Source organism: Duganella sp. Dugasp56 (assembly GCF_047304105.1).
In the GTDB taxonomy this organism is placed as follows: Bacteria; Pseudomonadota; Gammaproteobacteria; order Burkholderiales; family Burkholderiaceae_D; genus Rugamonas; species Rugamonas hordei.
In genome coordinates this window covers 1-57,671 of record NZ_JBGLYQ010000002.1, presented here as the reverse complement: position 1 = coordinate 57,671, position 57,671 = coordinate 1, and the positions used below count along the sequence as shown (strand labels likewise).

Genomic DNA, 57,671 nt, shown 5'->3' with positions numbered 1-57,671 from the left:
TGTCCGTCAACATCGAGGACGTCTACAAGGCGGACGTGTTCAACTTTTCCGGCATGGTCAAGTTCGACCAGCTGCGCAACTACCATTCGCAATCGTTCCTGACGGTGCCGATGAGCGACCACGAAGGCGAGCTGGTCGGCGTGCTGCAGCTGATCAACGCCAAGGACGCCGACACCGGCGAGATCCGCGCCTTCAGCCAGACCGACCAGCGCTTCATCGAGGCGCTGGCGGCGCAGGCCGCCGTCGCGCTGACGCACCAGCGCCTGATCGCCCAGCTGGAAGAGCTGCTCGAATCGCTGGTCAACCTGATCAACATCGGCATCGATGAAAAGTCGCCGTACACGGGCCGCCACTGCCAGTTCGTGCCGGAGCTGACGATGATGCTGGCCGAGGCCGTGCACAACACCGAAACCGGTCCGATGGCCGATTTCCGCATGAACGACGCCGACCGCAAGGAACTGTGGCTGGCCGGCCTGCTGCACGACTGCGGCAAGATCACCACGCCGGTGCACGTGGTCGACAAGGCCACCAAGCTGGAAACCATCTTCGACCGCATCGCCGTGGTCGACACCCGTTTCGAAGTGCTGCTGCGCGACGCCGAGATCGCCGCGCTCAAGCGCAAGCTCGAGGCCGGCGCCGACCAGGCCGCCATCGCCGCCATCGATGCGGAACTGGCCGAACAGCAGGCCGCGCTGCGCGCCGAGCGCGATTTCATCCGCGTCGCCAACGTCGGCGGCGAGGGCATGAAGCCGGAAGACCAGGACCGCGTGCGCGAGATCGGCAAGCGCAGCTGGATCGGCCCGGACGGCGCCGAGCAGGCGTTCTTCAGCGACAACGAGCTGATGAACCTGACCATCAAGTTCGGCACCTTGACCGATTCCGAGCGCAAGGAAATCAACAACCACATTTCGATGACGATCAAGATGCTGGAGGCGCTGCCATGGCCCAAGCATTTGAAGAACGTGCCGGAATACGCCGGCGGCCACCACGAGCGGATGGACGGCAAGGGCTATCCGCGCGGGCTGACCAAGGACCAGATGTCGGTGCAGGCGCGACTGATGGCGATCGCCGACATCTTCGAGGCGCTGACCGCCAAGGACCGGCCCTACAAGAAGGGCAAGATGCTGTCGGAATCGCTGCGCATCCTGGGCAACTTCTCGCTCAACGGCCACATCGACCCGGACCTGTTCGACATCTTCATCCGCAACAAGATCTACATGGAATTCGCCCACAAGAACATGGACGAAAAACAGATCGACGCCATCGACGAATCCAAGATCCCCGGCTACACGCCCTAAACCAGTAAGGAGCGCGTGTGCGCCTGCTTCCCGCCAAGTGGTCCAAAACCTTGCAAAAGTACGGCGCCCGCTGGATCCTGGGCTTGGGCCTGACTGCTGTCGCCGTGTTGCAGGTTTCGGGCGATATCAACATCGATTCCATCGAGCGCATGGACACCTTCTTTTCCGGCCTGCGCATGCGGCTGGTGAAACCGGTGCTCGATCCGAAGATCGTCATTGTCGACATCGACGAGAAAAGCATCGCCGAGGTCGGGCACTTCCCTTGGAACCGCAAGATCGTCGCCCAGCTCGTCACGCAACTGACCGAGCACTATGAAGTCGCGGCTGCGGGCTTCGACATCGTGTTTCCCGAAGCGGACAATACGTCCGGCTATGACGTATTGGAAAATCTGGCTCAACACGACCTGAAGGATGTCAGCGGTTTCCGCACGAAGGTCGAGTCGCTGAAGGAAGCGCTCGATTACGACGGACTGCTGGCGAGCGCGCTGCGAGAACAGCCCGTGGTGCTTGGCTATAACATCGCCGAGGACCAGCGCAAGGGAAAACTGCCCGATCCATTCTTCACCGCGGAGTCGCTGAACGGCCGTACGGTGCCCGCTTTCGGTTCCAAGGGTTATCTGGCCAACCTGGAGCGCTTGCAAAGCGCGGCGGCCACCGGCGGCATCTTCACCGCGCTGCCCGATCCGGACGGTATCTTGCGCCGCTCGGCGCTGCTGATGCGCATCGGCGACGGCTATTACCCGACGCTGTCGCTGGCGACTGCCGCCGTGGCCTTGCATGCACGGGCTATCTCGCCGTCATTCTCGAAGAACGTCTCTGAAATGACGGCCTCGGAACGCGCCAACGGCGGCCTGGATAAGCTGCTGATGTTCGTCGGCCAGGAGAAAACCCCGCTGGTGATACCGGTTGGCGAAAACCTGACTGGCGTGATTGAATTCCGCGGTACCGGCGGTCCCAAGGGCGGCGCCTTTACCTATGTGTCGGCGGCCGACGTGCTGGCTGGGCGCGTGAAGAAGGAAGTACTGGCTGACCGTATTATTCTGGTTGGCACCACCGCGCCGGGCTTGCTGGATTTGCGGCCGACGCCGGTTAACAACGAGTATCCAGGGGTGGAGGTGCATGCCAACCTGATCAAGTCCATCCTCGACGAGCGCTTCAAGCTGCGGCCTGACTTTGCCGACGGCATCGAGGGTGTACAGCTCGGTGTCATCGGCGTTCTGCTGTCGATCGCGCTGGCGGTGATGCCGCCGCTGGCATCGATCCTGTTGGCGGCGGTGGTGGCAGGCGGCGTATTCGGTTTCAACTACTGGGCCTACACCGAAATGGACTGGGTGTTGAAGATGGCAATGACGCTGGTGCTGATCGCCGGCGTGTTCGTGCTCAATGTCGCCTGGGGCTATTTCTTTGAAGTGCGCAAGGGCAGGGCGCTGGTGTCGCGCTTCGGCGAGTATGTGGCGCCTGAACTGGTGGCCGAGATGGCCGACGATCCGGAAAAGTACAATATGGACGGCGAAAGCCGCGAGCTGACCGTGCTGTTCGTCGACGTGCGCGGCTTCACCACCATCTCCGAGGGCCTGACGCCGAAGCAGCTGCGCGAGTACATCAACCTGTATCTGACGGCCATGTCCGAAGACATCCGCGACAGCCACCGCGGCACGCTCGACAAGTACATCGGCGACGCCGTCATGGCGTTCTGGGGCGCGCCGGTGGCCTTTGCCGACCACGCCAGCCGCGCCGTCGCCACCTCGCTGCTGATGCAGGCCAGCGCGCGCCGCCTCAACGACGACTTCATCGCGCGCGGCTGGCCGCCGCTGAAAATTGGCATCGGCCTGAACTCCGGCCTGATGCACGTGGGCGACATGGGCTCGAAAATCCGTCGCGCCTACACCGTCATGGGCGACGCCGTGAATCTCGGCTCGCGGCTCGAGGGCATCACCAAGGTCTATGGCGTGGGCATCACCGTCGGCGAGGCCACCCGCGCAGCCGCGCCGGAATTCGCCTACCGCGAGCTGGACCTGGTGCGCGTCAAGGGCAAGAACGAACCGGTGGCGATCTTCGAGCCGCTGGCGCTCGACAAGGACCTGGACCCGGCCAGCCGCCACGAACTGGAGCGCTGGGCCCTGGCGCTGGCCGCCGTGCGCGCCCAGCAATGGGATCAGGCCATGGAGATCATTGTCGAGTTGCAGGCCATCTCGCCCGACCGCGGCTTGTATGTGCTGTACACCGAGCGCATCGCCTATTACCGGGCTCATCCGCCGGGTGAGGGCTGGGATGGGGTCACGACTTTCGAAACGAAATAGTGTTCGGATGACAACACTGATGCCAGTGTAATAGTGCTATCAAGTCAGTAATTTCGGAAAAAAGTGCCTGAAAACGCTAAAAAAGAGTGGCGGATTGAGCAATTCCGACTACACTTATAGAAATAATAGTTTCCTATTGGCTATACTCTGCACTTCTCTGTAGTCCTGCAATAACAATAACCAACAAACTTGCCTGGCGTGCATGAGCACTCGCGTGGGCAAAATCCCCACCGGATAGAGGATGTCGTTATGAAAGTTGAAACCCTTTCCCAGACCCGCCGCGCCGCCTCCGCGCCGCTGCGCCGCAAATTGATCGCCGTGCTGGTGGCCGCCTGCTACACGACGGCCGAGGCCAGCCCGGTCAGCCCGACCGTGGTGGCGGGGCAGGCCAGCTTCAACCTCCAGGGCAAGACTTACTCGATCACCAACACGCCCAACACCATCATCAACTGGCAGAGCTTCTCGGTGGCGTCGGACGAAATCACCCGCTTCATCCAGCAAAGCGCCGACAGCAAGGTGCTGAACCGGATCACCGGCCAGGACCCGACGCAGATCCTCGGCTCGCTGCAGTCGAACGGCAAGGTATTCCTGATTAATCCGAATGGCGTGATGTTCGGCGCCGGCTCGCGCGTCGACGTCAACGGCCTGGTGGCGTCCAGCCTGGCGATCTCGAATGCCGACTTCCTGGCCGGCAGGAACAACTTCACCGACGTCGCCAGCGCGGGCAAGGTCAGCAACGCCGGCACCATCACCACGCCGGCCGGCGGCCAGATCTTCCTGGTCGCGCCGGCGGTGGAAAACAGCGGCATCATTTCGTCGGCCAACGGCGACGTGGTGCTGGCGGCCGGCCACAGCGTGCAGCTGTTCGACTCGAAGGATCCGAACGTGCAGGTGGTGGTGTCGTCGCCGTTGGACCAGGCGGTCAACCTGGGCCAGATCGTGGCGCAGGGCGGCCGGGTCGGCGTGTACGGCGCGCTGGTGAGCCAGCGCGGCGCGATCAACGCCAACAGCGCGGTGCGCGGCGAGAACGGCCGGATCGTGTTGAAATCGAGCGGCACCACGATGGTCGAAGCGGGCAGCACGACCACGGCGGTGGGCAGCAACCTGAACACCGGCGGCGATATCCAGCTGCTGGGCGACAAGGTCGGCCTGACCGGCAACGCGGTGGTCGACGCCAGCGGCGCGGCCGGCGGCGGCACGGTGCTGGTCGGCGGCGACTACCAGGGCAAGAACGCGGCGGTGCAGAACGCGCAGCAGACGTTTGTCGGCAAGGATGCGGTCATCAAGGCCGACGCCACCGGGCTCGGCGACGGCGGCAAGGTCATCGTCTGGAGCGATGAGGCGACCCGCGTCTACGGCAGCATTTCCGCGCGCGGCGGCGCCAACGGCGGCAATGGCGGCTTTGTCGAAACATCCGGGCACCGTCTGGACATGCAGGGCGTGGTCGATACCCGAGCGCCGCAGGGCAGCACCGGCAAGCTGTTGCTCGATCCGAGCGACGTCTATATCGCCAATTCCGTCAGTACCGCCACGGCGGCCGGCATGGAGGGCAATAATCAAGTGCCGTCGTCGGGCAGCACCGTGTTCCTCGAAACGGATTATTGGGTCGATTCGCTGCTGACCACCGCCACCCTGCAAAACGCGCTGGCTACCACCGACGTGACGGTAAGTACCATCAACAACATCACCCGCGGCGGCGTCGGCTTCATCAAAGTCCTCAGCCCGGTCAACTGGAGTTCCTCGCACAGCCTGACGCTGGAGGCGACCACCGACATCAATCTGAAGGCGGCCATCGACGCCCCTAACGCGGCGCTGAACCTGCATGCCAACGGCGGCCTGATCACGCAAGTCACCAGCCCGATCGACGGGCTGACGGCCAGCAGCATCAATGCCATCGCGGCCAGCAGCATTTCGCTGGACAACACCGGCAACAGCGTCAGCGGCCAGATTGCGTTGCAGACCACCAGCGGCAACGCCACCGTCACCGCGCAAAGCCTGAGCCTGGGGGCCGTCAATGTGGGCGGCGCGCTGGTCGCCAGCGGCGTCAACAGTCTGACCACTCACAGCGCCATCACCGCCGGCGGCGATATCACGCTGACGGCCGACCAGATGACGCTCGGCGCCGCCGTGAACGGCAGCACTGGTCATACGGTCACGCTGCAACCATACTCCAACAGTACCAATGTGGCGCTAGGCGGCAGCGCGGCCGACGCCACCGGCACGTTGGGCTTGAGCCAGGCTGAATTGCAGAATATTAGCGTCGGCGGCGGTAAGCTGGCGATCGGCGCCTTCGATGGCGCCCATACCGGCAATGTCGCCGTCAGCGGCAACCTCGATCTGACCAGTACGCTTGCCAGCGGCACGCTGCTGCTGGAGGCCCAGAGCGGCTCGATCACGATCGGCCAGCCTCTGTCACTGGCCGGCGGCCTGACTCTGCAAACGACCAACAACATCAGCGTGCCGGCCAGCGTCTCGGTCGGCGGCACCTTCACGCTGGCCGACGGCTCGTGGGCGCAACTCGGCACACTGCCCGCTTTCAGCGCCCACGATTTCAGGATCGGCGGCGGCACCTTCCTGCGCGCGTCCGGCGGCGACGGCGTGCAGACGCCATACCTGCTGGAGGATGTCTACGGCCTGCAGGGCGCAGGCAGCCTGCTGATGCTGGCCTCGTACAAACTCAATACCAATATCGACGCCAGCGGCACCGCCAACTGGAATAGTGGCCAGGGCTTCAAGCCGATCGGCGGTCTCGACTACGCCTACACCGGCACCTTCGACGGCAACAGCCTGGCCATCAATGGTCTCCATATCAACCGCAGCGGCAGCAACAATGTCGGCCTGTTCTCGTATCTCGGCACAGGCACGATCAAGGATTTGTGGCTGAATTCCGGAGTCGTCACCGGCCAGAACAACGTTGGCGGGGTGTATGGCAGCTCCAGCCCCGGCGCCGGCGGAGGTCACGTGCTGAACGTGCATGCAGGCGTCGATGTCACCGGAGTCTTCAACGTCGGCGGTGTGGCGGGCACCAATTACGCCGCCATCAGCGACTCCAGCTCCAGCGGCACCGCCACCGGCATCGCCGGCGCCGATGCTTCCAATATCGGCGGCCTGGTCGGGCGGAATCTGGGCAGCATCGGCTATTCCTCGTCCTCCAGCAACGTCAACTCGACAGGGTTCGGCTATGCGGGGGGACTGGTCGGCAGCAACCAGAGCAGCGGCGATTCCATCGGCACCATCGGTCACGCCTTCGCCACCGGCAGCGTTACGGCCACCGGCGAAATCATTGGCGGCCTGGTCGGCGACAACAATGGCGGCACCGTCAGCGTGGCTTACTCGACCGGCGACGTGAACGGCGGCCGCAATGTCGGCGGCTTCGCCGGCCGCAACACGAATAACGGCAGCATCACCAATGTCTACACTTCCAGCAATGTCAGCGGCAATGCGCTGGATTCCAGTTACTCGCATTCCAATATGGGCGGGCTGCTTGGCGACCTGAACAGCGGCACCGTCAGCAACAGCTTTAGCAACGGCAGCGTCACCGGCACCGCCTTCAGCGGCGCGCATGTCTACGGCATGGTCGGTTCGCATGAGAGCGGCAACCTGGTGCATGGCTACTTCGATGCGACGAAGGCCGGCACCGCCAGCGACATCGCCGGCACCGCGCTGACCACGGCGCAAAGCATGACGGCGGCCAGTTTCGCCGGCTTCGATATCAGCGGCCTGGGCCGCGACCAGAGCAGCAGCGTCTGGCGTATCTATGAGGGCCTGGACACGCCATTGCTGCGCGACTTCTTGACCCAGACCTCCGTGACGGTGAATGGCTCCGGCAGCAAGATTTACGACGGTAATGCGGTGACGCCGAGCACCAGCTCGTCGATGACCGGCATCAATGGCACTCTCAGCTACGGCACCGGCGGCGCACTCAATGCCGGCACCTACAACGCCACCGGCCTGTACTCGCGAACTTACGATATCACCTACGCCGGCGCTGGTTCTCAACTGATCATTTCGCCGCGCGCTATTAACGCGACGGTCAGCGTCAGCAAGGTTTACAACGGCAATGCTTCGTTCGAAGGCACGCCGACAGTGGTATTCGACGACGCCATATCGACCGATCTGGGTGTAGGCAAGCTTGGTGTTGGCCTATCCGCCACGTTCGTCGATAAGAACGTGGGTAGCAACAAGGCGCTCACCGTCAACAGCGTAAATCTGAACGGTACGGCGGCCGGCAACTACACACTGGGCACCGTCACCGGTAGCGGCACCGGTAACATCACTCCTGCCACGCTGACGGTCGGCGGCTTGAGCGCGGCCAGCCGCCAATACGACGCCACGACCGCTGCCGTCGTCACCGGCACCGCACATGTGCTTGGCGTTGACGGCGACAACGTGGCCTTGGCCGGCAGTGGCAGCGCCACCTTCAACAACAAGAACGTCGGCGAGGGCAAGAATGTGCTGCTCAATCTCAGCGGCTATTCGTTGACCGGTACCGACGCCGGCAACTACGTACTGGCTGCCCCGACGTTGACCGCCGATATCACCCGCGCGCCGCTGACGGTCAGCGGCCTGACCGCCAACAACCTGGTCTATAACTTGAACTATGACACCGGCGGCCATGCCTACGGCACGGCGGCCACGCTGTCCGGCGGCACGCTGTCCGGCGTGCTGGGGTCTGATGTCGTCAACATCGCCGGCAGCAGCTCGTCCTTCGCCGACCGCAACGTCGGCATCGCCAAACCGGTGACGGTACGCTCGCTGACGCTGGGCGGCACCGACGGCGGCAATTATCAGGTCACCGTCTTGCCGACCGGGCTGACCGCTAATATCACTCCGGCCCCGCTGACGATCTCCGGCCTGACGGTCGCCTCGCGCCCATACGACGCCACCAGCGTAGCCACGCTCAGCGGCGGTGCGCTCAATGGCGTGCTGAGCGCGGCTTACGGCGAGGGACCGATCGACAGCGTCACGCTGGTGCAGGGCGCGGCCGCGTTCGCCGACAAGAACGTTGGCGTCGACAAGGCGGTCAATCTCAGCGGCGCCTTGAGCCTGTCCGGCGCCAGCGCCGGCAACTACCAGCTGCAACTGCCGACCAATGTCAAAGGCACCATCACGGCGCGTGCGCTGTCGACGTTTAACGCCGCCAGCGGCGGCCTGTGGAGCGATGCCGGCAACTGGGCCGACGGCATCGCGCCGGACGGCGCCAACGTGCTGGCGGCCGCCATCCAGAGCGGTAGCGGCACCATCACCTACGACGCCAGCGCCGGCAACACCACGCTGGCCAACTTCAGCGTCGGGAGCGGCCGCAACCTGGAGTTGACCGGCGGCGCGCTGACTGTCACCGGCACCGGCGGAAAATCCTATGCGAGCGGCGCGACGCTGACGCTGAACGGCGGCAGCCTGGTGCTCAATGGCTCGCTGGACGGGACCTACCTGACGCTGACCAGCGGCACCATCAGCGGCACCAGCAGCGGCGCCAACCTGTACGTCAACAACCTGACGCAGACCGGCGGCAGCATCGACATGAGCGGCTCGCTCAATGTCATCAACGGCAACAGCATCGCCATCGGCAGCGTGCGCGCGCAAAGCGGCATCACGCTGAACGCGGGCGAGGGCGGAACGATCACGCAGACCGGCCCGCTGGTCACCGACAGCCTGCATGCGATGGCCACCAACGGCATCACGCTGACCAACACCGGCAACCATGTCGGCGCCTTCACCGCGACCAACTACAGCGGCGACATCCGGCTCAACAATACCGTCAACAGCGGCGAGCTGGCGCTGGGTCCGTTGAGCACCACCGGCAACATCATTATCGACAACCACGGCGGCATCCACACCGCGGGCACGATCCACGCCATCCACAGCGGCGCCAACACCGGGCTGGTGTCGATCGCCGCGCACAGCCCGATCACGGTCAACGACACCATCGACGGCAGCGACATCGGCCTGTCGGCCAGCACCAGTATCACGCTCGCGCCAGGCACCTCGCTGCAATCGACCAACACCATCGGCCTGACCGCCGGCACCGGCATCGCGATGGACAGCAGCTCGGTGGTGAACTCGGGCAGCTCCATCGCGCTGACGGCCGGTACCGGCATCGTGCTGGGCGGCAGCCTGAGCGTGGCATCGGGCGGCAGCATCAGCGCCACCGCCGCGTCGGGCAGCATCACGGCCAGCAGCGGCACCTCGATCAACAGCAGCGGCGGCACGATCATACTGGCGGCCCCGCAAGGGTCGGTGACCACGCCTAACGTCACCTTCACCGGTGTCCAGCCGACCGTGACCGACGGCGCCGCCGCGGCGGCTGCTGCCGCCCAAGCCGCCGCCGCAGCGGCTGCGGCGCAGGCCGCCGCCGATGCTGCCGCCAAGGCAGCAGCCGATGCGGCCGCCAAGGCGGCAGCCGACGCCGCCGCAGCGGCAGCAGCCCAGGCCGCAGCAGACGCAGCTGCCAAGGCTGCCGCTGACGCAGCCGCGAAGGCTGCCGCCGATGCCGCAGCCAAGGCCGCCGCCGATGCGGCCGCCGCGCAGGCCGCCGCCGACGCCGCCAAGGCCGCTGCCGATGCGGCCGCGAAAGCCGCCGCCGACGCCGCGGCAAAAGCTGCAGCCGACGCCGCGGCAAAAGCTGCAGCCGACGCCGCCGCAAAAGCTGCCGCCGACGCCGCAGCAAAAGCTGCCGCCGATGCGGCCGCCCAGGCCGCCGCCGACGCTGCCGCCAAGGCCGCTTCCGATGCCGCCGCGAAAGCTGCCGCCGACGCCGCAGCGAAAGCCGCAGCCGATGCGGCCGCCGCCGCAGCAGCAGCGGGCAGCGGCACGCCGACGCCGGTGGGGCAGGCGCTGAACTCGACGGTCAACATCATCAACACGGTGACCACGACGGTCCAGGCCAACAAGAACACGCCGGCCACCGTCCCCGCCGCGCCCGACACCACGGTGGCAAGCACCGGTAGCGGTAGTGGCGGCAACAGCAAGCCGGACGAGAAGGTGCCGGACTCCAAGGCAACCGACAAGAAGGATGACACCGGCACCACCGCCGTCGCGAAGAATGAGCCGACCAAGAAAATGTATTGCAACTAGCTGGCGCTGGCTTCGGGCCCGCCACGCCGGCGGGCCTGTTTGTGACCTGAAATGCAACAGTCCCGGCAGCGATGTGAAAATCGAACCTTTCAATTGGGCATTACCTGATATGGCTATGCTAGCATCTGGGGTGAATGTAAATTGCCTCACCTAATGATGATACAAAATCAAAGTTAGCAAAACAGCTAGCAAAATTAAGAGCCGACACATGAGATATAGCTTAACGCGCCTGCTAGCAGGTTCCATCCTCGCCGCCGCCGTCACTTCAGCCTGGGCGGCCGAGCCGGCAGACGACAGCGCCCCCATCCGTTTTGAAATTTCACGCTTCGAAGTCAAGGGCAATACCCTGCTGCCGCAGCAGCAGATCGATGCCTTGCTGGCCCAGTACACCGGCACCGGGCGCGACTTCGGCGACGTGCAGCGGGCGCTGGAGGCGCTGGAAGCGGTCTACCATGCGCGCGGCTACAACATCGTCTCCATCGAACTGCCCGAGCAGGAGCTCAATCGCGGCGTGGTGGTGTTGAAGGTAGTGGAAACCAAAATCGGCCGCGTCAGCGTCAAGAACAACCAGTATTTCGACGAGGCCAATATCCGCCGCAGCCTGCCGGCGCTGCAGGAAGGCCGCACGCCGGATCTGGCGGCGGTGTCGCGCAACCTGAAGCAGGGCAACGAGAATCCGTCCAAGGAAGTCACGATGAAGCTGCAAAGTGGCGAAAAGGACGATGAGGTCGATGCCGTGCTGGACGTCAAGGATCAGTCGCCGTGGAAGGTCATGGCCAACGCCGACAACACCGGCACCGAGCAGACCGGCAAGACCCACCTGGGCTTCATCCTGCAAAACGCCAATCTGTTCGGCCGCGACCACCTGGCGTCGCTGCAGTACACCACTTCGGCCGAGGAGCCTGGCCGGGTCAAGGTGTACGGCGCCGGCTATCATATCCCGCTGTACGCGCTGGGCGATTCGCTGGACTTCTTCGCCAGCTATTCCAACGTCGACTCCGGCACCGTGTCGGCCGGCGCCTTCAACCTGGCCGTCAGCGGCAAGGGCGCCGTGTACGGCGCGCGCTACAACCAGAACCTGGCCAAGCGCGGCGAACTGGAGCAGCACCTGACCTACGGCGTCGATTACAAGGCGTTCAAGAACAACGTTGAATTGCTGGATGTGCAGAGCGGCAGTTCGCAGCTGGGCAATGACGTGACGGTGCATCCGCTCAGCGTCAGCTACCAGGCCAGCCTGCCGATCAAGGCGGGCGAGATCAGCGGGCAGCTTACGCTGGCGCACAACATCTCCGGCGGTTCCAAGGGCGATCAGGCGTCGTTTACGCTGGCCCGCGCCGGCTCCAAGGCCGACTACACCGTGCTGCGCTTCGGCGGCAGCATCACCCGCGCGCTGGCCGGCGACTGGCAATTGCGCGCAATCGCCAACGGCCAGCTGACCAGCGACGCACTGATCCCCGGCGAGCAGTTCGGTGCCGGCGGCGCCACCTCGGTGCGCGGCTTCGCCGAGCGCGAGATTTCCAACGACTCCGGCCTCGGCGTCAACCTCGAAGGCTACACGCCCAACCTGTGCAGCCGCGCCGGCTGGAATTGCCGCCTGCTGGCCTTCTACGATACCGCCTATGCCAAGCGCAATCACGCGCTGGCCAGCGAACTGGAAAGCACCACCATCGCCAGTACCGGCGTCGGTGCGCGCTTCGTGCTGTCCACTTACGCCAACCTGCAGCTCGATTACGGCCATGTGGTCCGTGCCGGCGCCACCACGCGCGCCGACGCCAATCGCTTGCACCTGAGATTGGGGCTGGCTTACTGAGCCTGATGAAGATCATGAAAAAAAATATCCGAAGCGGCCGCGCAGCGCAGGCTTACTCCTCCATCCCTTTGCGCCGCAAAATACTGGCGGTGATGGTCGCCGCGGCGTTCGGCGCCGCGCAAGCCAATCCCGTGTCGCCGACGGTTGTGCACGGCATGGCCACCTTCAACCAGCAGGGCAGCCTGTACTCGATCACCAATACGCCGAATGCCATCATCGACTGGCGCAGCTTCTCGATCAATGCCGGCGAAATCACCCGCTTCATCCAGCAAAGCGCCGACAGCAAGGTGCTGAACCGGATCACCGGCCAGGACCCGACGCAGATCCTCGGCTCGCTGCAGTCGAACGGCAAGGTGTTCCTGATTAATCCGAACGGCGTGATGTTCGGCGCCGGCTCGCGCGTCGACGTCAACGGCCTGGTGGCGTCCAGCCTGGCGATCTCGAACGCCGACTTCCTGTCCGGCAAGAACAACTTCACCGACGTCGCCAACGCGGGCAAGGTCAGCAACGCCGGCACCATCACCACGCCGACCGGCGGCCAGATCTTCCTGGTCGCGCCGGCGGTGGAAAACAGCGGCATCATTTCGTCGGCCAACGGCGACGTGGTGCTGGCGGCCGGCCACAGCGTGCAGCTGTTCGACTCGAAGGATCCGAACGTGCAGGTGGTGGTGTCGTCGCCGTCGGACCAGGCGGTCAACCTGGGCCAGATCGTGGCGCAGGGCGGCCGGGTCGGCGTGTACGGCGCGCTGGTGAGCCAGCGCGGCGCCATCAACGCCAACAGCGCGGTGCGCGGCGAGAATGGCCGGATCGTGTTGAAATCGAGCGGCACCACGATGGTCGAAGCGGGCAGCACGACCACGGCGGTGGGCAGCAACCTGAACACCGGCGGCGACATCCAGCTGCTGGGTGACAAGGTCGGCTTGACCGGCAACGCGGTGGTCGACGCCAGTGGCGCGGCCGGCGGCGGCACGGTGCTGGTCGGCGGCGACTACCAGGGCAAGAACGCGGCCGTGCAGAACGCGCAGCAGACGTTTGTCGGCAAGGATGTCGTCATCAGCGCCGACGCCACGGGCAGCGGCAACGGCGGCAAGCTGGTGGTGTGGAGCCAGGACGCGACGCGCATGTACGGCATGCTGTCGGCACGCGGCGGCGCCCTGGGCGGCGACGGCGGTGCGATCGAAACCTCGGGCCACTACCTCGATGTGGCGGGCGCTCGCGTCAATGCCTCCGCCGCGCGGGGCCGCACCGGCAGCTGGCTGCTCGATCCGTATGATATTGAGATCACCGGGGTTCCCGGCGCCGCGTTGAATACGGTGGCCACCTTCGGTACGCCAACGACCGGCGTGACGACGATCGCCGCCGATGATATTACCATCGCCTCGGCCAACGTCACGCTGCAGGCGCAGCACGATATTACGTTCTCGTCGGCCATCCAGAACCTTAATTCCGGCGTCAGCCTGACGGCGCAGGCCGGCAACGACATCAAGGTCAACAACTCCTTGTGGATGACCGGCGACATTACGCTGAAGGCCAACGACAACAGCGGCGGCTACGCCAGCGGCATGGGCGGCGTTACGATCGCCAACGTCGGCGGTGCGGACGGCGCGGTGCAGACCGGCGGCCACAAGCTGACGCTGAGCGGCAGCTACGTCACCGTCAATGGCGGCATCCAGCTGGGCATCGGCGATTTCGACGCCCGCGCCGAAGCGGCGGATGGCTACATCACCGTGGGCCAATACGGCTCGATTCATACCACGTACAACGGCAGCAATGCGCCGTTGATTTCCTTCACGGCCGACAACATCAATCTCAACAGCGCGGCCGGCACCATCGGCACGACCAACAGCGACGGTTTTGCATCGGTGTCGTTTGCGCCGTACACCGTCAGCCGCGCCATCACCCTCGGCGCCAAGACCGCAGGCACGTTGGGCTTGAGCCAGGCTGATTTCGACACGGTATCGGCCGGCAGCGTGGTCGTCGGCCACAGCGGAGCCGCCAACATCAACAGCGGCGGCGCGTTGAGCTTCAACACGGTGAACAACGTGCTGCTTGAAAGCGGCGCGGACATCAATCTGAATCACGCGCTGAGCCTGGGTACCGGACGCACCGGCGTGCTGCAGGCCAGCGTGGACGGCAGCGGAACGCTGACCCTGGGTTCCGGCGCGGCGCTGAGCACCGACACCGGCGGCGGCTCGGTGCAATTGACCGCGGACAAGATGAGCCTGGGCGGCAGCGTGGCGTCGTCGGTCATCAAGCTCGACACCTACACCAGCGACAAGAACATCAACCTCGGCGTTAGTGCCGCCGACTCGTCCACTGTGCTGGGCCTGACCGATACGGAATTGAAAACGCTGCACGGCGCGCATCTGAGCATCGGCACGGCCAGCGGCTACACCGGCTCGGACGTCGTCACCGGCGCCCTCAACCTGGCGGGCAGCACCACCGGCAGCACCGACCTGACGCTGGGCGGCGGGGCGGTCACGGTGCAAAGCGGCCTGACCGCGCTGAACGGGTTGAACCTGGTCAGCACCGGCGGCACCGTGTCCGGCAGCGGCGCGGTTACCGCCAACGATCTGTATGCGAGCGCGGGGACGGTCACGCTGACCGGCGCCAATGCGGCCAGCCTGATTCATGGCAATAGTTCCATCGGCGACTTCAGCTACACGTCGGCCGGCGCCATGACCCTCGGGAACATCAGCGGCGCCACCGGCATCGTCTTGTCAGCCGGCGGCAACATCACGCAGAACACAGCTTATGACATGCTCAACACTCCTGGGCTCAGCGTCAGCACGTCGGGCGCGGCAACGCTGAACAACGCCAGCAACCAGATCAGCGCGCTGTCCGCCACGAATATCGGCACGCTGAGCGTGACAAGCGTGAATCCGATGACGCTGGGCTGGCGCGGCACCGGCATCAGCCAGTCGTCAGGCAGCGGCTACCTGCAGTTCAACAGCAGTGCGACCTTGGGCAGCGGGATCACGTTGAGCGGCAATGATATTCGCTTCCGCGGTGGCAAGGTCAATTTGGCCGCAGGTACCGTCAATGGCACGGGCACCGCGCCGACGGTGAGTTTCGAATCGGGGCAGGGCGTCAATGTCGGCGCGGGCGCGGATATCATCGACACCAGCGCCATGTCGGTCAGCGACAACACGCTCAAGGCAATTCACAATGCCGATGTCAGCATCGGCAGCATGAGCGGCCAGGTGGTGGTGACCGGCGCTGTGGACCTGAGCACGTCGGCCAGCTACGCCCAAAACGTCGAATTGTGGTCCAAGCGTTCGACCAGTTCGGTGACGGTCAATGCCGCCATCAAAGTGGCGGGCGAGCTGGATCTGAACGGGCCGGCGGTCAGCATCAGCGCCACCGGCACCGCGATGGCCGATGTGGCCTCGATCGGCGCCAACAGCCTGAGTCTGCTGGGCGATGTCACGTCCAACACCGCCAGCATTGCGCCGTTTGACCACAACTACAAGATCCTGGTCGGCGGCACGGGTTGCTCGGCGGGCAGCTTTGCCGGCTGCCTGGAAATCACCAAGCTGTATCACATGGTCACGCCGACGTTGGGCCTCGGCGACAAGGGCGCGACGGATAACGTCGGCGATATCACGGTGCAAAGCCTGGTCGCGGGCGGCACCGGTGTCGATTCGCTCAACGCGCTCACCACGCGCGTAGGCTTGCTCAGCTACGGTGGCGACATCACGCAGACCGGCTCGATCAGCGTGAGCGAGTTGGGCGTGGCTACCAACGGCAATATCAACCTGACCAATGCCGGCAACGCGGTGGATAACATCGCCATGTGGCAGACCGGGGCCGGCAAGACCATTCAATTCACGGATAGCCGCAGCGTGGCGATCAGCCGCTTGACGGGCGGCGACGTCAGCGGCGCTACGCTGTATGACATCAGTGGTGTGCAAAGCGACGGTGACGTGACGCTGACTGTGGCGGGCAATATCAGTACCGCCACGGGGGCGATGCAAGGGGCCATCATCGCCAATACGCTGACCATGGACGCCACCCAAGGTATCGGTACCGAATCCACCGCGCTGAAGACCAATGTGTCGGCGCTGTACGCCACCAACACCGCCGGTGGCCACAGTACCGCCGACATCAATATCGCCAACGCCAACAACACTGCCCATGACGCCAATTACATGACGGTGTACAAGGCGCTGCAGGTCGACAGCGGCGGCGCCAATGACGGCGATGTCCGGATCGAAAACTGGGGCGGCTTGAAGATCGCCGCGGCTCCGTCGCCAGCCCCGTCGCCGGCGCCGGCCTATGGCGTAGTGACGGGCAGCGGCAGCATTACGCTGCAGACGCACAGTCCTCTGGTCATCGATGGCAACGTCAGTACGGCGTCCGGCAATATTTCGCTGGCTGCGGGTACCAGCTATGATCCTAGTAACCAGATCACCATCGGCAGCGGCGCCACCGTGGCGTCGACCAGCGGCACCATCTCGGTGACGGCGGCCAGCTACACGGTCACCGCAGGCGGCAGCGTTGCCGACGTCCATGGCCCGGTAACGCAGGCGACGACTGTCCAGCAGCCGCCGACACCGACTCCTGCGCCGACACCAACTCCGACGCCGACACCGACTCCGACTCCGACACCGACCCCAACGCCGACACCGACGCCAGTGCCGACTCCGGTACCAACGCCAGTGCCGACTCCGGTGCCGACGCCGACGCCAGTGCCGACTCCGGTGCCGACGCCAGTGCCGACGCCGACGCCGACGCCAGTGCCGACGCCGACTCCAGTGCCGACGCCAGTGCCGACGCCAGTGCCGACGCCAACGCCGGCCCCGACGCCAGTACCTACGCCAACTCCAACGCCGCCACCATCGGCCGATATCTGCACGATCGCGCCGAATTCGGCGTTGTGCCAGGTGTTGTCGCCGCCGACGGCCAGCGAGCCGGTGAAGCCGGTGCAGCAAGCGTCGAACGAAGTCATCAAGACGGTGACGACGTCGCCGCCTAAGACCGACCTCGATCAGCTGGCATTCCTGGATAATACGAAGAAAACCACGACCACATCCAGCGGTGGCGCCACCACGGGCGGCACGACCACCTCGACCACGCCTGACGACACCAAGTCCGACAAAACAGCTGACAAGGCTGCGGACAAGACCGACACCAAAGAAGTTGCATCCAATGACAAGAGCGGAACCAAAAATGAACCTGCTAAAAAAATGTACTGTAATTAAAGCGCTGATGCTGCTGGCGCTGTGTGGCGTCGTCAGCGTCAGCTGGGCCGCGCAGGTCGCCGGCACCATCGTGCAACTGAGCGGGCCGCTGCTGGCCAAGAAGGCCGACGGCGTCGTGCGCATCCTGTCGATGCGCTCGGAGGTCGAGAGTGGCGACACGCTGGTGACGGAGAAGAACACCTACGCCATGGTGAAATTCATCGACAACAGCGAAATCACGCTCAAGCCGTCGACCACCTTCAAGGTGGAAAACTTCAGCTACGACGCCGGCAAGCCTGACGGCGACAACGCGTCGTTCAATCTGGTCAAGGGCGGCCTGCGTTCGGTGACCGGCCTGCTGGGCAAGCGCAACAAGGAAAAGTTCGCGATGAAGACGCCGAGCGCCACCATCGGTATTCGCGGCACCACCTTCATCGCCGAGTGGGTCGAGCCGTCGGAGCAGGCTGTCGCCGCGCGCGAAGCCTACCTGATGGCCAGTACCGCCGCGCTGGGCGACGCCTACCCGGTGCAGCCGCTGATGCTGGCACAGGCCAATATCCCGCTGCCGAGGGCGGTGGCCCCGGTCTCCGGGCCCGTCCTGCCGCCTGGCCTGTACGTGCAGGTGATCGATGGGCTGATCAACGTGAGCAACAAGGGCGGCGCCCAGAACTTCGCCGCCGGCCAGTTCGGCTATACTCCGACCCCGATCCAGGCGCCGGTCATCGTGCCGAAGAATCCGGGCCTGCAATTCACGCTGCCGCCGGCATTTAGCGCGCCGCCGCCGGTCTCCGGCTCGAGCTCGGCGCCCAAGTCCAACGCCGTCGATTGCGAAGTACGCTAATCCCGTCGTCGCCATACCAGGAAGGCCAGGTTTGATACCTGGCTTTTTTATTTGCAAAAACGCTTGACCTTCCAATCATGGGATACTTGATGCTGGCAACATACGGATAGCAACGGGCGTCATCATGAATCAGCAAGCGATCAAAATTGAAGGCATGAGCTGTGCCTCCTGCGTCGGCAGGGTGGAGCGGGCGCTGGCGGCGGTGCCGGGCGTGGACACGGCCAGCGTCAACTTGGCGACCGAGATGGCGCGCGTCGAATCGGCGCAGCCGGTGGATCTGGCTGTGCTGGTGCAGGCGATCGACAAGGCCGGCTACCAGGGTATTCCGGTTGTGCCGGACGCCGTGGCCAACGCGCCGGCGTCGGCGCATGCGCGTGGCCTGCCCGGACCGCGCGACGGCTATGCCGTCCTGCTGGCGGCGCTGCTGTCTCTGCCGCTGGTGCTGCCGATGCTGATGGAACTGGCCGGCGTGCACTGGATGCTGGATGGCCGCATCCAATTCCTGCTGGCGACGCCGGTACAGTTCTGGCTTGGCGCGCGTTTCTATCGCGCCGGCTGGCTGGCCGTGCGCGCCCGCAGCGGCAATATGGATTTGCTGGTCGCGCTGGGCACCAGCGCCGCCTATGGCCTGAGCGTCTATCAACTGCTGGCAGGGCGCGGCGCCATGCCGCATCTGTACTTTGAGGCGTCGGCCGTGGTCATCACGCTGGTCTTGCTGGGCAAATGGCTGGAGGCCCGGGCCAAGCGGCAGACCGCATCGGCGATCCGCGCCTTGCAGGTGTTGCGTCCGGAATCGGCCCGGGTGCGGCGCGGCACGCAGGATATCGATGTGCCGATCGCCGCGGTGCGCGTCGGCGACATGGTGGTGGTGCGTCCCGGCGAGCGGGTGGCGGTTGACGGCGTGGTGATGGAGGGCGCCAGCCACGTGGACGAGGCATTGATCACCGGCGAGAGCCTGCCGGTGGCGCGTCACGGCGGCGACCACGTCACCGGCGGCGCCATCAACGGCGAAGGGCTGTTGTTGGTGCGCGTGACGGCGGTCGGCGCAGAGAGCACGCTGGCACGCATCATCCGGCTGGTGGAAGACGCGCAGGCCGCCAAGGCCCCGGTGCAGCATCTGGTGGACCGCGTCAGCGCGGTGTTCGTGCCGGTGGTGCTGGTGCTGGCGGCGTCGACGCTGGCCGGCTGGTGGCTGTTCAGCGGCGACATGGAGCTCGCCATCATCAACGCGGTGGCGGTGCTGGTGATCGCCTGCCCATGCGCGCTGGGACTGGCCACGCCGGCCGCCATCATGGCCGGCACCGGCGTGGCGGCGCGTTACGGCATCCTGATCAAGGATGCGGAGGCGCTGGAGCTGGCGCATCGCATTACCACGGTGGCTTTCGATAAAACCGGCACGCTCACCGAAGGCAAGCCGTCGTTGGCGGCGTTGGAGCCCGTGCCGGGCGTGGCCTCGGCACGCCTGCTGCAACTGGCCGCCGCCATACAGCGCGGCAGCGAGCATGCGCTGGCCCGCGCCGTGGTGGACGCCGCCGCAAAGGACGCCGACTCCATCCCCTTGTCCGCATCCGATGTCGCTGCCTTGCCCGGCCGAGGCATCGCGGCCTCCGTTGACGGCAGGCGCATGGTGCTGGGCAGCACGCGCCTGATGCAGGAGCGGGGCATCGACATGTCCGCGCTGGAGGCACGCGCGGGGGAATTGGAGCGGAGGGGGCATACCATCTCCTGGCTGGCCGACGTGGACGACAAACAGCTGTCAGGCCTGCTCGCCTTTGGCGACCGCGTCAAGCCGCAGGCCCGCGCGGCCGTGCAGGCGCTGCACGCGCTGAACATCCACACCGTCCTGTTCACCGGCGACAACCAGGGCAGCGCCGACGCCGTCGGCAAGGAACTCGGCATCGAGCGCGTGACCGCCAACATGCTGCCGGCGGACAAAGCCGCCGCCATCGCCGCGCTGAAGCACGAGCATGCATGCATCGCCATGGTCGGCGACGGCATCAACGACGCGCCGGCGCTGGCGGCGGCCGATGTCGGCATCGCCATGTCCAGCGGCACCGACGTCGCCATGCACGCCGCCGGCATCACGCTGATGCGCGGCGATCCGGCGCTGGTGGCCGCCGCCATCTCGATCTCGCGCCGCAGCTACAGCAAGATCCGCCAGAACCTGTTCTGGGCCTTCATCTACAACCTGGTGGGCATACCGCTGGCGGCCTTCGGCCTGCTCAACCCGATGGTGGCCGGCGCCGCGATGGCGCTCAGCTCCGTCAGCGTCATCAGCAATGCGCTGCTGCTGCGCCGCTGGACACCGGAACACGCGAAAGGACAACCATGAATATCGGACAAGCGGCAACGGCCACCGGCATCACGGCCAAGATGATCCGCTACTACGAGAGCATCAACCTGATTCCGCCGGGCCGGCGCAGCGATTCCGGCTACCGCATCTACGGCGACAACGACCTGCATGCGCTGCGCTTCGTCAAGCGCGCCCGCACGCTGGGCTTTTCGCTGGAGCAGATCCGTGAGTTGTTGTCGCTGTGGGAGAACAAGGAGCGCGCCAGCGCCGACGTCAAGACCATCGCCATGGGCCACGTGGCGCAGCTCAATCAGCGCATCGCCGAGCTGACCGAAATGCGCGACACGCTGCAAACCCTGGCCAGCTGCTGCCACGGCGACAACCGGCCCGACTGCCCGATCCTCCAATCGCTCGCCGATTAAACCCGGGGTCAGGTCCTCCATTTCTACACGAGCTCTGCCATAGCGGCCGCTATGGCAGAGCTCGTGTAGAAATGGAGGACCTGACCCCGGGTTTCGCGTATCGCGTATAATCGCCACGTTTTGGTGCTCGCGCGTCTGTCCAGGCGCGCAGTTAAACGGGAAACATGAAGCTGGCCACGCCAGCCAACATGTGCTGCCCCCGCAACGGTAAACAAGCGTCGTCACCGACGACAATCCGCCTCTTTGAACCACTGTGCCTCGGCATGGGAAGGTCAGGCGGTTTCGCTTGCCAGCCCGGATACCGGCCAGACAGGTGGAAATGCCCAGGCATTTCTTTTCAATCCGCGCACGGGGAAGTGAGCGGATTGCGTCTGTTTTGATCTACACATATGCATCGATTTTGCGCGCCACGGCTACGCCGGCAGGCGGCCGTGCCTTGCGCACGCGCCGTCCGCGTGCCCGCGCGCCTCCGCGGCCTCCCTCTTTCTCCCTCTTGCTCTTCCTACAGGACCATCCCATGCTTAACCTGCCTGCCGACGCGGCCGTGCACTCTATCGAGACACTGCTGTATTCCATCTCCACTGTCCTTTATCTGCCTGTCCTGCTGGGCATCGCGGCGCTGGTGCTGCACATGCTGGTGTGCTTCGGCACCTTCGGCGCCGAGTGGCTGGAGCGCCGCCGCGGCGTGCGCGTGCTGGTCGCCACCGCGAAACAGGAGATGGCCGCCGTGCTCACCGCGCAGGAAGGCGAGCCGGGACTGGACGCCCGCCTCGAACGCCTGGTGCAGCGCGCCGATGCCAATGGCGTGCGCCGCCTGGACGGCGTGCGCTTCGTGGTCCGCGTCGGTCCGGCGCTGGGCCTGATGGGTACCCTGATTCCGATGGGCATCTCGCTGGCCGGCCTGGCGCAGGGCAACCTGCCGAAGATGGCCGAGTCGATGACCACCGCCTTCACCGCCACCGTGGTCGGCCTGGCCTGCAGCGTCAGCGCCTATGTACTGAGCCTGGTGCGCGAGCACTGGCTGCGCAGCGACCTGACCGAGATCGCCTACGCCGCCGAAGCCCACCTCGCGGCGCAAGACCACAAGCCGCACCTGGTCCGCGCGGGAGTCTGAGATGCGCTATCTGAACCGCCATCGCTACAGCCGCATCGGCGAGCATAACGAGGATCCGCTGGCCGGCGTGGCCAACCTGTTCGACGCCAGCATCGTCTTCATCGTCGCCATGATGCTGGCGCTGTTCTCGGCCTGGAACATGATGGACCTGCTGGATCCGAATTCCGAAGTCACTATCGCCAAGAAAAGCGCCGACGGTCACGTGGAAGTGCTGACCAAGAAGGGCGCCGAGATCAAGGTCAGCAAAGTCAGCGACAAGCCATTGTCCGGCTCCGGCAAACGCCTGGGCACCGCGTATCAACTGCCGGATGGGAAGGTCGTCTATGTACCGGAATAAGCTGTTTGCCAAATTCGGGGCGCTGGCCCTGTTGCTGATCTCCCTGTGCATAGGCGGCTACGTGCATTCCGCGCAGGCGCCGCGCACCTTGGCGCTGATGCTGGGCGACGTCGAGTCGCGGCCCGCCGTGCTGGCGGTACGCGGCCTGCAGTCCGAGTTGAAGGATCTGAACGTCGCCGTGCGCATCATTCCCGCCAACGGCATGACCCCAGCCGATCGCGCGGCCTTGACCGGCGCCGACGTGGTGGTCATCAACGCCAAGGGACGGCAGGCGATGACCGGCCTGAGCGCCGAGCTGCTGGCGCTGCAAAAGGCGCGCCGCCCGGTGTTCGCCGTCGGCGGCGCCATCGACGACAGCCTGCGCGAGCAGGGCGTGCGCGACGACAAGACTATCCAGTCCTACCACAGCGAAGGCGGCGTGGAGAACATGGGCAACCTGCTGCGCTACATCCTGCGCAACCACTTCGGTTCGAAGGTGGCGGTGGCGCCGGTGCGCGCGATGCCGGAAGTGGGCCTGTACGACGTCGCCGCCAATCGCACTTCGGACAGTTATGAGCAGTACTTGCGCGGTTACGCCAACTACAAGACCGGCGCGCCGTGGATCGCCGTGCCGTTCTACCGCGCCAGCCTGGTGGCGGGACAAACGCTGCCGCTGGCCGCCATCGTCGCGCGGCTGGAAGCGAGCGGCTACAACGTGCTGCCGGTGTTCGGCTATCCGTACGACGTGCCGCTGCGCCTCCTGCTGGACGAAAACGGCAAGAGCCGCGTCGACCTGATCGTCGCGCTGGGCATGAAGGTCGGCGGCACCGCCAATACCGGCGCGCTGCTGGACAAGATCGGCGTCCCGGCGATCAACGCCATCACGCTGAGCCAGCAGTCGCTGGCGCAGTGGCGGGAATCGAAAATCGGCCTCGATATCATCGAGCGCACCTGGCAGCTGGCCGGCGCGGAGGTGGCGGGCCTGATCCAGCCGACCGTCGTCGCCAGCCGCGAACGCATCAGCGATGCACAGACCGGCCTGGCCTACGTCGAGGAGACTCCTATCCCCGAGCGCATCGAGCGCCTGAACGAGCGCGTCGCCGCCTGGATGGCCTTGCGCCAGAAGGCCAACGGCGACAAGCACATCGCCATGATCTACTTTAATTATCCGCACGGTTCCGAGACCATCGGCGCGGCCTATCTGAACGTGCTGCCGGAGAGCCTTTGGCAGATCGTCCAGCGACTGAAGCAGGAAGGCTACCAGACCGGCACGGCGCTGCCGTCGTCGCAAGACGAGCTGCAAGGCGAGATCCAGCAGTGGGGCAACTACCCCGGCAAATCCAGAGGCGACTACATGGCTGGCCTGACGCATCTGGCCGAAAGCGGCCAGGCGCTGCTGGTGCCGCTGGCCGATTATCAGCAGTGGTTCGCCACACTGCCGCAAGCGCTGCGCGCATCGATAGAAAAATCCTGGGGCAAACCGGAGAACGCACCGGTCCTGTGGCGCAACGCCAAAGGCGAGCCGTTCTTCGTCTATCCGGCGCGCCGCTTCGGCAATGTGCTGATGGCGCCGCAGCCCGGCCGCGCGTGGGAGCAGAACCTGGAGAAGCTGCACAACGAAGTCAGCATGCCGCCGTCGCATGAATACATCGCGTTCTACCTGTGGCTGCAGAAGGGCTTCCGCGCCAACGCCGTCATGCACATCGGTACCCACGGTACGCAGGAATGGTTGACCGGTAAGGAGGCCGGCCTGTCCGATAGCGATCCGACCGAAGCGCTGATCGGCGCCATGCCCAACATCTATCCGTACGTGATGGATGACGTGGGCGAGGGCATACAGGCCAAGCGCCGCGGCATGGCCACCATCATCGACCACATGACGCCGCCGTTCGACGTGGCCGGGCTGAATCCCGACCTGCGCGAGCTGGGCGCCCTGCTGAACGACTATCGCGTGGCGGAGCAGAAAAGCCCGCTGCTGGCGCGCAGCCATCTGGTGGCGATCAACCGGCTGGCGGCCAAGAGCGGCGTGTTGAAGGACATGAAAAAGACCGAGCTCAAAACCGAAGCCGACATGGAAGGGCTGGAGGAATACCTGGACGACACCGGAAGCAAGCTGACGCCGTTTGGCCTGCACACCTTCGGCGTAGCGCCGAACGCCGGGCAACGCAACGCCACCGCGCGCGCGGTGGTCAGCCTCGATACGACATCGACCGCCGAGCAGAAGACCAAACGGATCGCGCAACTGGAAAACGACATCGAGCGCAGCGCGGCTCTGGAGCTGGAGCGCCTGATGCAGGCGCTGTCCGGCCGCTACATTCCGACCGGCGCCAGCGCCGACCTGATACGCAATCCCGATGCGCTGCCGACCGGCCGCAATTTCTTCGGCCTCGATCCGTCGCGCATCCCGAGCAAGACCACATACGAAGCCGGCTACAAACTGGCGCAGCAGTTGGCCGAGGATTACCGCAAGCGCCATGGCGCCTGGCCGGACAAGTTGAGCATGAACCTGTGGGGCGTCGAAACGTCGCGCCATGAAGGCATCATGGAGGCGCAGGCGATGGCGCTGATGGGCGTACGGCCGACGTGGGACGAACGTGGCCGCGTCACCGGCGTGGAAGCGCTGAGCCGCAAGCAGCTGGGCCGTCCGCGCGTGGACGTCACGCTGATCTCGTCCGGCCTGTTCCGCGACTTGTTCGGCAATCTGCTGACGTTGATGGACCAGGCGGCGCAGCTGGCGCAGCGGCAGGATGATGACGGCGACAATGTGATGCGGGAGCACAGCCTCAAGACGGTCGCCGCATTGCAGGCGCGCGGCATCTCCGCCGAGGAAGCGCAGCGCATGGCCTCGGTACGCATCTTCGGCTTGCCGAGCGGCGCCTACGGTACGCAGATCGAAAAGCTGATACCGCTGACCAACGCCTGGCAGAACGAGAAGGAAGTGGCGGACGTGTTCATCAACCGCATGAGCCATCCGTTCGGCGCCGGCTACTGGGGCGACGACAAGGCCGACCCGGGCCAGCGTCGCGAACTGTTCAAGCAGGCCATCAGCGGCAGCAAGATCGCGCTGCACAGCCGTTCCAGCAACCTGTTCGCGACGCTGGACAACGACGACTTCTTCCAGTACCTGGGTGGCACCGCGATGGCGATCCGCAGCGTCGACGGCAAGACGCCTGAAGTGATGGTCAGCGATCTGTCCAACCCCCGCAAGCCGGGCCACAAGACGCTGGAACAGTACATGGGCCAGGAAATGCAGGCGCGCTACCTGAATCCGCGCTGGGCCGACAGCATGCTGAAGGAAGGTTATTCCGGCGCGCGCTACATCAACCGTGTGGTCGACTATCTGTGGGCCTGGCAGGTCACCGTGCCGGAAGTGGTGGACGGTGGCAAATGGCAGCGCATGTACGACACCTACGTCGAGGACCGCCATGGCCTGAAGGTGCGCGAGCGCTTCGCCGGCAGCGGCAACCTGCGCGCCTTCCAGGCGATCACCGACCGCATGCTGAGCGCGATCGAGCGTGGCTACTGGAAGCCGAGCGACGCCGTGCGCGAAAAGCTCACGCAGCAGAATGCGCAGGCGATCAAGGATGCTGGCGTCTCCTGCAGCGCGGATTCGTGCAGCAAGGCGACGCTGAAGATCGCTCCGCAGTTCAGCGGCCAGTTCGTGCCCAACGTCGGCACCAACGCCGCCATCGCGCGCGGTGCCGCCGCTGCCGGCCGTGCCGGCGGCGCCACGCCGTCCGCGCAGCCGCAAGCCGCGCCGTCGGCGACGCAGCAGCAAACCGACGCCGCCATGCAGGCCGCGCTGGCGGATCTGAAGGAGCTTCAAGCCAAGGCGCAAGAACTGCCTCCGCCAACGGCACAGCCGCAGCACGTCAAATCCAAGCCGGCCGCCCCGGCGCCGCAGGCCAAGCCCGACGCTGCGGACGCCAAGGTCAACGGCTTTGAAATGCAAACGCTGGCCAACCTGACGCCGGTGCAGAAAACCGTCGGCACGCTGGCCCTGCTGGCGCTGGCCGCCGCGCTGATCGGCGTCGGCTATGTCGGTCGTCGAAACAAACTGAGTAAGCTGAAGGAGTATTTATGATCGGTCCACTGATGGTCGCACTGGCGGCGTATGCGGACGAAGATGCCATGACTCCGGCGGGCGTTGTGGAGGCGGTGGAAGTGCGCGGACACTACGACAACGGTGTCGGCACTTCCGGCGCCGCCAGCCAGGGCTCGGTGACGGCGGCGCTGATCGCCAACCGGCCGGCGCTGCGTCCCGGCGAACTGCTGGAGTTCGTGCCGGGCGTGATCGTCACGCAGCACAGCGGCGACGGCAAGGCCAACCAGTACTTCCTGCGCGGCTTCAACCTTGATCACGGCACTGACTTCGCCACCTTCATCGACGGCATGCCGGTCAACATGCGCACCCACGCGCACGGCCAAGGCTACACCGACCTGAATTTCCTGATGCCGGAACTGGTCGACCGCATCAACTACAAAAAGGGGCCGTACTATGCCGACGAAGGCGATTTCGCTTCCGCCGGCGCCGCCCACATGGGGCTGGCGAACAAGCTGAAAGACAGCACCGCCAGCGTGACGGTCGGCGAACACCAGTACTACCGCGCCAACGTCACCGGCTCGGCGCCGCTGGGCGACGGCAACCTGGTGTACGGCGCGGAGCTGGGACACAACAACGGACCCTGGACCAGTCCCGAGGCGTTCCACAAAAGCCTGGGCGTGCTGCGCTACAGCCAGGGCGGCAGCGACAACCAGTTCAGCGTGACCGGCATGTTTTACAAGGGCGGCTGGTACGCCAGCAACCAGATCCCGCTGCGCGCGGTGCAGAGCGGAGCACTCAGTCCATACGGCGCGGTCGATACCAGCGATGGCGGCATCACCTCGCGCTACAGCCTGTCCGCCACGCTGCGCCGGCGCGGCAGCGACACGCTGTTGCAGGCCAATGCCTACGTGGTGCAGTCGAGCCTGGACCTGTACAACGACTTCACCTACTTCCTCGACGATCCCGTCAACGGCGACCAGTCGCGCCAGACCGAGAAGCGCCGCATGGCGGGCTTCGACGTGGCGCAGACCTGGTACACGCGCTGGGCCGGGCTGGAGGTGAACAACAAGGTTGGCCTGCAGGGACGCTACGACTACCTGTCGCCGCTGGCGCTGTACAAGACCGTCAACCGGCAGATCGCCGGCACCGTCACGCTGTCGAAGGTGAAGGAGGCCAATGCATCGGCCTATGTGGAGAACACCGTGCAGTGGCGCGAATGGCTGCGCACCACGGCCGGATTGCGCTACGACCGGTATCGCTTCGATGTCGCCAGCAACATCGCCGAGAACGGCGGCAAGGTCAGCGACGGCATGACGTCGCCGAAGATTTCGGTGGTGCTGGGGCCGTGGGCGAAGACGGAATTCTTCGTCAACTACGGCGAAGGCTTCCACAGCAACGACGCGCGCGGCACCACCGTGCACTTGACGCCGAAGGAGCTGGAGCCTGTCGATCCGGTCACGCCGCTGGTCAAGACGCGCGGCGCGGAGCTGGGCGTGCGCACGGAGTTCATCCCCGGCCTGCAAAGCTCGATGGCCTTGTGGAAGCTGCGTTCTGCGTCCGAGCTGGTGTTCTCCGGCGACGCCGGCGATACGGCAGCCAGCCGCGGCAGCTACCGCTCGGGCATCGAATGGAACAACCACTACATCGCGCGTCCGTGGCTGCTGTTCGACCTGGACCTGGCCTATTCGCGGGCGCACTATACGGAGCATGACGAAGCGGGCGACTACATCCCCGGCGCCATCGGCAAGGTGGCTTCGTTCGGCGCCACCATCACCGATATCGGCCCGTGGTCCGGCGCCTTCCAGATGCGCTACTTCGGACCGCGTCCGTTGATCGAGGATAACAGCCAGCGTTCCGCGACGACGGCGATTGCGTATGCACGAGTGGGATACAGGATAGACCGGCGCTGGGCCGTGTCGCTGGACGCCTTCAACCTGTTCGACCGGAAGGCCAGCGATGTGGACTACTACTATGCGTCGCGGCTGCCGGGCGAACCGGCCGAAGGCGTTGACGACATCCACTACCATCCGGTGGAGCCGCGCACCTTCCGCCTGACGCTGAAGGCTACGTTCTAGCGAACATCCAGATGGTCAGCACGGCGCCGACCAGCACCACGAAGCCGCGCATCATTTTTTCCGGCAGGCGGTGAATCAGCCAGCCGCCGCACAAGCCGCCTGCGATGCCGCCTGCGCACAGCGCAACGGCGGCGGGCCAGCTGATCAGGCGCGAGGTGGCGAAGATCAGCGTGGCCGCCGCGTTCATCGCCATCGCCAGCACGTTCTTGGTGGCGGTGGCTGCGCGCACCTGCTGGCCGGCGATGGTCAGCGCGGCCAGCATCAGGAAGCCGATGCCGCCGCCGAAGTAGCCGCCGTAGATGGCGATGCAGGTCTGCACCAGGATCAGCGTCCAGCGTGGCATGCTGCTGGCCGCGTGCAGCGGCTTCTTGCGGAAGCTGCCCCACGCGAACACCGACGTGGCGAACAGCACCAGCCACGGCACCAGCCGCGCGAAGAACGAGGGCGGGGTATTGAGCAGCAGGATGGCGCCGAAGATGCCGCCGATGCCGCTGATGATCAGCATCTGGCGGAAGGTCAGCGGCCCGACGTCGTCGACCAGCTTGCGGCCGGCATAGGCGGACGTGGTCTGGCTGGGGAACAGCGCGATGGTCGAGGTCATGTTGGCGGCCAGCGGATTGAGGCCGGCCAGCAGCAGGGCGGGGAAGGTGATGAAGGAACCGCCTCCCGCCAGCGCGTTCTGGACGCCTGCGAGGAAACCGGCGGCGGCGACCATCAGGACGATATGCATTTCAAGCGGGGGAACTGGTGACATGACTGGACAGGCGTAAACGGGGTAACCATGGATTATAACCGGGCAGCGCATATCGTTCCGGGCGCTGCCCCGTCGTTGTCGGTGCTACCATCTTGGCATGACGACACCATACCAACTTTATTATTGGGACGGCCTGCAGGGCCGCGGCGAGTTCGTGCGGCTGGCGCTGGAAGAGGCAGCGGTGCCGTATGTCGATGTGGCGCGGCAGAAGAAGGGCATGCCGGCGCTGCTGGCCAGCCTCGATGGCAGCCAGGTCGATCATCCGTCGTTCGCGCCGCCGGTGCTGCGCGCGGGCGAGTTGCTGATCGGGCAGACCGCCACCATCCTGATGTTCCTCGGCACCCGCCATGGCCTGGCGCCGCGCGCGGAAGCGGGACGCTTGTGGGCCAGCCAGCTGCAGCTGACCATCGCCGACATCGTCGCCGAGGTGCACGACACGCATCATCCCATCTCCACCAGCAAATACTACGAAGAGCAGAAGAAGGAAGCGAGGGCGCGCGCCAAGTGCTTCCGCGAGGAGCGGATACCGAAGTTCCTCGATTATTTCGAGGGCGTGGTGGTGCGCAATCCTGGACGGGGCGGTTATGCGATCGGTTCGCGGCTGACCTATGTGGACCTGTCGCTGTTCCAGTTGATCGAGGGGCTGCGCTATGCCTTCCCGAAGGCGATGGCAAGGCTGGAGCCTTCGTATCCGGCGTTGATCGCGTTGCGCGACAAGGTGGCGCTGCGGCCCAATATCGCCGCCTATGTCGCGTCGAAGCGGCGGATACCGTTCAACGAAGACGGCATCTTCCGCCACTATCCCGAGCTGGATAAATAATCAGGCCGCGCTGGTGACCGGATAGCCGGCATCGGCGATGGCCGATTTGAGCGGCGCCAACGCGCAGGCGCTGGCGATCCTGACGGTCTTGCTGGCCAGGTCGATATCGACCTTGGCCGCCGCATCGACCGCCTGCACCGCCCTGGTCACCGCCCCCACACAGTGCCCGCAGCTCATGTTTTCCACTTGCAGCTGATACATCGCCGTACTCCCTGAACAGTTTCGATGATCATACTGTAGCCCTTCCAATGATGGGAAGGTCAAGGGGGACTATCTGCGCAAGAACAGTTTAATTCTCCGGTGGATCGTCCAGCTTGGCCAGGTCGAGGCTGACCAGCGCCCAGATGCCGCCGGCGTAGTCCGGCTCGCGCGACAGGTATTCCACTTCCGACGGCTTGATCTCGAAGGCCTTGCCTTGCTCGACCAGCTGGCCGACGTGGCCGTAGATGGCCTTGGTGGCGTTGCTCATGGCCTTGTCCACGGTTTCGCCGCTGCACACGCAGCCCGGAATGTCCGGGACCGTGACGCCGTACTTGCTGCCGCCGTGCTTCTGGATCAGGATAGGGATGTCCATGGTCGTACCTCGGCTGTGGCGTAAAAAACGGGCGAAAATCAATGACTTGGGATGTCTAGTGTCATACAGCTTGCTGCCGGTTTCAAGCACTTTCGTGGCTGACTTCGTCTGTATTGTGCACTGCATTAAATCGTTGACATCACTAATTGTCTGCATTGCCACGAAATAAATGCTCTATTGCATCTTAAATGTATTCGAAGACAAAAAAGAAGCCCCGCCGGCATTGCTGCGGGCGGGGCTAACAGGTACGGATTTATTCTACTACAGGACGTCGCTTGCGTGGTCTGCCAGACGCGAGCGTTCGCCGCGCGCCAGCGTCACGTGGCCGCTGTGCGACCAGCCCTTGAAGCGGTCCACCACATAGGTCAAACCGCTCGAGCCTTCGGTCAGGTAAGGCGTGTCGATCTGCGCGATGTTACCCAGGCACAGGATCTTGGTGCCCGGACCGGCGCGGGTGACCAGGGTCTTGACCTGTTTCGGCGTCAAGTTCTGCGCTTCGTCGATGATCAGGAACTTGTTGACGAAGGTGCGGCCGCGCATGAAGTTGAGCGACTTGATCTTGATGCGCGAACGGATCAGGTCCTGCGTCGCCGCGCGGCCCCACTCGCCGCCGTCCGAATCGGACTTGTTGAGCACTTCGAGGTTGTCGTCGAAGGCGCCCATCCACGGCGACATCTTCTCTTCCTCGGTACCCGGCAGGAAACCAATGTCTTCACCGACCGGCACCGTCACGCGGGTGACGATGATTTCGTTGTAGAGCTTGGTTTCCAGCACTTGCGCCAGGCCGGCGGCCAGGGCCAGCAGGGTCTTGCCGGTACCGGCCTGGCCCAGCAGGGTGACGAAGTCGCACTCCGGATTCATCAGCAAGTTCAAGGCGAAGTTCTGCTCGCGGTTGCGGGCGGTGACACCCCACACATTGTTCTTGTTGTGGCTGAAGTCGCGCAGGGTCTGCAGCACGGCGGTCTTGCCGTTGATCTGCTTGACCTGGCCGTAGAAGGGCGCTTCGCCATTCTTCGGCTCCAGGAAGATGAACTGGTTGACCAGCAGCGAAGGCACGAACGGACCGGTGACGCGGTAGAACGTCGCGCTCTGGCCGTTCTTGTTTTCCTGCCAGCTCTCCAGGTCCTTGCCGTGCTTGGTCCAGAAGTCGTCCGGCAGCTGGACGATGCCCGAGTACAGCAGGTCGGTGTCTTCCAGCACGTGGTCGTTGAAGTAGTCCTCGGCCGGCAGGCCCAGCGCGCGCGCCTTGATGCGCATGTTGATGTCCTTCGACACCAGCACCACGGGACGGCCTTCCTGTTCCGCTTCCAGCGAACGGACCACGGACAGGATCTGGTTGTCGGCCTTGCCGACCGGCAGGCCCACCGGCAGGTCGGCCGTTTGCAGGCGCGTCTGGAAGTACAGGCGGCCCTTGGCGTCCTTGTTGCCCAGTTTGGACAGCGGGATGCCGTTCTCGATGGCGTCGTCGTCGGTGTTGGAAACCAGCGCGTCCAAAGTGCGCGACACCTGGCGGGCATTGCGCGCCACCTCGGTCATGCCCTTCTTGTGGTTGTCCAGCTCTTCCAGCGTCATCATCGGCAGGTAGACGTCGTGCTCCTCGAAGCGGAACAGCGACGATGGATCGTGCATCAGCACGTTGGTGTCCAGCACGAACAGCTTGGTGGTGCCGGTCTGGTCGGCGTGGCGGCTGGTCGACGACTTGATCGACACTTCATGCGGCTTGTGCTTGGCCGGATGCGGCGCCTCGGCGTTGATCGGCGTGACCTTGCTGCGCGCGGCCGGTGCGGATTTTGCCTTGGTGGCAGGAGCCGCGGCTGGAGCGATGCCGGCGGCGGCGTTCTTCAATACTTCCGGCGCAGCCTTCAGCACGGCGGCGACGGTTTTCGACTTGGTTGTGGTTTTCGGGGGAACTGCTTTGGTCTTCGCTACAGGCACTGCTTTGACAGGCGCCGCTTTCTTCGGCGCGGGCGCAACCTCAGCCACCGCTACTATGGCGGGAACCGGGCGCGGCCCTGTCGCTTTTGGATAATCTTTGGCCAGAAGTAAAGTCGCTGGCTTACTAGGTAATTTTGGCAGTGGCATCAGGATCTCATTCAAAAAAAATCTGGAGGAATCCGCCCATAGGGCGAGAGCGCGCAGTGCGCGCGCGAGCGAACACAGCGAACTCTTGACCGGATGGGGTGGATGCTGGGTAAAACAGGTTATAAGACTGCCGACGGGCTCTCATCTCGCCCGGAGAAAGTACCGCGTGGTGGCCGGTTGGCCACCATGTAGGGTGGGAAGGATTACAGTGATGACTCAAGGGCTGTTACGCATGGTTCTGCTACGGTTAAGCAACTCTGGAAGCTGCAACGCGCACAACAACTAAGCCTGACGCGCTACAAATTCCAGCACTTCATCGACGTGACCCGCTACCTTCACGCCTCTCCATTCTTTCACTAATTGACCATTAGCGTCAATCACAAACGTACTACGCTCGATGCCGCGCACCGTCTTGCCGTACATTTGCTTCATCTTCATCACGCCGAACTGCTGGCACAGCGCTTCGTCCGGATCGGAAATCAGTTCGAAAGGCAGGCCCAGCTTGGCCTTGAAGCTTTCGTGCGAGCGCAGCGAATCGCGGCTGACGCCGTAGATTTCCGTGCCGGCGGCCTGGAATTGCTGGTACAGGTCGCGGAAAGCCATGTTTTCGGTGGTGCAGCCGGGCGTATTGTCCTTCGGGTAGAAGAACAGCACGGTGTGGCGCGCCGGCCGGCCGGACAGCTGGAAGGTCAGGCCGCTGGTCATTGCAGCGGAAAAGTCGCTCACTACGTTTTGGCTATCAGCCACAGGCTTTCTCCTGAACGGTATTTAAGAACGGGCGGCGCCTTGTACGATCAGCTGTCCCGAGCGGCCGGGCAGTTCGCCCCAGGTGATCGGGATGACCGGCACGGTCGAGTGCTGGATCTTCTGATAGTAGTCGGCCATGGACGCCAGTTGGTAACCCTGCGCCTGCCACCCAGCCAATAACTGCTCGAATATGGGGGCGAGTTTCTGGCCTTCAAGCTCAGCATGCAAAGTATAAACGTGGTCGCGCGCCGCGCCTTCGGTCAGCTTCAGCAGGAAGGCGGCGATGTTGCCGGTCGAGACCATGGTGCCGTCGATGTCGCGGCCCAGCAACTCATCCAGGGTCGGCAGCGTGGTCGGCAGCTGGATGTGGGCCAGTACCTTGCCGCCGTCGGACAGGCGGTGGGGGCCGTCGGCCGGATTGGCCAGGCTGCCGTTGTCGTTGAGCACGCAGCGGCCGTCGGAGGCGTAGCCGTAGCCGGCCGTGTCGTGCTCGGCGAAGGCGGCGTTGTTCATCTGCCAGCCGGCCGCGCCGTGGGTGCGCGGCGCCGTGCCGAACACCTGCGTGAAACGGGCGGCGGCCTTGCGCATCATGCTGGTGGACCATTTGCCGTCGCGCTTGGCGACATTGTCCTGCCACAGCACGTGGTCCCAGGTGTGGATGCCGCATTCGAAGCCGGCGTCGCGCACCGCGCGCATCTCGGCGGCGCAATCCTTGCCGATGTCCGGGCCCGGCAGCAGGGTGCCGTACATCAGCGTCTTGAAGCCGTAGTGTTCGACCACGGAAGTGCGCGAGACCTTGCTGAAGAACCCGGGACGCAGCGCGCGGCGCAGCGCCCAGCCGGTGTGGTCCGGCCCCAGCGAAAACAGGAAAGTGGCGCCGGCGTTGTGCGCCTTCAGCATGCGCACCAGGTTAGGTACGCCTTCACGGGTGCCGCGATAAGTGTCGACGTCGATCTTCAACACCATCAGCGGTTTGCTGTTCAAAGTCTCGGTCAAATCTCAGTCCATCAGTTTTTGTGCTTCGGCTACCTGGCTGCGGTAGGCGTCGAAGATTTTCTTCAGGGCGTCGGCCATGGTGGTGGTCGGCTTCCAGTTCAGCTCTTCGCAGGTGTTGGTGATCTTCGGCACGCGGTTCTGCACGTCCTGGTAGCCCGAGCCGTAGTAGGCGCCGGACGTCGTTTCAACGATCTTGACCTGCTTGGCGCCGGTGGCGTACTCCGGATATTCCTCAGCCAGCTTCAGCATCATGCCGGCCAGTTCGCGGATCGAGTAGTTGTTGACCGGGTTGCCGATGTTGTAGATCTTGCCGCTGGCGGCGCCGTCCTTGTTGTCGATGATCTTCATCAGCGCGTCGATGCCGTCGTCGATGTCGGTGAACGCGCGTTTCTGCGCGCCGCCGTCGACCAGCGAGATGTTCTCGCCGCGGACGATGTGGCCGAAGAACTGGGTCACCACGCGCGACGAGCCTTCTTTCGGCGTGTGGATCGAATCGAGGCCGGCGCCGATCCAGTTGAACGGACGGAACAGCGTGAAGTTCAGGCCTTCCATGCCGTAGCCCCAGATCACGCGGTCCATCAGCTGCTTGGCGTTGGAGTAGATCCAGCGCGGCTTGTTGATCGGGCCACAGATCAGTTCCGAGTTCTCCGGATCGAACTCTTCGTCGTGGCACATGCCGTACACTTCCGAGGTCGACGGGAACACCAGGTGCTTGCCGTACTTGGCGGCCGAGCGGACGATGGGCAGGTTGGCCTCGAAGTCCAGTTCGAACACGCGCAGCGGCGCCTTGACATAGGTCGACGGCGTGGCGATGGCGACCAGCGGCAGGATCACGTCGCACTTCTTGACGTGGTACTCGACCCATTCCTTGTTGATCGTGATGTCGCCTTCGAAGAAGTGCATGCGCGACTTGTAGGCCTCGTTTTCCAGCACGTCGGTGATGCGGTCGGTGCTCATGTCCATGCCGTAGACATGCCAGTCGGTCGTTTCCAGGATGCGCTTGGACAGGTGGTGGCCGATAAAGCCGTTGACGCCGAGGATGAGGACTTTTTTCATGTGAGTTTACCCAGGTAATGTTCGTTATCCGCCGGCGGCCAGCGCGGCCAGGCGGGATTGCAACTGCTCGGCCGTTACGGGTTCCCCGTCGGCCGTCAAGGCGGAAATCGTCAGCATGCGGCCATCGCCGCACACGCCAAAGATGCAATTATCCACTACTGTCAAGCCCGGTGGCAAACTTAGCGATACAACATTGCCGAAATTGCCAGACAATCGGGCGCGCTGGATGACGTAGCGTACACCCCCCAGATCGGTGAAGGCGCCCGGGTAGGGCGGGGCGACGGCGCGGTGCAGGTTGTAGACGTCCTGCGCCGGCAGCAGCCAGTTGATGCGGCCATCCTCGGGCTTGCGGCCGCCGAAGTAGCCGCCCTTGCTCAGGTCGTTCTTGAGGCGCGGCGCGGTGCCGGCCAGCAGCGACGGCAGCACGCGCCACAGCGCCTGCTCGGCCGCCACGGTGACCTTGCCGAACACTTCGAACGCGGTGTCGTCGGGCAGGATGGGCACTTCCATCTGCGAGACGATGGCGCCGGCGTCCGGCTTGACGGTCATTTCGTGCAGCGTGGCGCCGGTGACGGTGGCGCCGTGCAGCACCGCCCAGTTGACCGGCGCGCGGCCGCGGAATTCCGGCAGCAGCGAGCCGTGCATATTGAAGGCCGGCGCCACCGCCAGCAGTTCGGCAGGCAGCATGTTGCGGTAGTAGAAGCTGAACATCAGGTCCGGCTTGGCGGCCTGGACCTGCTCCAGCAGCTCCGGCGATTTGGCGTCGGCCGGCGTGATGTAGGGGATGCCCTCGGCCTGGCACAGCGAAATCACCGATTCGAACCAGATGTTTTCGCTGGCGCTGTCCTCGTGGGTGACCACCAGCGCGACATCGACGCCGCCGGCCAGCAATACCTTCAGGCAGCGCACGCCGACATTGTGATAGCCGAAGACGACGGCGCGCGGTCGGTGGTCGAGATCACTCATGGTTGCGGCCCACGGTGCGTTTCTCCACGCCGGCCGGCACCTCGAGCTGCTGGCCGGGTTTCTGTTCCAGGATGGTCTGCACCACGTAGCGCGGACGGGCGCGCACCTGCTGGAAGATGCGGCCGATGTATTCGCCCAGCAAACCGATGCCGAACAGGATAGTGCCCATGAAGAAGAAGGCGATCGCGAACAGCGTGAACAGGCCTTCCGCTTCCGCGCCCAGGAACAGGCGGCGCACCAGCAGCACCAGCACCAGCAGGCCGGAGGCGATCGACAGCAGCATGCCGAACATCGAGAAGAACTGCAGCGGCACCAGCGAGAAGCCGGTGACCAGGTCGAAATTCAGGCGGATCAGGCTGTACAAGGAGTACTTCGATTCGCCGGCGGCGCGTTCCTCGTGCTCGACGATGATCTCGGTCGGCTTGCGCGAGAAGCGGTAGGCCAGCGCCGGCACGAAGGTGTTGACCTCGCCGCACTGGTTGACCAGGTCGATCACGTTGCGGCCATAGGCGCGCAGCATATTGCCCTGGTCGGTGATCTTGATGTTGGTGATCTTTTCGCGCACGCGGTTCATGGCCTTGGACGCGTAGGTGCGCCACGCCGAATCCTGGCGCTTGCGGCGGATCGAACCGACGTAGTCGTAGCCTTCGCGCATCTTGGCCACCAGGTTGCCGATTTCCTCCGGCGGGTTCTGCAGGTCGGCGTCCAGCGTGATCATGATGTCGCCGCGCGAGGCTTCAAAGCCGGCCAGGATGGCCATGTGCTGGCCGTAGTTGCCGTTGAACAGCACCACGCGGGTGACGTCGGGCCGCTGGCGGAACTGCTCGGCCAGGATGGACACCGAGTTGTCGCGGCTGCCGTCGTTGACGAACACGATTTCATAGCTGGCGCCGAGCTTGTCGAGCGCCGGGTACAGGCGGTCGAACAGGGCCTGCAGGCCGGCCTGCTCGTTGTAGATGGGAATGACGACGGAGATTTCAGGCTTCATCAGGGACACGCTCATTTGATCAGGATCGCTTTCACGGCGGCGACCGCGCGATCGACGTCGGCGGTGGTCATGGCGTAGAACATCGGCAAGGTCACGGTCAGGCGGCCGATCTTTTCCGACACGGGGAACATGCCCTCCTTGAAGCCGCGCTCGCGGTACATGGTGAACAAATGGATCGGCGCGTAGTGGTAGCCAGTGCCGATGTTGTAGCGCTCCTGCATCGCGCGCATGAAGTCGGCGCGGGTGGCCGGGCCGTTATCGGGCAGCACGATCTGGAACAGGTGGTAGTTGCTGGTGTCGAAGGCCTGCAGCGGCAGCTGGGCGCCGGACTGCGCCTCGAACTCGGGGCCGAAGGCCTCGTAGTAACGGCGCGCCAGGTTGCGGCGGTGGGCGGTGATGTTGTCGATGTTGGCGAACTGGCCCAGGCCGATGGCGGCCATGATGTCGCTCATGTTGTACTTGCCGCCAAGGACATCGACGTCGATGCCGTCGATGCCGCTGCGGGTCACGCCCTGCAGGCGGTATTTCTCCGCCAGCCTGGCTTCTTCCATATTGTTGAGCACCAGCGCGCCGCCTTCGCCGGTGGTGATGTTCTTGTTGGCCTGGAAGCTGAACGAGACGAAGTCGCCGAAGGAGCCGATGCGCTTGCCGTTCCACTCGGAACCGAAGGCTTGCGCCGCGTCTTCGATGACGCGCAGATTGTGTTTCTTGGCGATGGCGTACAGGCGGTCCATGTCGACCGGCAGGCCGGACAGGTAGACCGGGATGATGGCCTTGGTGCGGGGCGTGATCGCCGCTTCGACCTTATCGAGGTCGATGTTGCGGGTGAGCGGGTCGATGTCGGCGAACACCGGCGTGGCGCCCACTTCGATGATGACGTTGGCGGTGGCGACCCACGAGATCGACGTGGTGATCACTTCGTCGCCGGCGCCGATGCCGGCGATGCGCAGCGCGATCTCCATGGTGCAGGTGCCGGAATTGAAGGTGCGCACCGGACGGCCGCCGAAATACTCGGACATCTGGGCTTCGAAGGCCTGGACTTTCGGGCCGCTGGTGATCCAGCCGGAACGCAGCACGTCGCTGACGGCGGCGATGGTGGCCTCATCTATCGTTGGTTTCGAGAAGGGCAAAAAGGGCAGGGCGGAGGTCATTGGGTATTTCGCTCTCTCATACTGATTAGGGTTTTGGCTTATGGCCGCAATTCTAAATTGTTCGTCAGGTCCGCGCCAGCCAGGCGACCCCGACCAGGATGACGCCGATCGCCAGCAGGCGCTGCAGCGACAGCGCCTCGCCGAACAAGTACCAGGCGCCGATGGCGGTGACCACATAGCCCAGCGACAGCATCGGATAGGCGATCGACACGTCGACCCGCGACAGCGCGATGATCCACAACACCACCGACAGCACGTAGCAGGTCAGGCCGCCGATGATGGGCAGCTGGGTGGCGACCTTGAGGCCGACCGAAAACAGGTTGTCCAGCGTCAGGTGGATCTCGCCGACGTTCCTGGCGCCGGCCTTGAGCAGCAGCTGGGCCACGGCGTTGAGCAGCACGCCGAAGACGATGAAGCCGAAAGTTGCAATATTCATGACATTCTTTATCAATTACAGGTTGGCCACGATCACGCGGCGGGTGTCTTCCGCCACCACGCGCATGGCCAGGCCTTGTTCCTTCAGTTCGGCGTATTTCTCGTTGCTGATGATGGCCAGCGCCTTCACGCCTTGCTGCGTATGCTCCTTCCAGCGCTCGACGAATTCCTCCACCGTCGGGATCGACAGCTCCGGCTGCTGGCGCAGGCCGAAGGTGAATTCATCCCAGTAGTCGACCAGCACCACGGTGCGGCGCAGGTAGAAGGTCATCGATTGTTCGTAGGTGGCGACCGAATACACCCGGGTGTCCGGCTTGAGTTCGGGCAGCATCTTTTGCGCGATGGCTTTGCCGGCGCGCATTTTGCCATAAGGCTCGAAGCCGGTCAGGATCAGCTGGGTGGACAGGAAGCCGGCCACGGCCATGGTGAGCACCGTCAGGTCGCGGCGCAGGTGGCGCGCATGCAGCAGCGCCAGCGCGCCGCCGGCGGCGGCAATGATGCCGGCCGTCAGCACCCACGGCTGGTAGGCTTCCAGCAGGACCGTCTCGTCGCGGTGGCGCACCGCCATGTGCACCATCTGCGGCACGGCGGCCAGGCCGGCCACGCCGATCAGCACCAGCAGGCCGGCGGCGACCATGCGGCTGCGGCGCGAGGCGCTTTCCAGGTAGACCGCTATCAGCATCGCCAGCGCCGGGAAGATCGGCAGGATGTAGCCGGGCAGCTTGGAGCTGGAATAGCTAAAGAAGAAGAAAATGAACACGGCCCAGATCAGCAGCAGCAGCTTGGGCTGGAACACGGCGCTGCGCTCGCGCTGCAGCGCGCCCCACAGCGCCTGGGGCAGCACGCCCAGCCACGGCACGATGCCCGGGATCAGCATCACGAAGAAGTAGTACCAGGCGCCTTCGCGGTGGTGGGTCTTCAGGAAGAAGCGTTCCCAGTGCTCGTGCACGAAGAAGAAGTAGGGTTGCTCGGGATTTTTCAGCGCCACCAGCACGAACCACGGCGTGGCGATGGCGAAGAACAGCAGCAGGCCCTTGCCCAGGTGCAGCCGGGTCCAGATCGCCAGGTCGCGCGACAAGGCCGAGTACAGCACCAGCACCGCGCCTGGCAGCACCAGGCCGATCAGGCCCTTGGCCAGCACCGCCAGCGCCATGCCGGCCCAGCAGACCAGCATCCAGTTGCGGCGCTCGGCCTCGGTGGCGCGGTCGCGCTGGGCCACCAGCAGCGCGCACAGGGCGATGGTCATCATGCCCGACAGGCTCATGTCCAGCGAATCGATCTGGCCGGAGGCCACCCAGAACAGGCTGGAGCCGAGCGCCAGCGCGGCGTAGAAGCCGGCGCGGGGGCCGAACGCGCGCCGCGCGGCATAGCCGGTCAGCAGCACGCCGCCCAGGCCGCACAGGCCGGTCCACAGGCGCGCCTGCCATTCGCCCAGGCCGAACACGGCAAACGAGGCCGCGTTCATCCAGGTCTGCAGCGGCGGTTTTTCAAAGTACTTGATGCCGTTCAGGCGGGTGGTGATCCAGTCTCCGGTGGTGAACATCTCGCGCGCCATTTCGGCGTAGCGGCCCTCGTCGGGCGGCACCAGCGTGCGCACGCCGAGCACATACAGCCAGACGATGACAAAGGCCGCCAGCAGCGACCAGACGAATTTTTTATTGTTATAGAGATCGTTCATCAGGCGGTTTTGGCCTCGTCGGGATTGATGATCAGGGCCAGCGTGACCTTGCGGCCCTCGCCCATCAGGATGTTGTAGGTGCGGCAGGCGGCCTGGCTGTCCATGCATTCGACGCCGATGCGGCGCATCGTCAGCGCGGCCGTCAGGCGCGGATGGATGAAGCGCTGCCTGGCGCCGGTGCCGAGGATGACGACGTCCGGGCTGTCGGCGCCGATGATGTCGAAATGCTCTGCGGTAATAGATTCGAAGGTCGGGGCATCCCAGGCGCGTGGCGGGCTTTCCGGCAGCACGATCAGGCTGTAGTTGTAGCGCTCGGCGTTGATTTCGACGCCGGTTTCATCGTAGCCGGTGACGGTCTGGTATTTTTGAGTATCGCTTGCGTGGAGCTTCATGACGGAATAGCGGTTTTAGTCGGCAAAAGAAGCGTCATTGTAGCGTTTTTCCGGGGTGATCCAGCCTGAAAGGTTGATTAAATGGGAGGCTTTCGGCAGAATGGATCTTTTCGCATTGCAGCAAAGGCCGCCGCCGCGTTTTTGGCAGGTCAGAGCAATTTGCTTCACCTAGACAGGATTTTATTTTGCGACCGATTCAAAAATCGAACAAACTGGCCGAAGTCTGCTACGAGATCCGCGGTCCGGTGCCGGAAAAAGCCCGGCAAATGGAGGAGGAAGGCCATAAGATCACAAAGTTGAATATTGGCAACTTGGCCGTGTTCGGCTTCGATCCGCCGGATGAAATCGTCCAGGACATGAAGATCAACCTGCCCAACGCGGCCGGCTACACCGATTCCAAGGGCATGTTCGCGCCGCGCAAGGCGGTGGTGCATTACACGCAGGGCAAGAATATCCCCGGCGTCGGCATCGACGACGTGTACCTGGGCAATGGCGCCTCCGAGCTGATCGTCATGTCGATGAACGCGCTGCTCAACACCGGCGACGAGGTGCTGGTGCCGGCGCCCGACTATCCGCTGTGGACCGCCGCCGTGTCGCTGTCGGGCGGCACGCCGGTGCACTACATCTGCGACGAGCAGCAGGAGTGGTACCCGGACATCGAGGACATGCGCCGCAAGATCAACTCGAACACGCGCGCCATCGTCGTCATCAACCCCAACAATCCGACCGGCGCGCTGTATCCGGTCGAGCTGCTGCTGCAGATCATCGAACTGGCGCGCCAGCACGAGCTGATCATCTACGCCGACGAGATCTACGACAAGGTGCTGTACGACGGCGCCGAGCACGTGTCGATCGCCTCGCTGGCCGACGACGTGCTGTTCGTCACCTTCAACGGCCTGTCGAAGAACTACCGCGCCTGCGGCTACCGTTCCGGCTGGATGGTGGTGTCGGGCGAGAAATCCCATGCGAAAGACTATATCGAAGGCCTCAACATGCTGGCCTCGATGCGCTTGTGCGCCAACGCACCGGGGCAGTTTGCGATCCAGACTGCGCTCGGCGGCTACCAGTCGATCCACGACCTGGTGGGGCCGGGCGGGCGCCTGTTGAAGCAACGCGACCTGGCCTACCAGCTGCTGACCGATATCCCGGGCGTCACCTGCGTCAAGCCGAAAGCGGCGCTGTACATGTTCCCGCGTCTCGATCCGAAGATCTACCCGATCGCGGACGACCAGCAGTTCGCCTACGAGCTGCTGGCCGAAACGAAAGTGCTGATCGTCCAGGGCAGCGGCTTCAACTGGATCGCCCCGGACCACTTCCGCGTGGTGTTCCTGCCGAACTCGGACGACATGACGGAAGCCTTTGGCCGCATCGCCAGGTTCATGGAAGGCTACCGCAAGCGCCACGGCGCCAGCTTTTAACAACCGCGTCATTCCCGCGGAAGCGGGAATCCATAGGCCGCGTCCAGCCCGGCTCAGCATGGATTCCCGCCTGCGCGGGAATGACGAGGCTCAAACTATAGAAACGGTTTATATGAAATCCATCAAAGTAGGCTTGTTAGGCGTCGGCAATGTCGGCGGCGGTACGTTCGATGTGCTCGCGCGCAACCAGGAAGAAATCCGCCGCCGCGCCGGCCGCGGCATCGAAGTGGTGGCCGTCTCGGCCCGCAACCTGGAACGCGCCAAGGCGCGCACCGGCGGCAAGGTCAAGGTCGTCGCCAGCCCGTTCGACATCGTCAACGATCCCGAGATCGACATCGTCGTCGAGCTGATCGGCGGCTACGACGAAGCCAAGGCGCTGGTGCTGCAGGCCATCGCCAACGGCAAGCACGTGGTCACCGCCAACAAGGCGCTGCTGGCCGTGCACGGCAACGAGATCTTCGCGGCGGCCCAGGCCAAGGGCGTGATGGTGGCGTTCGAGGCGGCCGTGGCCGGCGGCATCCCCATCATCAAGGCGCTGCGCGAAGGCCTGACCGCCAACCGCATCGAATGGCTGGCCGGCATCATCAACGGCACCACCAACTTCATCCTGTCCGAGATGCGCGACAAGGGCCTGGACTTCGCCACCGTGCTCAAGCAGGCACAGGAACTGGGCTACGCCGAAGCCGACCCGACCTTCGACATCGAAGGCGTGGACGCGGCGCACAAGGCCACCATCATGTCGGCCATCGCCTTCGGCATTCCGGTGCAGTTCGACAAGGCGCACGTCGAAGGCATCTCCAAGCTCAACGCGATCGACATCCGCTACGCCGAGCAGCTGGGCTACCGCATCAAGCTGCTGGGCATCGCCAAGCGCGCCAAGGTCAACGGCACCGAGGGCGTGGAGCTGCGCGTGCATCCGACGCTGATCCCGGCCAAGCGCCTGATCGCCAACGTCGAAGGCGCGATGAACGCGGTGCTGGTGCATGGCGACGCCGTCGGCGCCACGCTGTACTACGGCAAGGGCGCCGGCGCCGAGCCAACCGCATCGGCGGTGATCGCCGACCTGGTCGACATCACCCGCCTGGCCACGGCCGATCCGGAACACCGCGTGCCGCACCTGGCGTTCCAGCCCAACGAGATGACCGACATCGAGATCCTGCCGATGTCGGAGATCACCACCAGCTACTACCTGCGCATGAACGTCAGCGACCAGCCGGGCGTGCTGGCCGACCTGACCCGCATCCTGGCCGACGCCACGATCTCGATCGACGCCATGCTGCAGAAGGAGCCGGCCGAGGGCGAGACCCGCACCGACATCATCTTCCTGACCCACCAGACGCAGGAAAAGAACGTCACCGCCGCCATCGCCAAGATGGAAGGCTTGCCGACCGTGTGCGGCAGCGTGACCAAGATCCGCCTGGAAAACCTGAGTTAAGCCCCTGAGCCAAGCCGGACGAAAAAAAGCCGGGCAGCGTCTACGCACGCTGTCCGGCAAAGGGTCCTACTCCTATTAACTCGGTGCTGCCGCCGCGGCATCGCTGCCGCGGCTGTCCTGCGATTACTTCGAAGCGACCGTCAGTTCGCTTTTCACTTCTTTCACGCCTGGCACTGCCGAGGCGACCTGGATCGCCTTGGTGCCGACATCGGTGCTGGCTACCGAGCCGCTGAGAACGACCACGCCGTCGGTGGTGGTCACGCCGATTTGTTTTTGATCAGCCAGGGAAGCCTTGATTTTGCTGGTGATGGCGTCGTCGTTGGTGGCGGCGCCGGTCTTGGCTGCGCCGGCCATGGCGGCGTCGGTCTGGGCGAAGGCGGTGCCGGTGGCGGCAGCGGCGGTCAGGGTGGCGGCAACCATCAGGCGGGCGATCAGTTTGGTAGTCATCATGATTTGCTTCCTTTTTCAAGTTAGGGTGAAACGTCAGTGACGTTACCCTATCCTCAGCAAACCCCGTGCCAGCTCTGATATTCCCTTTTAATTCAATGGCTTAAGTGCGATTTTCCTGCTGGAAAGCGGGTTGGCATGGCATTTCAGGCCATATTGCCGCGATTTTGTCGGGTTTTGGCGACAAGCTCCGGCCGCCAATCGCCAAGTTATTGATTCTTAAGGGGTTCTTCCTGTCGCTCGGCGGCGACAAGGCTGGAATCGCTACGGAAGAGACTGGCATCCAGGTCGTATTTCTGCAGCAGGCGGTAGAACTCCGTGCGGTTGCGCTCGGCCAGGCGGGCGGCGTCGGCGACGTTGCCGTCGGTCAGTTTCAGTAGCTGGACCAGGTAGTTGCGCTCGAAGCGCTGCTTGGCCTCGGTATAGCTGAGCACCTCCAGCGACGGCACCCGCAAGGCCCGCTGCACCAGCGACAGCGGCACCAGCGGCGCCGTGGCCAGCGCGCACACGTGTTCGATCACGTTGTACAGCTGGCGCACGTTGCCGGGCCAGGCGGCCGTGGTCAGCGCCTCCAGCGCGCCGGGGGCGTAGCCGCGCACCGTCTTGCCGTACTTGGCGGCCAGCGTCAGCAGGAACTGGGTCGCCATCGGCGCGATGTCCTCGCGCCGCTGCGACAGCGGCGGCAGGGTCAGCGTGATGACGTTGAGGCGGTAGTACAAGTCCTCGCGGAACTGGCCTTCGAGCATGGCGGCGTCCAGGTCGCGGTGGGTGGCCGACAGGATGCGCACGTCGACCGGCCGCGCGACGTCCGAGCCCAGCTGGCGCACCACGCGCTCCTGCAGCACCCGCAGCAGCTTGACCTGCAGCAGCAGCGGCATGTCGCCGATCTCGTCGAGGAACAGCGTGCCGCCGTCGGCCGCCTGCAGCAGGCCTTCGCGGGCGGCGACGGCGCCGGTGTAGGCGCCCTTGACGTGGCCGAACAGCTCGGACTCCAGCAGCGGCTCCGGTATCGCGCCGCAATTGACGGCGATGAACGGCGCCTTGCTGCGGCGGCTGGCGCGGTGGATGGCGTTGGCCAGCAGCTCCTTGCCGGTGCCGCTTTCGCCGCGGATCAGGATGCTGGCGTCGGAGGCGGCCACCAGCCGCGCCTCGGCCAGCAATTCGTCCATCACCTGGCTGCGGCTGATGAGGCCGGCGCGCCAGGCGTGGTCGCCGCTGGCCGCGCCGGGATCGGGGGCGGACAGGCTCAGCGCCTGCGCCACGCGCTCCAGCAGCAGCTTGGCGTCGAACGGCTTGGTCAGGTAGGCGTAGGCGCCCAGCGTGGTCGCCTCCACCGCGTCGGGGATGGTGCCGTGGGCGGTCAGCAGGATCACCGGCAGCGCCGGCCAGGTGCTGCGGATTTCCTGGAACAGCGACATGCCGTCGCGGTCCGGCAGGCGGATGTCGCTGATGACCAGACGAGGCAGCTCGATGGCCATGCGCGCCAGCGCCGCCTCGGCGCTGCCGACCGCCGTGACGCGGTAGCCGTTGGCGCCCAGCCGCATCGACAGCAGGCGCAGCAGGTCGGCGTCGTCGTCGACCAGCAGCAGGTGGGCGCCCTGGCTGGCGGCAGGAGCTTGCGCGGCGCTCATTTGATCACCGCCTGCGGGCCGGGCGCAGGCCGCGCCGGCAGCGTGCGTTCGATGGTCTTCAGGCCTTCCAGCATGTCGTTCAGCTGTTCGATGCGGCGCTGGCTGTCCTTTTGCTGCACCAGCAGCTTGTCGGCATGGTCGGCCAGCCGGCGCGTTTCCGCGCAGTTGCTGGACAGCAGTTGCGCCAGCGCCTTGAACGGCGCCGATTCGGTGTCGGTGGCGGTGGCCACGCTGTCGAGCAGCGCCTGGGCGCGCGCCAGGTCGCCGCTGCCGCGCGTCAGCATCAGCACCATGCCCATCTGCACCGCCACGCGCGGGCTGCGCTGCTGCAAGCCCAGTCCGCTCAGCTCCTTCAGCATGTCGCCCTGGCTCATCTTGCGCAGTTGCTGGTGGTAGCTGAGCAGCGGCCCGACTTCGTCCGGCGGCGCCAGCGGCGCCACTTCCTGCACCGGTGGTGGCGGCGGCAGGTTGACTTCCATCTGCGGAGGCGGCGCCGGCATCGGCGAATTCAGGCTGCAGCCGGCCAGCGACAGGCTGAGCAGCAACAGGATCAGCAGCAGCGGGGGCCGCAAGGCGGCGCGAGGATGATCATATTTCATAGGGCAATTCGATTCTGAAATGCGCGCCGCGTTCGGCGGGCAACAGTTGCAAGGCGCCGCCGTGGGCGGCGACGTATTCGTGGACGATGGACAGGCCGATGCCGTTGCCGCGGCGCGCGCCCGGCGGCTGGCGCTGTCCCTGGTAGAACGGTTCGAAGATGCGCGCCGCGTCGTCCGGCGCCACGCCCGGCCCCTGGTCGACGCAATCGAGCAGCAGCCTGCCGTGCCGCTCGCCGAGGCGGAAGGAGATCAGTCCGCCTTGCGGGCTGAAGCGCACCGCGTTCGACAGCAGGTTGCCGATCGCCACGCCGAGCTTGTCGGCATCGACGGCGATCGCGCGCGCCTTGCCTTCGGTACTGACGGTCAGGCCGCCGGCCTGCCACTGCAGCCGCTGCGCGGCGATCGCCTGCTGCAGCAAGGCCGCCATGTCGGCCGGATGGCGCTGCAGGTGGTGGGCGTCGAAGGTGGCCGCGTTGTAACGCAGCAGCGCTTCGATCTGCGACTGCAGCGCCGCCGTGTTCTGGTTCAAGATGCCGGCGATCTCGCGCTGGTTGGGCGACAGCGCGCCGGCCACGCCATCCTCCAGCAGGGCCACCCCCTCGCGCAGCGCGGCCAGCGGCGTCTTCAGCTCGTGCGAGATGTGGCGCAGGAAGCGCGCCTTGTCCGCCTCCAGGTCGGCCAGCCGCTGGCGCAGCCAGTTCAGTTGCTGACCGACGCGCTGCAGGTCGCTGGGGCCGCGCACCTCGATCGCGTGGTCGAAGCGGTTTTCGCCGAGCAGGTCGATCGCCGTTTCGATTTGCGCCAGCGGGCGCGACAGCCACAGGCCGAAGCCGCCGGCCAGCAGCGCCGCCAGCACGATGGACCCCAGCACCTGCGCCTTGAGCACGGCGCGCCGCTGGTCCAGCTCGCCCAGCAGTTCGCTGTTGCGGCGCTCGACTTCCTGCTTGACCTCGTCGGCCAGCCGGGCGTTCACCGTGGGCAGCGGCGCCAGCACTTTTTCCAGCGCCTGCTGGCGTGCGGACGAGCGCGGTCGCGCCGGCGCCTGCAACAAGTCCCAGGCCTGCTCACCGGATCTGCGCCACAGGTCGAAGGTGGCGGCCGGCGTGTAGGGCAGGGACGCCGCCACCGCGTCCAGCGCGGCGCGCGCCTCGCGCCAGGCGTCGGCGTAGCGCTTGCGGAAGGCCGGGTCGTCCAGCACCAGGAACTGGCGCGCGCTGCGCGTCATCGCCACGCTGCGTTCGGCCAGCTGCTGCGTGTTTTCGGTCAGCGCCAGCGCATGGCGGCCGCTGTCGCGGCTGTGCGCGGCAAGCCGGTCCAGCGTCCACAGGGCATGCAGGGAAGCCGCGCTCAGCAGCACCGCGATCAGCAGGAAGACGCCCAGCAGCAATTGGCGAAACGAGAGTTTCGAGAGCATCGTCGTTGAATAGTATCTATATTGGCTGAATGATATGGCGAAAGCGCCCCTACAGCCTGTTCGATTGGGGGCGTTGCAGTTCCGCACAGCAGCGGAATTTTCTGTTGCGCATGGCAACTGACTTCGATTACGCTGAATTTCAAATGTAATAACGCCGATTTAACCTTTGGGGAATGTTATGGCTAGTCTTCTGCGCCGCCTGTCGATACAGCAAAAACTGATGGTCAGCATGGGCGCCTGCCTGTTGCTGTTCCTGGCGATCTCGGCAACGCTGAGCGTGGTGATGACCGGCAACAGTATCCGCGACCGTGTGGTCAATACGGAACTGCCGGCGGAGGTGGGCGAGATCCGCAACGACATCCTGCGCCAGATCGGCGAGCCGCTGTCGGCCACGCTGGCGATCGGCGCCAATACCTTCCTGCTGGATTGGGAAAAAGCCGGCTTGCCGGACACCGGCCTGCCGGCCTGGACCGCCTACGCCGCCAGCATGAAGAAAACCATGAAGGCGGCCGCCGTGTCGTGGGTATCCGGCAGCACCGGCAGGTACTTCGACGAGAAGGGCTACAGCCGCACCTTGGACAAGGGCGCGGCGGCCGACCAGTGGTTCTTCAGCTTCCTCGCCGGCGGCAAGCCGTATTCGCTGAACCTGGACAAGGAACCGGGCGCCACCGCATACAACGTCTTCATCAACACCCGCTTTGACGCCGGCGACGGCAAGATCGGCGTGGCCAGCCTGGGGCTGGCGGTCGACAAGCTGGCCGAGACCATCCGCACATACAAGGTGGGCGCCTCCGGCTTCGTGTACCTGGTGCGGCCGAACGGCATGCTGATCGTGCACCGCGACGCCGCGCTGGCGGACGGCCAGCACTTCATGAAGGACTTGCCGGGCTTTAACGCCGAACTCGGCACCAAGCTGCTGGCCGGCGAACGCTACGCCAACGCCAGCTACAAGGCGCCGGACGGCAAGCGGCTGGTGGCCTCGTCGTTCGTGCCGGAGCTGAATATGTATGTGATCGCCGAAGTGCCGGAGGCCGAGGTGCTGGGTGCCGTCACCCGCTCGGTGACGATTTCGGCGCTGGTGGGCGGCCTGGTCGGCGGCGGCGTCGGCATGCTGGTGATCCTGCTGGTGAGCCGGGCGATTGCCGCACCGGTGGCGCGCGCCGCGCACATGCTGGGCGAAATCGCCGACGGCAACGGCGACTTGAGCCGCCGCATGACGGTCGAGAGCGAGGATGAGGTGGGCGCGCTGGCCCACGGCTTCAACCGCTTCGTGTCCTCGCTGAACGGCACGATACGCCAGGTGCGCGACAGCACCGAGACCATCGCCACGGCATCGAGCGAGATCGCCAGCGGCAACCTGGATCTGTCGTCGCGCACCGAGGCGCAGGCCTCCAGCCTGGAGGAGACTGCATCGGCGATGGAGCAGTTGACGGCGACCGTGACGCAGAACGCCGAGAGCGCCAAGCATGCCAATCAGCTGGTGCAGTCGGCGTCCGGCTTCGCCACCCAGGGCGGCGAGGTGGTGGGGCGCGTGGTGCAGACCATGGTGTCGATCAAGGATTCGTCGCGCAAGATCGTCGACATCATCGCGGTCATCGACGGCATCGCTTTTCAGACCAATATCCTGGCGCTGAACGCGGCGGTCGAGGCGGCGCGCGCGGGCGAGCAGGGACGCGGCTTCGCGGTGGTCGCTTCCGAGGTGCGCAACCTGGCGCAGCGCTCGGCCTCGGCGGCCAAGGAGATCAAGGAGTTGATCGGCGATTCGGTGGTGAAGGTCGACGCCGGCAGCGTGCTGGTGGACGAAGCCGGTGCCACGATGAGCAAGATCGTATCGTCAGTGGAGCAGGTGACCAGCATCATGGGCGAGATCGTCTCCGCCAGCCACGAGCAGAGCGAAGGCATCGCGCAGGTGAACCTGGCGGTGACCGAAATCGACAGCACCACGCAGCAGAACGCCGCGCTGGTGGAGCAAGCCGCCGCGGCGGCGGGTTCGCTGCAGGAACAGGCGGCCCACCTGGCGCAGGTGGTCAGCGTGTTCAAGCTGGAAGACGAACCGCGCGGCGGCATGGCGGCGCGGCTGGCCCTGCGCTAGGCTGGAGGCGCGGCATGATCGTCAGGTTCCGGCCGACCTCTTTGAGCGATTCAACAAGTTAGCTATACTGGGTCGTTATCGGGTGCGGACGTTCATTCGAGACTTGTCGTCAAATTAGATTGGAATTCTGCCCCATGTACATCGTTGACCTGACTTATTTGAAACCGCTGGCGGAGATTGAGCCGCATCTGGCAGCGCATCGCGCGTTTCTTGATGAGCATTATGTGCGCGGGATCTTTATCGCATCCGGCCCCAAGAATCCGCGCGATGGTGGCGTGATCGTGGTTGGCGGCCGGGTGTCGCGGCCGGAGCTGGATGCATTGCTGGCGCAGGATCCGTTCGCTCGGAACGGCATCGCCAGCTATCGCGTGACGGAGTTCGAAGCCACCAAGCACCAGCCGGCGCTTGCCGAGTTGTTGTAATCAGGCGGGCGGGCCGACGTCCATGCCGTCGTAGGCTTCGATCTGCTGTTCCTCGACGAATTTGTAGAACTCCTGGTTGCGTGCGTGCAGCGTGTCGACCGTGTGCTTCTCGACTTTTTCCACGTGCAGCCACCACAGCGCCGGCGTATCCGCTTCCGGCTTCGAGTCGTAGATGCCGACGGTCTTGTAGCCCTTGGCCATCAGCAGCGCGGCGGCGCTTTCCAGCTTGCTCTTGGTCGGGTCGGCAAAAAAGTAGCCCCACAACAGCGGCTTGGCGATATCCCACGGCGCGTTCTGCTTCATGTCGGCAAACAGCTCGACCATTTCTTCTTTTGTGATCATTTTCTACGTCCTTGTTATGGTGCTACCGCGATGTGGCGTACATTTTACCGCAGCAGGCGCCGCAGGCGCAGTGCGTGGACGAAGGAAGGCACGTCGGTTTGCCATCGCGGCAGGATGACGGAGATGGCCAGGCCTTCAACATCGGCGACGATGCCCATGTAGATGGCCAGCGCCACGGCCGTGCCGTTCAGGCCCAGCACCAGCAGCGCGAAGAAGCCGGCGAACAGGAAGATGCCCCACAGTTTCGAGGACCACATGTGGTAGCTGGCTTCGCGTCCGAACTTGCGCAGGTCGTAGGCGTAGCGGGCCAGTTCCAGCGTGGCCAGCACGGCCAGCGCGGCCGCATGGTCGAGGATCGCGCCGGGGTGCAGGTGCCAGGCGGCGAATACGGCGGCGAGGTAGAAGATGGAGTCGGCGACGCTGTCGAGCCGGCGCAGGTTCGGTGTCGCGATGCCGAGGCGGCGCGCGATGATGCCGTCGAATACGTCCGACAGGAAGGCGGCGACCAGGCAGGCGCCGAACGCGGCGCCGCTGGGATGGTAGAGGGCGAGCACCACCACCACCGGCGCCAGCAGCGCGCGCAGCGCCGTCAGCGAGACGGGAATCAGGTTGATCGCCGCAGCCATCATTTCGACGCTGAAGCCACCGCGGGAAGCCTGATCTCGACCTTGAGCCCCTGGCCGCCGGCGGCATCGGACAGCGTGATGGCGGCGCCGTGCAGGCTGGCGATGTCGCGCACGATGGCCAGGCCCAGGCCGGCGCCGCCCGGATTGCGCTCCAGCGTGGCGGCGGCGCGGTAGAACGGCGCGAACACGCGTTCGCGCTCCGACGCCGGAATGCCGTGGCCGCTGTCTTCGACTTCCAGCGTCACGCCGCCGCCACGTTGGGCCACCCGCAGCACCACCGTGCCACCCTGCGGCGTGTAGCGCAAGGCATTGTCGACCAGGTTGGCGATCATCTCGTGCAGCAGCAGACCCTGGCCGTCGACGACGCATTCCGTCTCGGCCTCCAGCGACAGGTCGATCTGCTTGGCCACCGCCGCCATCGCCATCTCCAGCCCGACCTGGCGCGCGATGTCGCGCAGCGACACCGGTTCCGATTGCGCCGCCGCGCCGTCGGCGTTGCCGCCATGTTCGATGCGGGCCAGCGTCAGCAGGCGGTTGGCCAGATTGACGGTGGAGTCGGTGGTGGCGGCGATGCTGTGGACGATCTCGCGCAGCGCCGCCTTGGTCTCGTCGGGATGGGCGCCGGCGCGGTCGCATTCGCGCAGCGCCAGTTCGGCCTGCGTCTTCAGCACCGTCAGCGGGGTGCGCAGCTGGTGCGAGGCGTCGGCGATGAAGCGGCGCTGGCTGCTGATCAGGATGTGCAGCCGCGAGCGCGAACTGTTCATCGCCGCCACCAGCGGCCGCACCTCCTTGTGCACCAGCGTCGGATCGACGTCGGACGAGTCGTTCAGGCTACGCGTCTCCACCGCGATTTTCAGCCGCATCAACGGCTGCAGCACCAGCCGCACCGCGAACCATACCAGCAGCGCCACCGCCAGCAGCAGCAAGGCTTGCCACACCAGCGTGTCGAACAGGATCTGGTTCGACAGGCCGCGCCGCGCCTCCAGCGTCTCGCCGACCTGGATCAGCGCGATGCCGCGCATCGAGTCGTCGTACACCGGCTGCAGCAGCGCGGCGATGCGCACCGGCTGGCCGTTGTAGCTGGCGTGATAGAAGCGCACCAGCGCCGGATAGGCTTCCGAGCGCGGCACGTTGGCCGGCACCGCCGGCAGGTCGCCGTAGCCGGACACCGTCTCGCCGTTGAGCCCCGTGACCTTGTAGTAGATGCGGCCCAGCGTGTCGGTCTCGAAGCTGTCCAGCGCCACGTAGGGCACGTCCGCCACCACCTTGCCGTCGACGATGGAGACGCGCTCCGCCAGCGCGCGGGTGGAGGCCAGCAGCGAGCGGTCGTAGGCGACATCGGCGGCGTCGAGTGCGTTGCGGTAGACCGAGACGGTGTTCAGCGCCACCAGCACCAGCAAAGGGCCCAGCAGCCAGCGCAGCAGCTGGCCGCGCAGGCTGCCCAGCGGCGCGCCGGGACCGATCAGGCGATGGAGTGTGCCGGAAAGCGCCATTTAACCGGCTGGGGTGGAAGGCGTAGCCGAGGCGGGGCGGGGCTGCAGCAGGTAGCCGATGCCGCGCAGCGTGGTGATGACGGCGGCATCCGGCCCGGCGATGTCGAGTTTCTTGCGCACGCGGTGGATGTACAGTTCGATGGCGTCGAGGTTGGCGTCGTCGGCCAGCGCGAAGACTTCGTCGAACAGCTTCTCCTTGGAGACGGCGCGGCCGGCGCGGGTGATCAGCGTTTCAAGCACCGCGTGTTCGCGCGGCGTCAGCGCCAGCGCGTTGCCGGCGTAGGTGAACATGCGGGTGACGGTGTCGAAGCTGAGCGCGCCGCAGTTGTGCACCAGCGCCTCGTTGCCGACGCTGCGGCGCAGCAAAGCCTTGACCCGCGCTTCCAGCTCGGCCAGTTCGAAGGGCTTGGCCAGATAGTCGTCGGCGCCCAGGTTCAGGCCTTGCACCCGGTCTTCCAGGCCGCCGCGGGCGGTCAGTATCAGCACCGGGGTCTGGCCGCGCGGGGCGCCGCGCGCGCGCAGGCGCTTCAGCACTTCCAGCCCGTCCATGCGCGGCAGGGTCAGGTCCAGGATCACCAGCGCGTAATCCTGCGTGTGCAGCAGGGCGTCGGCGTCGGCGCCGTTGTCCGCGCATTCAACCGTCAGGTTGGCGTCGCGCAGCGCCTTCGACAGCCAATGTGAGAGCTCAGTGTGGTCTTCAACTAACAGTATGCGCATAAGTTCTTGCCAACAATATGAAATAAGTTCAGTGTAAGGCCAGAATCATGGTCTCAGGCGCCGCAAAAGGGAAGCCCTCGCCTGGTTTGTGGTGCATGGACGACAGGTATCCGCGCCGATGTGGTAATGAAATGCCAGTGAAAGGCAATTGAAAGGAAGCGACTCCTATAGTGACAGCCTGATCACAAAAATCAGGCATCACAAATAACTATATCCTCTGGAGACAACATGAAGAAATCCGCATTGACCCTCGCAGTCATGGCTTTGGCCGCAGCAAGTGGCGCCGTCCAGGCGCAAACCAACGTGCAGGTCTACGGCCTGCTGGACATGGGCGTTGAAGTCGCCAATAACAAAACACCAACAGGCGGCAGCCAGACCAGCGTGATTTCCGGCGGTATGAACACCTCGCGCTGGGGCTTGCGTGGCACCGAAGATCTGGGTGGCGGTTTGAAAGCAGTATTCAACCTGGAAGGCGGCATCCTGATGGACACCGGCGCCGCCGACGGCCCGCTGTTCAAACGTCAGGCCACCGTGGGCCTCGAAGGTTCGTTCGGCCGCGTCGTTCTCGGCCGCTCGTTCACCAGCGTGTACGACACCGTGATTTCCTTCGATCCGATGGGCTTCGCACCGTACTACTCGTGGGCCACTTCCGGTCCGGCCACCGGCCCTAGCAAGTACGGCTTCACCACCGCTTACGACAACATCATCAAGTACAGCAACACCTTCGGCGACTTCAAGTTTGCCGCCAACTACGCGGCGGGTGAGCAGACCACCGGCACGCAGGACAGCGCCAAGGTCGGCTTCGCAGGCGTCTACAAAATCGGCGGCGCCAACCTGATGGCGACCTGGGAGCGCAACAACGGCAACACCGTGGCCGCCACCGGCAACCGCGACAAGAACACCGTCTGGCACCTGGGCGCCAACTACGAGAACGGCCCGTTGAAGCTGTGGGGCGTGGTGCGCGACTACAAACTCGTCGCCGGCAAGGCCCTGACGGCCGATGTCGATGCCACCACCACCTGGGCCGGCGTCGCCTACAAGACCAACGACGTGACCACGCTGACCGGCGCGATCTATCATATGAACGTCAAGAACGTCGCCGCCGGCAAGGACGCCGACCCGACCATGTACGTGGCGCGCTATCGCTACGCACTGTCCAAGCGCACCGACCTGCATGTGTCGGCCGCCTACGTCAAGGCCAAGAATGGCCAGCTGACCGGCCTGTCGCGCGACGACGCCGGCTACGGCACCACCCAGCACGGTGTGACCGTCGGCATGCAGCACCGCTTCTAAGCCAAGGAAAAGGACGCGGCGTTTTTCTTCAAAACGCCGCGTCCTGAAAGCGCTTTGAAAGCTTCACCGTTCTAAGATACCTACAAGATGACTAAAGTTTTGCTGGCTTTGATTGCCGCGCTTTTTCTGGGCGCGGCAGCGCAGGCCGCAAGCCTGGAGTGCATCGTGCCGTCCAAGCCGGGCGGGGCGATGGACCTCACCTGCAAGCTGGCGCAAAAGGGTTTGCAGGGCTTGCGCGGGTCGCCGAACCCGCCGCCGTCGGATATGCACATCAGCTATCTGCCGGGCGGCATTGGAGCGGTGGCCTGGCATTCGCTGGTGTCGCAGCGGCGCGCGGAACCGAACACGCTGGTGGCTTTTTCGGGCGGCTCGCTGCTCAATCTGGCGCAGGGCAAGTTCGGCAAGGCCAAGGCGGCCGATGTGCGCTGGGTGGCGGCGCTGGGCGCCGACTACGGCATGATCGCGGTGCGCGCCGATTCGCCCTACAAGACGCTGGGCGAGCTGGTGGCGGCGCTGAAGGATCATCCGCAGAAGGTGCTGATCGGCGTCTCCGGCACCATCGGCAGCCAGGACTGGCTGAAGATGGCGATGGTGGTCAAGACCGCCGGCGTCGATCCCAAGGTGCTGCGTTTCGTGGCGCTGGAAGGCGGCGGCGAAGCCTTCGCCGCGATGCACGCGAATCTGGTGCAGGTGGTGTCCGGCGATGCCAGCGAGGCGACCTTGTATGCGGCCAGCGGCAATACGCGGGTGCTGGCGATACTGGCCGAACACCGGCTGCCGGGCGTGTTGGCGAATGTGCCGACGGCGCGCGAGCAGGGCATCGATGTGGTGTGGCCCATCATCCGCGGCGTGTGGATGGGGCCTCAAGTGTCGGACGCGGATTATCAGCACTGGGTATCGAACTTCGACCGGGTGCTGGCCAGTCCGCAGTTCGCGCAAATGCGCGCGGCGTCGGGGCTGTTCCCGTTTGGGCTGACCGGCGACGCGCTGGGAGCGTACGTAAAAAAGGCCGTGGACGATTACGGCAGGCGCGCCGCCGAACTCGGTCTGGTGCGCTGATCAAACAAACATATAAGAACTGGAGACGAAGATGATGAAGACCACTTTGGCCGCTGCATGCGCCACCCTGTTTGCTGCGACGCTGGCCGCCCCGGCTTTTGCGCAGGTGCCCGCCGGCTATCCGGCCGACTATCAGAAGATCATCGACGGCGCCAAGAAAGAGGGCAAGCTGGTGCTCTACGGCGCCACCGACAGCAAGGCGACCGCGCCGCTGATCAAGGACTTCAATGCGCTGTACCCGGGCATCACCGTCGAGTACAACGACATGAACTCGACCGAGGTGTACAACCGCTTCATCTCCGAGGTTGCCGCCGGCGGCAACACGGCAGACGGCATGTGGTCGTCCGCGATGGACCTGCAGATGCGCCTGGCCTCGGACGGCTACGCGCTCAAGTACAAGTCGGTGGAAGCGGCCAAGATCCCCGGCTGGGCGGTATGGGACGACCAGGCCTACGGCACCACGTTCGAGCCGGCCGCCATCGTCTACAACAAGCGCCTGGTGGACGCCAAGGAAGTGCCGCAGACGCACGCCGATTTCGCCAAGCTGATTCTGCAGCCGAAATTCAAGGACAAGGTCACCACCTACGACATCGAAAAATCCGGCGTCGGCTTCATGTTCATGACGCAGGACGCGCGCGAGAATCCGAAGTTCCTGGAGTTGGAAAACGCCTTCGGCGAAGCCAAGGTGCGCGTGCAGTCGTCCACCGGCACGATGATGGAGCGTATCTCGTCGGGCGAGAACCTGATCGGCTACAACGTGCTGGGCTCCTACGCGCTGGTGCGCGCCAAGACCGACCCGTCGATCGGCGTGGTGCTGCCGAAGGACTACACGCTGATCCTGTCGCGCGTGTTCTTCATCAACAAGGCCGCCAAGAACGTCAACGCCGCCAAGCTGTGGCTGGACTACATGCTGTCGCACCGCGGCCAGACCATCATCGCCAACGATTCGAAGTTGTTCGCGATCCGCGCCGACGTCACCGGCGAGACCACCTCGGCGGACCTGATCAAGCAGATCGGCAAGGACAACGTCAAGCCGGTGCCGGTCCATCCTATCGTGCTGCAGTTCCTGGGCCCGCAAAAGCGCATGGCTTTCCTCAAGCAGTGGAAAGAAACCGCAGGCAAGAAGTAATCCGTATCGCCGGGGGGGGGCGGGGGGGCCCGCCCCGGCGCCCCCCCCCAACCCCGGGGGGGGAAAAACGGGGGGGTTTTAAAAAAAGGACCGGGCCGCCCGAATGGGAGGGGTGGTGGGGGGGGGGGGGGGGGGAAGAAAAAA

The 57,671-nt window shown here is 64.8% G+C and carries 41 protein-coding genes and 1 riboswitch (1 of these 42 running past the window's edge); of the genes, 20 read left to right on the top strand and 21 right to left on the bottom strand.

Annotation, left to right across the window (positions count from 1 at the left end):
- From ACCD07_RS01270 to ACCD07_RS01215, 12 genes are all read left to right on the top strand, one after another.
- A protein-coding gene (locus tag ACCD07_RS01270) for an HD family phosphohydrolase (protein WP_176654470.1) crosses the window boundary here: on the top strand, window positions 1-1,298 show its 3' portion. 331 nt of this gene lie to the left of the window's left edge; the window shows 1,298 of its 1,629 coding nt (coding positions 332-1,629); its start codon lies off the left edge, out of view; its stop codon occupies window positions 1,296-1,298.
- A 17-nt stretch (window positions 1,299-1,315) separates the two neighbouring features.
- On the top strand, window positions 1,316-3,598 hold the full coding sequence (locus tag ACCD07_RS01265) for a CHASE2 domain-containing protein (protein ID WP_413446273.1): 2,283 nt from the start codon (window positions 1,316-1,318) through the stop codon (window positions 3,596-3,598).
- Window positions 3,599-3,847: 249 nt separating this feature from the next.
- Window positions 3,848-10,672, top strand: a complete 6,825-nt coding sequence (locus tag ACCD07_RS01260; RefSeq protein WP_413446272.1) for a YDG domain-containing protein — start codon at window positions 3,848-3,850, stop codon at window positions 10,670-10,672.
- Window positions 10,673-10,880: 208 nt separating this feature from the next.
- Window positions 10,881-12,482, top strand: a complete 1,602-nt coding sequence (locus ACCD07_RS01255) for a ShlB/FhaC/HecB family hemolysin secretion/activation protein (RefSeq protein ID WP_413446271.1) — start codon at window positions 10,881-10,883, stop codon at window positions 12,480-12,482.
- 14 nt (window positions 12,483-12,496) lie between these two features.
- Entirely contained in the window at window positions 12,497-17,686 is a 5,190-nt protein-coding gene (locus tag ACCD07_RS01250) for a beta strand repeat-containing protein (protein WP_413446270.1), read from the top strand.
- The gene (locus tag ACCD07_RS01245; protein ID WP_413446269.1) at window positions 17,655-18,506 is read left to right on the top strand and encodes a FecR domain-containing protein; all 852 of its coding nucleotides are present in this window, start codon (window positions 17,655-17,657) and stop codon (window positions 18,504-18,506) included. The genes ACCD07_RS01250 and ACCD07_RS01245 overlap by 32 nt, the downstream gene beginning before the upstream one ends.
- Before the next feature lie 124 nt (window positions 18,507-18,630).
- On the top strand, window positions 18,631-20,838 hold the full coding sequence (locus ACCD07_RS01240; protein ID WP_413446268.1) for a heavy metal translocating P-type ATPase: 2,208 nt from the start codon (window positions 18,631-18,633) through the stop codon (window positions 20,836-20,838).
- Window positions 20,835-21,221 (top strand): Cu(I)-responsive transcriptional regulator, encoded by a 387-nt coding sequence (gene cueR, locus ACCD07_RS01235; protein WP_413446267.1) that lies wholly within the window; start codon window positions 20,835-20,837, stop codon window positions 21,219-21,221. The genes ACCD07_RS01240 and cueR overlap by 4 nt, the downstream gene beginning before the upstream one ends.
- A 104-nt stretch (window positions 21,222-21,325) precedes the next feature.
- A riboswitch (cobalamin riboswitch) is annotated at window positions 21,326-21,546 on the top strand.
- Window positions 21,547-21,738: 192 nt separating this feature from the next.
- A complete protein-coding gene (locus ACCD07_RS01230; RefSeq protein ID WP_176652090.1) occupies window positions 21,739-22,335 on the top strand; it encodes a MotA/TolQ/ExbB proton channel family protein in 597 nt (198 codons plus the stop codon).
- A gap of 1 nt (window position 22,336) precedes the next feature.
- Window positions 22,337-22,672, top strand: coding sequence for a DUF2149 domain-containing protein (locus ACCD07_RS01225; protein WP_176652089.1), 336 nt, complete (start codon window positions 22,337-22,339; stop codon window positions 22,670-22,672).
- On the top strand, window positions 22,659-26,735 hold the full coding sequence (locus ACCD07_RS01220; protein WP_413446266.1) for a cobaltochelatase subunit CobN: 4,077 nt from the start codon (window positions 22,659-22,661) through the stop codon (window positions 26,733-26,735). Before ACCD07_RS01225 ends, ACCD07_RS01220 begins: the two co-directional genes overlap by 14 nt.
- Window positions 26,732-28,771 (top strand): TonB-dependent receptor, encoded by a 2,040-nt coding sequence (locus ACCD07_RS01215; RefSeq protein WP_413446265.1) that lies wholly within the window; start codon window positions 26,732-26,734, stop codon window positions 28,769-28,771. The genes ACCD07_RS01220 and ACCD07_RS01215 overlap by 4 nt, the downstream gene beginning before the upstream one ends.
- On the opposite strand, the gene ACCD07_RS01210 is transcribed toward ACCD07_RS01215, so the two are convergent.
- Window positions 28,761-29,525, bottom strand: coding sequence for a sulfite exporter TauE/SafE family protein (locus ACCD07_RS01210; protein ID WP_413446264.1), 765 nt, complete (start codon window positions 29,523-29,525; stop codon window positions 28,761-28,763). The two genes, ACCD07_RS01215 and ACCD07_RS01210, sit on opposite strands and share 11 nt — an antisense overlap.
- A 97-nt stretch (window positions 29,526-29,622) precedes the next feature.
- Between ACCD07_RS01210 and ACCD07_RS01205 the strand changes: the two genes are divergently transcribed.
- A complete protein-coding gene (locus ACCD07_RS01205; RefSeq protein WP_413446263.1) occupies window positions 29,623-30,345 on the top strand; it encodes a glutathione S-transferase in 723 nt (240 codons plus the stop codon).
- Here ACCD07_RS01205 and ACCD07_RS01200 read toward each other — a convergent pair whose 3' ends face one another.
- From ACCD07_RS01200 to ACCD07_RS01145, 12 genes are all read right to left on the bottom strand, one after another.
- The gene (locus ACCD07_RS01200; RefSeq protein WP_413446262.1) at window positions 30,346-30,546 is read right to left on the bottom strand and encodes a heavy-metal-associated domain-containing protein; all 201 of its coding nucleotides are present in this window, start codon (window positions 30,544-30,546) and stop codon (window positions 30,346-30,348) included. It abuts the gene before it with no gap.
- 88 nt (window positions 30,547-30,634) lie between these two features.
- Window positions 30,635-30,919 (bottom strand): type II toxin-antitoxin system HicB family antitoxin, encoded by a 285-nt coding sequence (locus ACCD07_RS01195; RefSeq protein WP_176652084.1) that lies wholly within the window; start codon window positions 30,917-30,919, stop codon window positions 30,635-30,637.
- A 261-nt stretch (window positions 30,920-31,180) separates the two neighbouring features.
- Window positions 31,181-33,001 carry a PhoH family protein gene (locus ACCD07_RS01190; protein WP_353405332.1) on the bottom strand — a complete coding sequence of 607 codons (1,821 nt, stop codon included), beginning with the start codon at window positions 32,999-33,001 and terminating at the stop codon, window positions 31,181-31,183.
- A gap of 282 nt (window positions 33,002-33,283) precedes the next feature.
- Complete coding sequence (locus tag ACCD07_RS01185; RefSeq protein WP_413446261.1) at window positions 33,284-33,748, bottom strand: peroxiredoxin; 465 nt, start codon at window positions 33,746-33,748, stop codon at window positions 33,284-33,286.
- Window positions 33,749-33,769: 21 nt separating this feature from the next.
- A complete protein-coding gene (locus ACCD07_RS01180; RefSeq protein WP_353405359.1) occupies window positions 33,770-34,714 on the bottom strand; it encodes a polysaccharide deacetylase family protein in 945 nt (314 codons plus the stop codon).
- A gap of 33 nt (window positions 34,715-34,747) precedes the next feature.
- On the bottom strand, window positions 34,748-35,800 hold the full coding sequence (locus tag ACCD07_RS01175; protein ID WP_176652082.1) for a bifunctional UDP-4-keto-pentose/UDP-xylose synthase: 1,053 nt from the start codon (window positions 35,798-35,800) through the stop codon (window positions 34,748-34,750).
- 24 nt (window positions 35,801-35,824) lie between these two features.
- Window positions 35,825-36,766: a formyltransferase gene (locus tag ACCD07_RS01170; RefSeq protein WP_176652081.1), complete on the bottom strand. Its 942-nt coding sequence runs from the start codon at window positions 36,764-36,766 to the stop codon at window positions 35,825-35,827.
- Window positions 36,759-37,754 (bottom strand): glycosyltransferase, encoded by a 996-nt coding sequence (locus ACCD07_RS01165; protein WP_176652157.1) that lies wholly within the window; start codon window positions 37,752-37,754, stop codon window positions 36,759-36,761. Before ACCD07_RS01165 ends, ACCD07_RS01170 begins: the two co-directional genes overlap by 8 nt.
- A gap of 11 nt (window positions 37,755-37,765) precedes the next feature.
- Window positions 37,766-38,905: a DegT/DnrJ/EryC1/StrS family aminotransferase gene (locus tag ACCD07_RS01160; protein WP_413446260.1), complete on the bottom strand. Its 1,140-nt coding sequence runs from the start codon at window positions 38,903-38,905 to the stop codon at window positions 37,766-37,768.
- 64 nt (window positions 38,906-38,969) lie between these two features.
- The gene (locus ACCD07_RS01155; RefSeq protein WP_176652079.1) at window positions 38,970-39,341 is read right to left on the bottom strand and encodes an SMR family transporter; all 372 of its coding nucleotides are present in this window, start codon (window positions 39,339-39,341) and stop codon (window positions 38,970-38,972) included.
- Between the two features lie 15 nt (window positions 39,342-39,356).
- Window positions 39,357-41,018, bottom strand: a complete 1,662-nt coding sequence (locus ACCD07_RS01150) for a glycosyltransferase family 39 protein (RefSeq protein ID WP_413446259.1) — start codon at window positions 41,016-41,018, stop codon at window positions 39,357-39,359.
- The gene (locus ACCD07_RS01145; RefSeq protein WP_353405337.1) at window positions 41,018-41,410 is read right to left on the bottom strand and encodes an Mth938-like domain-containing protein; all 393 of its coding nucleotides are present in this window, start codon (window positions 41,408-41,410) and stop codon (window positions 41,018-41,020) included. Before ACCD07_RS01145 ends, ACCD07_RS01150 begins: the two co-directional genes overlap by 1 nt.
- A gap of 185 nt (window positions 41,411-41,595) precedes the next feature.
- On the opposite strand from ACCD07_RS01145, the gene ACCD07_RS01140 reads away from it, so the two are divergent.
- Entirely contained in the window at window positions 41,596-42,828 is a 1,233-nt protein-coding gene (locus ACCD07_RS01140; protein WP_413446258.1) for a pyridoxal phosphate-dependent aminotransferase, read from the top strand.
- A 112-nt stretch (window positions 42,829-42,940) separates the two neighbouring features.
- Window positions 42,941-44,263 carry a homoserine dehydrogenase gene (locus tag ACCD07_RS01135; protein ID WP_353405340.1) on the top strand — a complete coding sequence of 441 codons (1,323 nt, stop codon included), beginning with the start codon at window positions 42,941-42,943 and terminating at the stop codon, window positions 44,261-44,263.
- A 123-nt stretch (window positions 44,264-44,386) separates the two neighbouring features.
- On the opposite strand, the gene ACCD07_RS01130 is transcribed toward ACCD07_RS01135, so the two are convergent.
- The 4 genes from ACCD07_RS01130 to ACCD07_RS01115 form a co-directional block, all read right to left on the bottom strand.
- Window positions 44,387-44,713, bottom strand: a complete 327-nt coding sequence (locus ACCD07_RS01130; protein WP_176652074.1) for a BON domain-containing protein — start codon at window positions 44,711-44,713, stop codon at window positions 44,387-44,389.
- Window positions 44,714-44,919: 206 nt separating this feature from the next.
- Window positions 44,920-46,341 (bottom strand): sigma 54-interacting transcriptional regulator, encoded by a 1,422-nt coding sequence (locus ACCD07_RS01125; RefSeq protein WP_353405342.1) that lies wholly within the window; start codon window positions 46,339-46,341, stop codon window positions 44,920-44,922.
- On the bottom strand, window positions 46,338-46,940 hold the full coding sequence (locus tag ACCD07_RS01120; RefSeq protein ID WP_353405344.1) for a hypothetical protein: 603 nt from the start codon (window positions 46,938-46,940) through the stop codon (window positions 46,338-46,340). Before ACCD07_RS01120 ends, ACCD07_RS01125 begins: the two co-directional genes overlap by 4 nt.
- The gene (locus ACCD07_RS01115; protein ID WP_176652071.1) at window positions 46,930-48,354 is read right to left on the bottom strand and encodes a sensor histidine kinase; all 1,425 of its coding nucleotides are present in this window, start codon (window positions 48,352-48,354) and stop codon (window positions 46,930-46,932) included. Before ACCD07_RS01115 ends, ACCD07_RS01120 begins: the two co-directional genes overlap by 11 nt.
- A gap of 178 nt (window positions 48,355-48,532) precedes the next feature.
- On the opposite strand from ACCD07_RS01115, the gene ACCD07_RS01110 reads away from it, so the two are divergent.
- Entirely contained in the window at window positions 48,533-50,446 is a 1,914-nt protein-coding gene (locus tag ACCD07_RS01110) for a methyl-accepting chemotaxis protein (protein ID WP_413446257.1), read from the top strand.
- Between the two features lie 134 nt (window positions 50,447-50,580).
- Window positions 50,581-50,868: a YciI family protein gene (locus tag ACCD07_RS01105; RefSeq protein ID WP_413446256.1), complete on the top strand. Its 288-nt coding sequence runs from the start codon at window positions 50,581-50,583 to the stop codon at window positions 50,866-50,868.
- On the opposite strand, the gene ACCD07_RS01100 is transcribed toward ACCD07_RS01105, so the two are convergent.
- Genes ACCD07_RS01100 through ACCD07_RS01085 form a run of 4 tightly spaced genes read right to left on the bottom strand, consistent with a single transcriptional unit; the run spans window position 50,869 to window position 54,046 of the window.
- Window positions 50,869-51,210, bottom strand: a complete 342-nt coding sequence (locus tag ACCD07_RS01100) for a ribonuclease E inhibitor RraB (protein ID WP_176652068.1) — start codon at window positions 51,208-51,210, stop codon at window positions 50,869-50,871.
- 44 nt (window positions 51,211-51,254) lie between these two features.
- Window positions 51,255-51,839: a CDP-alcohol phosphatidyltransferase family protein gene (locus ACCD07_RS01095; protein ID WP_413446255.1), complete on the bottom strand. Its 585-nt coding sequence runs from the start codon at window positions 51,837-51,839 to the stop codon at window positions 51,255-51,257.
- Window positions 51,836-53,329: a sensor histidine kinase gene (locus tag ACCD07_RS01090; RefSeq protein WP_413446254.1), complete on the bottom strand. Its 1,494-nt coding sequence runs from the start codon at window positions 53,327-53,329 to the stop codon at window positions 51,836-51,838. Before ACCD07_RS01090 ends, ACCD07_RS01095 begins: the two co-directional genes overlap by 4 nt.
- Window positions 53,330-54,046: a response regulator gene (locus ACCD07_RS01085; RefSeq protein ID WP_176652063.1), complete on the bottom strand. Its 717-nt coding sequence runs from the start codon at window positions 54,044-54,046 to the stop codon at window positions 53,330-53,332.
- A gap of 228 nt (window positions 54,047-54,274) precedes the next feature.
- Here ACCD07_RS01085 and ACCD07_RS01080 point away from each other — a divergent pair, with 228 nt between their 5' ends.
- From ACCD07_RS01080 to ACCD07_RS01070, 3 genes are all read left to right on the top strand, one after another.
- Window positions 54,275-55,339, top strand: a complete 1,065-nt coding sequence (locus ACCD07_RS01080; RefSeq protein ID WP_176652062.1) for a porin — start codon at window positions 54,275-54,277, stop codon at window positions 55,337-55,339.
- Window positions 55,340-55,426: 87 nt separating this feature from the next.
- Complete coding sequence (locus tag ACCD07_RS01075) at window positions 55,427-56,398, top strand: Bug family tripartite tricarboxylate transporter substrate binding protein (protein WP_176652061.1); 972 nt, start codon at window positions 55,427-55,429, stop codon at window positions 56,396-56,398.
- Window positions 56,399-56,429: 31 nt separating this feature from the next.
- A complete protein-coding gene (locus tag ACCD07_RS01070) occupies window positions 56,430-57,527 on the top strand; it encodes an ABC transporter substrate-binding protein (protein ID WP_413446253.1) in 1,098 nt (365 codons plus the stop codon).
- Window positions 57,528-57,671 lie beyond the last annotated feature (144 nt).

Coding starts and splice junctions, on each gene's coding strand:
- ACCD07_RS01165 (WP_176652157.1), bottom strand. CDS start 37,754: ATGAAGCCTGAAATCTCCGTCGTCATTCCCATCTACAACGAGCAGGCC.
- ACCD07_RS01170 (WP_176652081.1), bottom strand. CDS start 36,766: ATGAGTGATCTCGACCACCGACCGCGCGCCGTCGTCTTCGGCTATCAC.
- ACCD07_RS01245 (WP_413446269.1), top strand. CDS start 17,655: ATGAACCTGCTAAAAAAATGTACTGTAATTAAAGCGCTGATGCTGCTG.
- ACCD07_RS01240 (WP_413446268.1), top strand. CDS start 18,631: ATGAATCAGCAAGCGATCAAAATTGAAGGCATGAGCTGTGCCTCCTGC.
- ACCD07_RS01220 (WP_413446266.1), top strand. CDS start 22,659: ATGTACCGGAATAAGCTGTTTGCCAAATTCGGGGCGCTGGCCCTGTTG.
- ACCD07_RS01175 (WP_176652082.1), bottom strand. CDS start 35,800: ATGAAAAAAGTCCTCATCCTCGGCGTCAACGGCTTTATCGGCCACCAC.
- ACCD07_RS01155 (WP_176652079.1), bottom strand. CDS start 39,341: ATGAATATTGCAACTTTCGGCTTCATCGTCTTCGGCGTGCTGCTCAAC.
- ACCD07_RS01160 (WP_413446260.1), bottom strand. CDS start 38,905: ATGACCTCCGCCCTGCCCTTTTTGCCCTTCTCGAAACCAACGATAGAT.
- ACCD07_RS01080 (WP_176652062.1), top strand. CDS start 54,275: ATGAAGAAATCCGCATTGACCCTCGCAGTCATGGCTTTGGCCGCAGCA.
- ACCD07_RS01200 (WP_413446262.1), bottom strand. CDS start 30,546: ATGTATCAGCTGCAAGTGGAAAACATGAGCTGCGGGCACTGTGTGGGG.
- ACCD07_RS01225 (WP_176652089.1), top strand. CDS start 22,337: ATGCGCTATCTGAACCGCCATCGCTACAGCCGCATCGGCGAGCATAAC.
- ACCD07_RS01215 (WP_413446265.1), top strand. CDS start 26,732: ATGATCGGTCCACTGATGGTCGCACTGGCGGCGTATGCGGACGAAGAT.
- ACCD07_RS01075 (WP_176652061.1), top strand. CDS start 55,427: ATGACTAAAGTTTTGCTGGCTTTGATTGCCGCGCTTTTTCTGGGCGCG.
- ACCD07_RS01255 (WP_413446271.1), top strand. CDS start 10,881: ATGAGATATAGCTTAACGCGCCTGCTAGCAGGTTCCATCCTCGCCGCC.
- ACCD07_RS01145 (WP_353405337.1), bottom strand. CDS start 41,410: ATGAAGCTCCACGCAAGCGATACTCAAAAATACCAGACCGTCACCGGC.
- ACCD07_RS01070 (WP_413446253.1), top strand. CDS start 56,430: ATGATGAAGACCACTTTGGCCGCTGCATGCGCCACCCTGTTTGCTGCG.
- ACCD07_RS01100 (WP_176652068.1), bottom strand. CDS start 51,210: ATGATCACAAAAGAAGAAATGGTCGAGCTGTTTGCCGACATGAAGCAG.
- ACCD07_RS01210 (WP_413446264.1), bottom strand. CDS start 29,525: ATGTCACCAGTTCCCCCGCTTGAAATGCATATCGTCCTGATGGTCGCC.
- ACCD07_RS01125 (WP_353405342.1), bottom strand. CDS start 46,341: ATGAGCGCCGCGCAAGCTCCTGCCGCCAGCCAGGGCGCCCACCTGCTG.
- ACCD07_RS01105 (WP_413446256.1), top strand. CDS start 50,581: ATGTACATCGTTGACCTGACTTATTTGAAACCGCTGGCGGAGATTGAG.
- ACCD07_RS01120 (WP_353405344.1), bottom strand. CDS start 46,940: ATGAAATATGATCATCCTCGCGCCGCCTTGCGGCCCCCGCTGCTGCTG.
- ACCD07_RS01110 (WP_413446257.1), top strand. CDS start 48,533: ATGGCTAGTCTTCTGCGCCGCCTGTCGATACAGCAAAAACTGATGGTC.
- ACCD07_RS01095 (WP_413446255.1), bottom strand. CDS start 51,839: ATGATGGCTGCGGCGATCAACCTGATTCCCGTCTCGCTGACGGCGCTG.
- ACCD07_RS01135 (WP_353405340.1), top strand. CDS start 42,941: ATGAAATCCATCAAAGTAGGCTTGTTAGGCGTCGGCAATGTCGGCGGC.
- ACCD07_RS01130 (WP_176652074.1), bottom strand. CDS start 44,713: ATGATGACTACCAAACTGATCGCCCGCCTGATGGTTGCCGCCACCCTG.
- ACCD07_RS01195 (WP_176652084.1), bottom strand. CDS start 30,919: ATGGACATCCCTATCCTGATCCAGAAGCACGGCGGCAGCAAGTACGGC.
- ACCD07_RS01115 (WP_176652071.1), bottom strand. CDS start 48,354: ATGCTCTCGAAACTCTCGTTTCGCCAATTGCTGCTGGGCGTCTTCCTG.
- ACCD07_RS01090 (WP_413446254.1), bottom strand. CDS start 53,329: ATGGCGCTTTCCGGCACACTCCATCGCCTGATCGGTCCCGGCGCGCCG.
- ACCD07_RS01230 (WP_176652090.1), top strand. CDS start 21,739: ATGCTTAACCTGCCTGCCGACGCGGCCGTGCACTCTATCGAGACACTG.
- ACCD07_RS01250 (WP_413446270.1), top strand. CDS start 12,497: ATGAAAAAAAATATCCGAAGCGGCCGCGCAGCGCAGGCTTACTCCTCC.
- ACCD07_RS01260 (WP_413446272.1), top strand. CDS start 3,848: ATGAAAGTTGAAACCCTTTCCCAGACCCGCCGCGCCGCCTCCGCGCCG.
- ACCD07_RS01190 (WP_353405332.1), bottom strand. CDS start 33,001: ATGCCACTGCCAAAATTACCTAGTAAGCCAGCGACTTTACTTCTGGCC.
- ACCD07_RS01150 (WP_413446259.1), bottom strand. CDS start 41,018: ATGAACGATCTCTATAACAATAAAAAATTCGTCTGGTCGCTGCTGGCG.
- ACCD07_RS01180 (WP_353405359.1), bottom strand. CDS start 34,714: ATGGTGTTGAAGATCGACGTCGACACTTATCGCGGCACCCGTGAAGGC.
- ACCD07_RS01085 (WP_176652063.1), bottom strand. CDS start 54,046: ATGCGCATACTGTTAGTTGAAGACCACACTGAGCTCTCACATTGGCTG.
- ACCD07_RS01205 (WP_413446263.1), top strand. CDS start 29,623: ATGACGACACCATACCAACTTTATTATTGGGACGGCCTGCAGGGCCGC.
- cueR (WP_413446267.1), top strand. CDS start 20,835: ATGAATATCGGACAAGCGGCAACGGCCACCGGCATCACGGCCAAGATG.